The organism is Gordonia malaquae (assembly GCF_037148075.1).
GTDB lineage: Bacteria > Actinomycetota > Actinomycetes > Mycobacteriales > Mycobacteriaceae > Gordonia > Gordonia malaquae.
Genome location: NZ_JBBCUB010000004.1, coordinates 287,146 through 342,186 on the forward strand (window position 1 = coordinate 287,146; position 55,041 = coordinate 342,186).

General features: G+C 66.7%; 61 protein-coding genes (2 of these 61 cut by a window edge). 31 read left to right on the forward strand and 30 right to left on the reverse strand.

The window, feature by feature from the left end; all coding sequences use genetic code 11:
• Window positions 1–1,525, reverse strand: the 5' portion of a protein-coding gene (kstD, locus tag WFK36_RS15745) for a 3-oxosteroid 1-dehydrogenase (RefSeq protein WP_052005411.1). It extends 185 nt beyond the left edge of the window; only the first 1,525 of its 1,710 coding nucleotides appear in the window; it begins with the start codon at window positions 1,523–1,525; its stop codon lies beyond the left edge, outside the window.
• Between the two features lie 55 nt (window positions 1,526–1,580).
• Here kstD and WFK36_RS15750 point away from each other — a divergent pair, with 55 nt between their 5' ends.
• Window positions 1,581–2,150 carry a TetR/AcrR family transcriptional regulator gene (locus WFK36_RS15750; RefSeq protein WP_336792800.1) on the forward strand — a complete coding sequence of 190 codons (570 nt, stop codon included), beginning with the start codon at window positions 1,581–1,583 and terminating at the stop codon, window positions 2,148–2,150.
• On the opposite strand, the gene WFK36_RS15755 is transcribed toward WFK36_RS15750, so the two are convergent.
• On the reverse strand, window positions 2,140–3,087 hold the full coding sequence (locus WFK36_RS15755; protein ID WP_008379743.1) for a 4-hydroxy-3-methylbut-2-enyl diphosphate reductase: 948 nt from the start codon (window positions 3,085–3,087) through the stop codon (window positions 2,140–2,142). The genes WFK36_RS15750 and WFK36_RS15755 overlap by 11 nt on opposite strands.
• A 34-nt stretch (window positions 3,088–3,121) precedes the next feature.
• Between WFK36_RS15755 and WFK36_RS15760 the strand changes: the two genes are divergently transcribed.
• The 3 genes from WFK36_RS15760 to WFK36_RS15770 are packed head-to-tail and all read left to right on the forward strand — an operon-like array spanning window position 3,122 to window position 5,189.
• Window positions 3,122–3,763 (forward strand): lipid droplet-associated protein, encoded by a 642-nt coding sequence (locus tag WFK36_RS15760; protein ID WP_336792801.1) that lies wholly within the window; start codon window positions 3,122–3,124, stop codon window positions 3,761–3,763.
• The gene (gene xseA / locus WFK36_RS15765; protein WP_336792802.1) at window positions 3,760–4,977 is read left to right on the forward strand and encodes an exodeoxyribonuclease VII large subunit; all 1,218 of its coding nucleotides are present in this window, start codon (window positions 3,760–3,762) and stop codon (window positions 4,975–4,977) included. Before WFK36_RS15760 ends, xseA begins: the two co-directional genes overlap by 4 nt.
• The gene (locus WFK36_RS15770) at window positions 4,974–5,189 is read left to right on the forward strand and encodes an exodeoxyribonuclease VII small subunit (RefSeq protein WP_336792804.1); all 216 of its coding nucleotides are present in this window, start codon (window positions 4,974–4,976) and stop codon (window positions 5,187–5,189) included. Before xseA ends, WFK36_RS15770 begins: the two co-directional genes overlap by 4 nt.
• Window positions 5,190–5,405: 216 nt before the next feature.
• Here the strand turns inward: WFK36_RS15770 and WFK36_RS15775 are convergent, their stop codons facing one another.
• A complete protein-coding gene (locus WFK36_RS15775) occupies window positions 5,406–5,987 on the reverse strand; it encodes a DUF4245 domain-containing protein (RefSeq protein ID WP_040520149.1) in 582 nt (193 codons plus the stop codon).
• A gap of 109 nt (window positions 5,988–6,096) precedes the next feature.
• On the opposite strand from WFK36_RS15775, the gene glpX reads away from it, so the two are divergent.
• Window positions 6,097–7,086 (forward strand): class II fructose-bisphosphatase, encoded by a 990-nt coding sequence (gene glpX / locus WFK36_RS15780; RefSeq protein ID WP_008379736.1) that lies wholly within the window; start codon window positions 6,097–6,099, stop codon window positions 7,084–7,086.
• A 53-nt stretch (window positions 7,087–7,139) separates the two neighbouring features.
• On the opposite strand, the gene WFK36_RS15785 is transcribed toward glpX, so the two are convergent.
• Together WFK36_RS15785 and WFK36_RS15790 are read right to left on the reverse strand one after the other, a co-directional pair.
• Window positions 7,140–7,820: an ABC transporter ATP-binding protein gene (locus WFK36_RS15785; RefSeq protein WP_336792808.1), complete on the reverse strand. Its 681-nt coding sequence runs from the start codon at window positions 7,818–7,820 to the stop codon at window positions 7,140–7,142.
• A gap of 9 nt (window positions 7,821–7,829) precedes the next feature.
• Window positions 7,830–8,789 (reverse strand): ABC transporter permease, encoded by a 960-nt coding sequence (locus WFK36_RS15790; RefSeq protein WP_336792809.1) that lies wholly within the window; start codon window positions 8,787–8,789, stop codon window positions 7,830–7,832.
• 139 nt (window positions 8,790–8,928) lie between these two features.
• Between WFK36_RS15790 and WFK36_RS15795 the strand changes: the two genes are divergently transcribed.
• From WFK36_RS15795 to WFK36_RS15805, 3 genes are read left to right on the forward strand one after another with little or no spacing between them, the layout of a single operon-like run.
• Window positions 8,929–10,038 (forward strand): sensor histidine kinase, encoded by a 1,110-nt coding sequence (locus WFK36_RS15795; protein WP_336792811.1) that lies wholly within the window; start codon window positions 8,929–8,931, stop codon window positions 10,036–10,038.
• Entirely contained in the window at window positions 10,035–10,664 is a 630-nt protein-coding gene (locus WFK36_RS15800) for a response regulator (RefSeq protein ID WP_008379732.1), read from the forward strand. Before WFK36_RS15795 ends, WFK36_RS15800 begins: the two co-directional genes overlap by 4 nt.
• 20 nt (window positions 10,665–10,684) lie before the next feature.
• On the forward strand, window positions 10,685–11,350 hold the full coding sequence (locus tag WFK36_RS15805; RefSeq protein ID WP_336792813.1) for a PIG-L deacetylase family protein: 666 nt from the start codon (window positions 10,685–10,687) through the stop codon (window positions 11,348–11,350).
• Here WFK36_RS15805 and WFK36_RS15810 read toward each other — a convergent pair.
• Together WFK36_RS15810 and WFK36_RS15815 are read right to left on the reverse strand one after the other, a co-directional pair.
• Window positions 11,347–11,787 carry a VOC family protein gene (locus WFK36_RS15810; protein ID WP_336792814.1) on the reverse strand — a complete coding sequence of 147 codons (441 nt, stop codon included), beginning with the start codon at window positions 11,785–11,787 and terminating at the stop codon, window positions 11,347–11,349. The genes WFK36_RS15805 and WFK36_RS15810 overlap by 4 nt on opposite strands.
• A 95-nt stretch (window positions 11,788–11,882) precedes the next feature.
• Window positions 11,883–12,761, reverse strand: coding sequence for a L,D-transpeptidase family protein (locus WFK36_RS15815; RefSeq protein WP_336792817.1), 879 nt, complete (start codon window positions 12,759–12,761; stop codon window positions 11,883–11,885).
• A 111-nt stretch (window positions 12,762–12,872) separates the two neighbouring features.
• Here WFK36_RS15815 and WFK36_RS15820 point away from each other — a divergent pair, with 111 nt between their 5' ends.
• Window positions 12,873–13,478 carry a class I SAM-dependent methyltransferase gene (locus WFK36_RS15820; protein WP_336792819.1) on the forward strand — a complete coding sequence of 202 codons (606 nt, stop codon included), beginning with the start codon at window positions 12,873–12,875 and terminating at the stop codon, window positions 13,476–13,478.
• A gap of 146 nt (window positions 13,479–13,624) precedes the next feature.
• Window positions 13,625–14,452: a DUF559 domain-containing protein gene (locus WFK36_RS15825; RefSeq protein ID WP_336792820.1), complete on the forward strand. Its 828-nt coding sequence runs from the start codon at window positions 13,625–13,627 to the stop codon at window positions 14,450–14,452.
• A 71-nt stretch (window positions 14,453–14,523) separates the two neighbouring features.
• Here WFK36_RS15825 and WFK36_RS15830 read toward each other — a convergent pair whose 3' ends face one another.
• The gene (locus tag WFK36_RS15830; RefSeq protein ID WP_336792821.1) at window positions 14,524–15,828 is read right to left on the reverse strand and encodes a PhoH family protein; all 1,305 of its coding nucleotides are present in this window, start codon (window positions 15,826–15,828) and stop codon (window positions 14,524–14,526) included.
• A gap of 297 nt (window positions 15,829–16,125) precedes the next feature.
• Between WFK36_RS15830 and WFK36_RS15835 the strand changes: the two genes are divergently transcribed.
• Together WFK36_RS15835 and WFK36_RS15840 are read left to right on the forward strand one after the other, a co-directional pair.
• Window positions 16,126–16,590, forward strand: coding sequence for a hypothetical protein (locus tag WFK36_RS15835; RefSeq protein WP_336792822.1), 465 nt, complete (start codon window positions 16,126–16,128; stop codon window positions 16,588–16,590).
• Entirely contained in the window at window positions 16,587–16,877 is a 291-nt protein-coding gene (locus tag WFK36_RS15840; RefSeq protein WP_008379717.1) for a transcriptional regulator, read from the forward strand. Before WFK36_RS15835 ends, WFK36_RS15840 begins: the two co-directional genes overlap by 4 nt.
• Before the next feature lies 1 nt (window position 16,878).
• Here the strand turns inward: WFK36_RS15840 and WFK36_RS15845 are convergent, their stop codons facing one another.
• From WFK36_RS15845 to WFK36_RS15860, 4 genes are all read right to left on the reverse strand, one after another.
• Window positions 16,879–17,622: a DUF6199 family natural product biosynthesis protein gene (locus tag WFK36_RS15845; protein ID WP_336792823.1), complete on the reverse strand. Its 744-nt coding sequence runs from the start codon at window positions 17,620–17,622 to the stop codon at window positions 16,879–16,881.
• A 67-nt stretch (window positions 17,623–17,689) separates the two neighbouring features.
• On the reverse strand, window positions 17,690–18,559 hold the full coding sequence (locus WFK36_RS15850; protein ID WP_336792824.1) for an acyl-ACP desaturase: 870 nt from the start codon (window positions 18,557–18,559) through the stop codon (window positions 17,690–17,692).
• Window positions 18,560–18,569: 10 nt separating this feature from the next.
• Window positions 18,570–19,865 carry a serine hydroxymethyltransferase gene (glyA, locus tag WFK36_RS15855; protein ID WP_336792825.1) on the reverse strand — a complete coding sequence of 432 codons (1,296 nt, stop codon included), beginning with the start codon at window positions 19,863–19,865 and terminating at the stop codon, window positions 18,570–18,572.
• Window positions 19,866–19,875: 10 nt separating this feature from the next.
• Window positions 19,876–21,102: a DUF885 domain-containing protein gene (locus WFK36_RS15860; protein WP_336792826.1), complete on the reverse strand. Its 1,227-nt coding sequence runs from the start codon at window positions 21,100–21,102 to the stop codon at window positions 19,876–19,878.
• Window positions 21,103–21,135: 33 nt separating this feature from the next.
• Here WFK36_RS15860 and coaA point away from each other — a divergent pair, with 33 nt between their 5' ends.
• A complete protein-coding gene (gene coaA, locus WFK36_RS15865; protein WP_008379709.1) occupies window positions 21,136–22,077 on the forward strand; it encodes a type I pantothenate kinase in 942 nt (313 codons plus the stop codon).
• Between the two features lie 39 nt (window positions 22,078–22,116).
• Here coaA and ybaK read toward each other — a convergent pair whose 3' ends face one another.
• Genes ybaK through WFK36_RS15880 form a run of 3 tightly spaced genes read right to left on the reverse strand, consistent with a single transcriptional unit; the run spans window position 22,117 to window position 24,109 of the window.
• A complete protein-coding gene (gene ybaK, locus WFK36_RS15870; RefSeq protein WP_336793082.1) occupies window positions 22,117–22,596 on the reverse strand; it encodes a Cys-tRNA(Pro) deacylase in 480 nt (159 codons plus the stop codon).
• Window positions 22,596–23,330 carry an SDR family oxidoreductase gene (locus WFK36_RS15875; protein WP_008379707.1) on the reverse strand — a complete coding sequence of 245 codons (735 nt, stop codon included), beginning with the start codon at window positions 23,328–23,330 and terminating at the stop codon, window positions 22,596–22,598. The genes ybaK and WFK36_RS15875 overlap by 1 nt, the downstream gene beginning before the upstream one ends.
• A 2-nt stretch (window positions 23,331–23,332) precedes the next feature.
• Window positions 23,333–24,109: an isoprenyl transferase gene (locus WFK36_RS15880; protein ID WP_008379706.1), complete on the reverse strand. Its 777-nt coding sequence runs from the start codon at window positions 24,107–24,109 to the stop codon at window positions 23,333–23,335.
• Window positions 24,110–24,169: 60 nt separating this feature from the next.
• Here WFK36_RS15880 and trhA point away from each other — a divergent pair, with 60 nt between their 5' ends.
• From trhA to WFK36_RS15895, 3 genes are all read left to right on the forward strand, one after another.
• A complete protein-coding gene (gene trhA / locus WFK36_RS15885) occupies window positions 24,170–24,838 on the forward strand; it encodes a PAQR family membrane homeostasis protein TrhA (protein ID WP_336792829.1) in 669 nt (222 codons plus the stop codon).
• Between the two features lie 32 nt (window positions 24,839–24,870).
• Window positions 24,871–25,368: a hypothetical protein gene (locus WFK36_RS15890; protein WP_336792831.1), complete on the forward strand. Its 498-nt coding sequence runs from the start codon at window positions 24,871–24,873 to the stop codon at window positions 25,366–25,368.
• Window positions 25,369–25,452: 84 nt separating this feature from the next.
• Complete coding sequence (locus tag WFK36_RS15895) at window positions 25,453–26,850, forward strand: PepSY-associated TM helix domain-containing protein (RefSeq protein ID WP_336792832.1); 1,398 nt, start codon at window positions 25,453–25,455, stop codon at window positions 26,848–26,850.
• On the opposite strand, the gene WFK36_RS15900 is transcribed toward WFK36_RS15895, so the two are convergent.
• The 6 genes from WFK36_RS15900 to WFK36_RS15925 all read right to left on the reverse strand — a co-directional run bounded on the left by WFK36_RS15900 (window position 26,767) and on the right by WFK36_RS15925 (window position 34,362).
• Window positions 26,767–27,846, reverse strand: coding sequence for a 3-deoxy-7-phosphoheptulonate synthase (locus tag WFK36_RS15900; RefSeq protein ID WP_419717501.1), 1,080 nt, complete (start codon window positions 27,844–27,846; stop codon window positions 26,767–26,769). The genes WFK36_RS15895 and WFK36_RS15900 overlap by 84 nt on opposite strands.
• Before the next feature lie 250 nt (window positions 27,847–28,096).
• Entirely contained in the window at window positions 28,097–28,861 is a 765-nt protein-coding gene (locus WFK36_RS15905) for an AIM24 family protein (RefSeq protein ID WP_008379699.1), read from the reverse strand.
• The gene (locus WFK36_RS15910; protein WP_336792834.1) at window positions 28,858–29,550 is read right to left on the reverse strand and encodes an AIM24 family protein; all 693 of its coding nucleotides are present in this window, start codon (window positions 29,548–29,550) and stop codon (window positions 28,858–28,860) included. The genes WFK36_RS15905 and WFK36_RS15910 overlap by 4 nt, the downstream gene beginning before the upstream one ends.
• A 9-nt stretch (window positions 29,551–29,559) precedes the next feature.
• The gene (locus WFK36_RS15915) at window positions 29,560–30,180 is read right to left on the reverse strand and encodes an AIM24 family protein (RefSeq protein ID WP_336792836.1); all 621 of its coding nucleotides are present in this window, start codon (window positions 30,178–30,180) and stop codon (window positions 29,560–29,562) included.
• Between the two features lie 89 nt (window positions 30,181–30,269).
• Window positions 30,270–32,054 carry an FAD-binding dehydrogenase gene (locus WFK36_RS15920; RefSeq protein ID WP_336792837.1) on the reverse strand — a complete coding sequence of 595 codons (1,785 nt, stop codon included), beginning with the start codon at window positions 32,052–32,054 and terminating at the stop codon, window positions 30,270–30,272.
• 313 nt (window positions 32,055–32,367) lie between these two features.
• A complete protein-coding gene (locus WFK36_RS15925) occupies window positions 32,368–34,362 on the reverse strand; it encodes a thioredoxin domain-containing protein (RefSeq protein WP_336792838.1) in 1,995 nt (664 codons plus the stop codon).
• A 74-nt stretch (window positions 34,363–34,436) separates the two neighbouring features.
• Here WFK36_RS15925 and WFK36_RS15930 point away from each other — a divergent pair, with 74 nt between their 5' ends.
• Genes WFK36_RS15930 through WFK36_RS15940 form a run of 3 tightly spaced genes read left to right on the forward strand, consistent with a single transcriptional unit; the run spans window position 34,437 to window position 35,555 of the window.
• Window positions 34,437–34,763 (forward strand): nucleotidyltransferase family protein, encoded by a 327-nt coding sequence (locus tag WFK36_RS15930; RefSeq protein ID WP_008379691.1) that lies wholly within the window; start codon window positions 34,437–34,439, stop codon window positions 34,761–34,763.
• A gap of 41 nt (window positions 34,764–34,804) precedes the next feature.
• Window positions 34,805–35,095 (forward strand): HepT-like ribonuclease domain-containing protein, encoded by a 291-nt coding sequence (locus WFK36_RS15935; RefSeq protein WP_336792839.1) that lies wholly within the window; start codon window positions 34,805–34,807, stop codon window positions 35,093–35,095.
• 46 nt (window positions 35,096–35,141) lie between these two features.
• Window positions 35,142–35,555 carry a hypothetical protein gene (locus WFK36_RS15940; RefSeq protein ID WP_336792841.1) on the forward strand — a complete coding sequence of 138 codons (414 nt, stop codon included), beginning with the start codon at window positions 35,142–35,144 and terminating at the stop codon, window positions 35,553–35,555.
• 1 nt (window position 35,556) lies between these two features.
• Here WFK36_RS15940 and WFK36_RS15945 read toward each other — a convergent pair whose 3' ends face one another.
• The 5 genes from WFK36_RS15945 to mca all read right to left on the reverse strand — a co-directional run bounded on the left by WFK36_RS15945 (window position 35,557) and on the right by mca (window position 39,997).
• The gene (locus WFK36_RS15945; protein ID WP_336792843.1) at window positions 35,557–36,516 is read right to left on the reverse strand and encodes a phosphotriesterase family protein; all 960 of its coding nucleotides are present in this window, start codon (window positions 36,514–36,516) and stop codon (window positions 35,557–35,559) included.
• Between the two features lie 14 nt (window positions 36,517–36,530).
• Entirely contained in the window at window positions 36,531–37,169 is a 639-nt protein-coding gene (locus WFK36_RS15950; protein ID WP_336792844.1) for a TetR/AcrR family transcriptional regulator, read from the reverse strand.
• Complete coding sequence (locus WFK36_RS15955; protein ID WP_336792846.1) at window positions 37,162–38,676, reverse strand: AMP-binding protein; 1,515 nt, start codon at window positions 38,674–38,676, stop codon at window positions 37,162–37,164. Before WFK36_RS15955 ends, WFK36_RS15950 begins: the two co-directional genes overlap by 8 nt.
• Before the next feature lie 164 nt (window positions 38,677–38,840).
• Window positions 38,841–39,149: a hypothetical protein gene (locus WFK36_RS15960; RefSeq protein ID WP_336792848.1), complete on the reverse strand. Its 309-nt coding sequence runs from the start codon at window positions 39,147–39,149 to the stop codon at window positions 38,841–38,843.
• Window positions 39,146–39,997: a mycothiol conjugate amidase Mca gene (mca, locus tag WFK36_RS15965; RefSeq protein ID WP_052005415.1), complete on the reverse strand. Its 852-nt coding sequence runs from the start codon at window positions 39,995–39,997 to the stop codon at window positions 39,146–39,148. Before mca ends, WFK36_RS15960 begins: the two co-directional genes overlap by 4 nt.
• A 78-nt stretch (window positions 39,998–40,075) precedes the next feature.
• Here mca and WFK36_RS15970 point away from each other — a divergent pair, with 78 nt between their 5' ends.
• The 3 genes from WFK36_RS15970 to greA all read left to right on the forward strand — a co-directional run bounded on the left by WFK36_RS15970 (window position 40,076) and on the right by greA (window position 41,894).
• Window positions 40,076–40,558 carry a DUF4307 domain-containing protein gene (locus WFK36_RS15970; protein ID WP_336792850.1) on the forward strand — a complete coding sequence of 161 codons (483 nt, stop codon included), beginning with the start codon at window positions 40,076–40,078 and terminating at the stop codon, window positions 40,556–40,558.
• Window positions 40,555–41,304, forward strand: a complete 750-nt coding sequence (locus tag WFK36_RS15975; protein ID WP_336792852.1) for a queuosine precursor transporter — start codon at window positions 40,555–40,557, stop codon at window positions 41,302–41,304. Before WFK36_RS15970 ends, WFK36_RS15975 begins: the two co-directional genes overlap by 4 nt.
• Window positions 41,305–41,402: 98 nt before the next feature.
• Window positions 41,403–41,894, forward strand: a complete 492-nt coding sequence (greA, locus tag WFK36_RS15980; protein WP_336792853.1) for a transcription elongation factor GreA — start codon at window positions 41,403–41,405, stop codon at window positions 41,892–41,894.
• A 114-nt stretch (window positions 41,895–42,008) separates the two neighbouring features.
• On the opposite strand, the gene WFK36_RS15985 is transcribed toward greA, so the two are convergent.
• Complete coding sequence (locus WFK36_RS15985; RefSeq protein WP_008379672.1) at window positions 42,009–42,374, reverse strand: helix-turn-helix domain-containing protein; 366 nt, start codon at window positions 42,372–42,374, stop codon at window positions 42,009–42,011.
• Between the two features lie 75 nt (window positions 42,375–42,449).
• Between WFK36_RS15985 and WFK36_RS15990 the strand changes: the two genes are divergently transcribed.
• Together WFK36_RS15990 and WFK36_RS15995 are read left to right on the forward strand one after the other, a co-directional pair.
• Window positions 42,450–42,947, forward strand: coding sequence for an SRPBCC family protein (locus tag WFK36_RS15990; protein ID WP_336792855.1), 498 nt, complete (start codon window positions 42,450–42,452; stop codon window positions 42,945–42,947).
• Window positions 42,948–43,076: 129 nt separating this feature from the next.
• Window positions 43,077–43,958, forward strand: a complete 882-nt coding sequence (locus tag WFK36_RS15995; RefSeq protein WP_336792856.1) for a DUF559 domain-containing protein — start codon at window positions 43,077–43,079, stop codon at window positions 43,956–43,958.
• Between the two features lie 64 nt (window positions 43,959–44,022).
• Here WFK36_RS15995 and WFK36_RS16000 read toward each other — a convergent pair whose 3' ends face one another.
• Window positions 44,023–45,165 carry a cystathionine gamma-synthase gene (locus tag WFK36_RS16000; protein ID WP_336792857.1) on the reverse strand — a complete coding sequence of 381 codons (1,143 nt, stop codon included), beginning with the start codon at window positions 45,163–45,165 and terminating at the stop codon, window positions 44,023–44,025.
• A 5-nt stretch (window positions 45,166–45,170) separates the two neighbouring features.
• Entirely contained in the window at window positions 45,171–46,595 is a 1,425-nt protein-coding gene (locus tag WFK36_RS16005; protein WP_008379666.1) for a cystathionine beta-synthase, read from the reverse strand.
• A gap of 98 nt (window positions 46,596–46,693) precedes the next feature.
• Between WFK36_RS16005 and WFK36_RS16010 the strand changes: the two genes are divergently transcribed.
• The 5 genes from WFK36_RS16010 (at window position 46,694) to nhaA (ending at window position 52,838) form a co-directional block, all read left to right on the forward strand.
• Entirely contained in the window at window positions 46,694–47,917 is a 1,224-nt protein-coding gene (locus tag WFK36_RS16010; RefSeq protein WP_008379663.1) for an acetyl-CoA C-acetyltransferase, read from the forward strand.
• A 379-nt stretch (window positions 47,918–48,296) separates the two neighbouring features.
• Complete coding sequence (locus WFK36_RS16015; protein WP_336792859.1) at window positions 48,297–48,929, forward strand: MspA family porin; 633 nt, start codon at window positions 48,297–48,299, stop codon at window positions 48,927–48,929.
• Between the two features lie 32 nt (window positions 48,930–48,961).
• Window positions 48,962–49,594, forward strand: a complete 633-nt coding sequence (locus tag WFK36_RS16020) for an MspA family porin (protein ID WP_336792860.1) — start codon at window positions 48,962–48,964, stop codon at window positions 49,592–49,594.
• Between the two features lie 53 nt (window positions 49,595–49,647).
• A complete protein-coding gene (locus WFK36_RS16025; RefSeq protein ID WP_336792862.1) occupies window positions 49,648–50,925 on the forward strand; it encodes a competence/damage-inducible protein A in 1,278 nt (425 codons plus the stop codon).
• Window positions 50,925–52,838, forward strand: a complete 1,914-nt coding sequence (gene nhaA, locus WFK36_RS16030) for a Na+/H+ antiporter NhaA (protein WP_336792864.1) — start codon at window positions 50,925–50,927, stop codon at window positions 52,836–52,838. Before WFK36_RS16025 ends, nhaA begins: the two co-directional genes overlap by 1 nt.
• Window positions 52,839–52,843: 5 nt before the next feature.
• Here nhaA and WFK36_RS16035 read toward each other — a convergent pair whose 3' ends face one another.
• Window positions 52,844–54,271, reverse strand: coding sequence for an MDR family MFS transporter (locus WFK36_RS16035; protein WP_336792865.1), 1,428 nt, complete (start codon window positions 54,269–54,271; stop codon window positions 52,844–52,846).
• Window positions 54,272–54,362: 91 nt separating this feature from the next.
• Here WFK36_RS16035 and WFK36_RS16040 point away from each other — a divergent pair, with 91 nt between their 5' ends.
• Together WFK36_RS16040 and WFK36_RS16045 are read left to right on the forward strand one after the other, a co-directional pair.
• A complete protein-coding gene (locus tag WFK36_RS16040) occupies window positions 54,363–54,785 on the forward strand; it encodes a MarR family winged helix-turn-helix transcriptional regulator (protein ID WP_336792867.1) in 423 nt (140 codons plus the stop codon).
• Window positions 54,782–55,041, forward strand: partial view of a DUF998 domain-containing protein gene (locus WFK36_RS16045; protein WP_336792868.1) — the beginning only. 337 nt of this gene lie beyond the right edge of the window; only the first 260 of its 597 coding nucleotides appear in the window; the start codon lies at window positions 54,782–54,784; its stop codon lies beyond the right edge, outside the window. The genes WFK36_RS16040 and WFK36_RS16045 overlap by 4 nt, the downstream gene beginning before the upstream one ends.

Genomic DNA, 55,041 nt, shown 5'->3' on the forward strand with positions numbered 1-55,041 from the left:
CCTTCGTGCCGAGGTCGGCCGGGACCATCGCCGCCGCATAGAACGGTCCGGTGGAGATCTCTCCGAGACTCGGGTTGGGCTTGTTCGACGTGTCGCCGTAGTAGTGGTCGTACGCCGACTCCCCTCGGTGGAAGTCGGAGTCGACGCCATCGCGCGCGAACCCGTTGAACCTGTCGACGGTCGTCGTCAGCGCGCCTTCGGGCAGCCCGAGCCGCTCAGCGAGTTCGGCCACGGTGTCCGCCTTGACGAGTGCACCCGAGTCGAACCACTTCTTCGGCAGCGGACTGCGGGCCGGCTTGCCCGCGAACAGGTACCGGTTGCGGTACGTCTGATCGAAGACGAGCCACGCGGGCAGGTTCTCCGCAGCGCCCGGACCCGCGCCGTGCTCACCGCCGAACATCGCGTGGGTGGCCTCGACGTACGGGAGCGACTCGTTCATGAACCGCTCGCCGCGGTTGTTGACGATGATGCTCCGCGGCAACGACCGCTCTGCCAGTGCGAACCACGGGCCGCGCGGAAGCGGGATCGACGGCGCCCACCACGCGTCGTCGAGCAGCGCGGTGTCCGCGCCGACTGCGGTGGCGGCACGCAGTCCGTCGCCGGTGTTGGTGACCACACCGAGCGAGAGATCGGGACCGGCCGGGGCCCGGTGATGCTGAGCCCGGAGCGCAGGGTCGTGATCGAAGCCGCCGCAGGCCAGGATCACTCCGCGTCGCGCGATCACTTCGCGTTCACCGTCGGCGTCGGTCACTCTGGCTCCGAGGACGGAGCCTTCCGCGTCGGTGATCAGACCGCTCAGCGCAACCCCGAGGTGAACGGGCACACCATGACGTTGCAGACCCACCATCAGTGAAGCGACCAGCGCGTTGCCGAGTCCGACGAGTTTGCGCCTGCGGGCCTTCGCGGCGAAGGTGCGCGCGCCGACGGCCATCATCCTGACCGGGCCCCGCCACCGCCGCAGTCCGGTGCTGAGCCAGCGATAGTCCGACTGCTTGACGACGACGTTCAGGGGCGTCGGCGTGTAGAAGGGCTCCATAGTCGTGAAATCGTCGCCGATCGCACGCACGTCGAACGGTTTCGGCTCGCACGAGCGGCCCGCCGCCCGGCCACCCGGCGCCTCCGGGAAGTAGTCGCTGTACCCGCGGACCCATTCCAGATCGAGGGCGCTGTTCCGGTTGAGGAATGCGATCGTCTCGGGCCCGCGTTCCAGGTACGCGTCGATCAGTTCGGCCGGGACGTCGCCGCCGATGAGGGACCGAAGGTACGTGCGGGCGTCACCTGTGGAATCGGCGGGCGCCTTCGCCGCGAGCACCTCGTTGCCGGGAATCCAGACACCGCCGCCGGAGCGCGACGTGGTCCCGCCCCAGCGATGCGATTTCTCGACGATCACCACGTCGAGTCCGGACGCGGCCGCGGTGATCGCGGCCGACATCCCGGCGGCGCCCGATCCGACGACGAGCACGTCGACTTCCGCGGGGAGCCCCGTCGCACCCGACACCGACACCGTTCTGACAGTTTCTCTCATAGTGAGAGTTTCTATCATCTTGCGAGCCAGCGTTCAAGAGTGCACGGTGGAGACCATGAGTCGCCCCTTGCGCAGCCGCCAACGCACCCGAGTCCGACAGGACATCCAATCGGCGGCATGGCGCCTGTTCGGAGAAGCGGGCTACTCGTCGGTCACGACGAAGCAGATCGCCGATGCGGCGGGTGTCTCCGAGAGCACGTACTTCCGACACGTGGCCAGCAAGGACGACCTGCTGCTGTACCCGCTCGAAGCGAGCAGCGCGGCGATCGTATCCACGTTCGCCGCGCAGCCGACCGACGTCGGAGTGCTCCGCGCACTCGCCGACGCGATCGTCGAACGCACCGAGGCGTCGTCAGACGAGGAACTGGAACTGTGGCGGACGGCGCTGGCGGGGGCCCCGGAACTCCGCGACCGCGTCACCCTGATCAGAGACGACGACGGCCGCGAGCTGGTGCAGCTCGCGGCCGAACGGATGGGCGTATCCGGGGACTCACTCGAGGCGGGCGTGCGTGTGCACGCGGTCCTCGCGGCGGCCGCCTACGCGTACCGAAGATGGTTCGACGGCGACTCTCGGGAGCTCAAGACGCTCATCCGAGACGCCACCGACATCGTCGTCAGCTCCTAGAGGGCCGCAGTTCGCGGGGAAGGGCGAACGTCAGCGTCTCCTCCGCCGTGGTGACGGTCTCGACATCGTTGAAGCCGTGCTCGGCGAGCAGATCGATCACACCGCGGACGAGCACCTCCGGAACGGACGCGCCGGAGGTGAGACCCACCGTGGTCACTCCGTCGAGCCATGCGAGGTCGATCTCACGTGCGTAGTCGACGAGGTACGACGCCTGCGCACCGTTCTGCAGTGCCACCTCGACGAGGCGGACCGAGTTCGACGAGTTCTTCGATCCGACGACGATCACCAGGTCGCATTTGGGCGCCATCGCCTTCACCGCCACCTGACGGTTCTGAGTGGCGTAGCAGATGTCGTCCGACGGCGGGTCGTTGAGCAGCGGGAACTTCTCCCGAAGACGGTTGACGGTCTGCATCGTCTCGTCCACCGAGAGCGTGGTCTGCGAGAGCCAGACGACACGTTCCGGGTCGCGCACCTGGACCTGGTCTACGGCGTCGGGGCCGTCGACGAGCTGAATGTGCTCAGGCGCCTCGCCTGCGGTGCCCTCGACCTCTTCGTGGCCCTCGTGGCCGATCAGGACGATGTCGTAGTCGTCGCGCGCGAAGCGCTTCGCCTCCTGGTGCACCTTCGTCACCAGGGGGCAGGTGGCGTCGATCGTCTTGAGACTGCGCTCGGCGGCCGTGCGATGCACCTCCGGCGAGACGCCGTGTGCGGAGAACACGACGATGGCGCCCTCGGGCACCTCGTCGGTCTCACTGACGAACACCGCACCGCGTTCGATCAAGGTGTCGACCACGTGCCGGTTGTGGACGATCTCCTTGCGGACGTAGACGGGAGCGCCGTGCTTGTCGAGCGCGCGTTCGACAGTCTCGACGGCGCGATCGACACCCGCGCAGTAGCCGCGCGGCGACGCGAGGAGGACTCGCTTGGATTCAGCCATAACATCAAGAGTACGGCTGTGAGAAGGTGTTTACATGAATCGTCCTCCGTACCCCGCCCGCGTGGTGGCAGGTCTGCTGGTCACGACCGTCGAGGAGACCCGGAAACTGCCGACCCGGGTCATCACTCTGCCGATGTCTGCGGTGAGCAGCGCCCTCCAGGCCGGCATGCGTCTGCAGCAGAACATCGCCGAACTCGCCATCAAGGGCGACGAAGTGCTGTCGCCCATTTTCGACAAGGCCGAGGAGCAGCCGGAGTGGGCGCGCTTCGACGATGAGGACGAGCCGGCAGCCGCGGCTGTCGAGTCGGTCCCGGAGCCCGAGGAGGATCCGACTCCCGCTCCTGCTTCGGCTCCTGTCGCCGCTCCCGAGCCGAAGGCCGACGCCGCCGGACGCCACGCGTTGTTCAGTTCCGTCCCAGCCGATCTCGCGCCCGGCGCCACCACCGCGAGCCCGAAGTCGGATGAGTCGACCGGCCCGGTGCCCGATGCCGTCGCCGCCCTCGACTACGACTCGCTGACCCTCGCGCAGCTGCGTGCGAAGGTTCGCACTCTCGACGTCGACACCCTGCAGGTCGTGGCCGAATACGAACGCGCCAATCGCAATCGCACCCCGTTCGTGACGATGATCGAGAACCGCATCGCGGGCCACCAGAAGAAGGCCGACGCCGGCCAGTGACCTCGCCCGAAGAGCCGTGGCCCGTACGCACGCTGAGCTTCAAGATCGGCGAGTGGGTCCACAAGCTCGGCCAGGTGTGGGTGGAAGGGCAGTTGACGCAGATCAACTCCCGGCCGGGGACTCGCACAGCGTTCCTGACGCTCCGCGACCCGGCCGCCGACATGTCCATCTCGGTCACCTGTGACCCGAATCTGTTGCGCCGCAGCCCCGTCCCCCTGTCGGACGGGGCTCGCGTCGTCGTCTGCGGTCGGCCCAGCTTCTACGCCGGACGCGGCACCCTGTCACTCCGAATCACCGACATCCGCCCGGTCGGCATAGGTGAGCTCCTCGCCCGCATCGAGCGGATCAAGGCGTTGCTCGCCGCGGAGGGACTGTTCGACGCACGCCGCAAGCGTCCGCTTCCGTTCCTGCCGCACACGATCGGCCTGATCAGCGGGCGGGCGAGCGCCGCTCAACGCGACGTCGTCGCCGTCGCCGAGGAACGCTGGTCGTCGGTCCGCTTCGATGTCCGCGACACCCCGGTGCAGGGACCGACCGCTGTCCCCGCGATCATCGCCCAGCTCGCTGAGCTCGACGCCGATCCCCGCGTCCAGGTGATCATCATCGCTCGCGGCGGCGGCAGCGTCGAAGACCTTCTCCCCTTCTCCGACGAGACCCTCCTGCGCGCCGTCGCCGACTGTCGGACGCCCGTCGTCAGCGCGATCGGCCACGAACCCGACACTCCCCTGCTCGACCTCGTCGCCGACGTTCGGGCCGCCACTCCGACCGACGCGGCGAAACGTGTGGTCCCCGATGTGACGGCCGAGCTCCGGGCGATCGCAGTGCTGCGTGAACGCAGTGCTCACGCGCTCCGCAACTGGGTGCATCGGGAGCAGCGAGTGCTCGACGGACTCCGCGCCAGGCCGGTCCTCGCCCGGCCGCTGACGATGATCGACGGCCGACAGGACAAGGTCGACTCCGCTGTCGTCGACATCCAGCGCAGCATCCGGCATCTGGTGACCGTCGAGGAGCATCGCCACGCCCAGTTCGCTGCGCGCCTCGCCACACTCGGTCCCGCCCAGACTCTCGCCCGCGGCTACGCCGTCGTCCAACGCACGGGCACAGACCACCCACACGCGGTGTCGACCGTCGACGACCTGCCCGACGGCGCACAGGTGCGCATCCGGGTGGCCGACGGGTCCGTCCACGCGCTCATCGAAGGAGAACGCTCATGACCGACGCCCCTACTCCGGTGGACGAACTCTCCTACGAGGATGCTCGGGACGAACTGTCGCAGGTCGTCGCCGCCCTGGAGCACGGCGGCCTCGGCCTCGACGAGTCGCTCGCTCTCTGGGAGCGCGGCGAAGCCCTCGCCACCCGTTGCACCGCACACCTCGAAGGCGCCCGCGCCCGCATCGAAGAAGCACTCAACGCCGGCGACGAGTAGCGCCCGGTGCTCGTCAAGCGAGCACCCAATCCCTGCCCGCTGAGCGAGCCGGCTCCCCTTCTGCTCGTTGAGCGAGCGCAGCGAGTCGAAGCGTCCGCACCCCACGCAAAACCCAGCACCACGGAACAGCAGCCGAACGTTCAAACACTGAGCCGGACCGTCACCACGCTTCGACTCGCTTCGCTCGCTCAACGAGCAGAATGGGCGCAGAGCTGGTTATCCGGTCGGCTTGGGGCGCGTGGAGACGATCGGCTGCGCGGCGGCGACCCCGGCGGCGAGTGCTTCCAGCGACTCGTCCTTACCGGAACCCTTGACTGCGATGCGGACGTCGCCGAAGTCGGAGATCCACGCCTTCTTGTGGTCGGCGTTCTCGTAGGTGACCCATGTGCGGCCCCCGATCTCGCGGGTACCCGTGCCGGACGCTTCGTCGCCCAGCAGCTGCCGGAGAAGAGGCTCCTCGGTCGCGTCCGTCTGGGTGAGCTGCACGTACGCGCCCGCCCCGGTGATCCATCCGACGTTGCTCGACAGCGTCGTCTCGACGTTCTGTGTCGACCCCGAGTTTGGCTGCCAGTCCGCGGGCACCTTCGGATCCCGGATCGGGAAATGCATGGTCGACGCGTCAGCGAGCAAGCCGTCGGAGACGTCGAAGTACGGGACCTGCTTGTCGTTGGCGTCGTTGCCGAATCCCCAGCTGCAGCTTCCGGCGACTCCTGCGACGATGAGCACGAGGACAGCGAGCGGGATGAGGGACCACATCATGTCCCTGCCGTCCTGCAGGATTCGGGGTTTGTCGGCCATGCCAGCCATTATCCACGGTCTTCCGTGCACCCACGCTTCCCGGGTCCGTCGCGGCCATGAAAGAATTGGCGGGTCTGTGTTGTGCATTGGTGCCTAGGAGTGGAGTCACATGTCGTCGAAGGAAGCACCCGATCGTAATCTCGCGATGGAACTCGTTCGAGTCACCGAGGCGGCAGCGCTCGCTGCAGGCCGCTGGGTTGGACGCGGCGACAAGAACAGCGGCGACGGCGCGGCTGTCGACGCGATGCGTGAACTCCTCTCGACGGTCTCGATGCGCGGCACCGTCGTCATCGGCGAGGGCGAGAAGGACGAAGCGCCGATGCTGTACAACGGCGAGGTCGTCGGAAACGGCGAGGGCCCCGAGGTCGACGTGGCCGTCGACCCGATCGACGGCACCACGCTGATGGCCGAGGGCCGCCCGAACTCGATCGCAGTGATCGCGGTCTCCGAGCGCGGCACCATGTTCGACCCGTCCGCAGTGTTCTACATGAACAAGATCGCCGTCGGCCCGGCCGCCAAGGGCGCCATCGACATCGATCAGTCGGTCGAGTGGAACATCAACTCCGTCGCCGCAGCCAAGGGCATCGACGTCGCCGACCTGACCGTCGTCGTCCTCGACCGCCCGCGTCACGCAGAGTTGATCTCCGAGATCCGCGAAGCAGGCGCGAAGATCCGACTGATCTCCGACGGAGACGTCGCCGGCGCGATCGCCGCGGCGGGCGACTACAGCACGGTCGACATGCTGATGGGCATCGGCGGCACCCCCGAGGGCATCATCAGCGCCGTCGCCATGAAGTGCATGGGCGGCGAGATCCAGGGCAAGCTGTGGCCGAAGGACGAAGCTGAGCGCCAGAAGGCCATCGACGCAGGTCACGACCTCGATCGTGTGCTCACCAACGAGATCCTCGTCAGCGGCGAGAACTCCTTCTTCTGCGCCACCGGCGTGACCAACGGCGACATGCTCCGCGGCGTCACCTACCGCCCCAACGGCGCCACCACCCGTTCGTTGGTCATGCGCAGCAAGTCGGGCACGGTCCGCACCGTCGAGGCCGTCCACCAGACGTCGAAGCTCCGCGAGTTCGCGCGCATCGACCTATAGTCACACACGCATCAGCCAGGCCTCGACCGAACCGGTCGAGGCCTGGCTTGTGTTCAGACCCTCACGGGATCCAACTTCCCGTCGAGCATCACGAGAACGTCGTCGGCATCGTCGAGTGCACGGTGATCGTGCGTGACGAGCAACGCGGCGATGCCTCTCTCCCGAACGAGCCTGGTCAACAGTGCCATCGTCTCCGCTGCGCGGTGCGAATCGAGGGCTGACGTCGGTTCGTCGGCGAGCAGCAGTCCGGGATCGCCGATGAGCGCGCGTGCGATGTTCACTCGCTGCCGCATGCCGCCGGACAGTTGATGCGGCCGACGGTCCATCGCGTCGACCAGGCCGACATCGGCCAGGAGATCACGGGCACGCGACTTCGCGGCCGCGGGCCGACCTCCCGCGATGTGCACTGGCAGGAGAACCTGTTCGAGCGCTGTCAGATCGGGCAACAGGTTGTCGTGCTGAAAGACGAAGCCGATTCTGGTGCGCCGCACCGCAGCACGTTGTTCTTCGGTCGAGTCGGTCACGTCGACACCGTCCACGACAACCCGGCCGGAGTCGGGCGCGACGAGGGTGCCGGCGACCGACAGGACGCTCGACTTCCCACATCCGGACGGCCCGGTGAGGCCGACGAGGCGACCACGCGGAACGGCCAGCGAGACGTCGTCGACGGCGGTGAGGCGCGCCCCGTCCCCATCCGGGTAGGTGAGTGTGACGTCGGTGATTTCGAGGGACATTCGTCGCTCCTATCGGTTGAGTGCGATGAGCGGATCCACGCGGACCAGCGGTCTGAGGGCAAGTCCCGCACCGGCCATGCCGAGCACCGCCATGCCTGCGACGAGACCTGCGGTGGCCGTCAGGTCCAGAGCGATCGGAACTGCCGACGATGCGATCCACGCGCCGACCGATCCGCTGGAGAGCCCGACGACGAGTCCGACTCCGAGCACCGCGGCTGCTTGGCCGAGTCCGTCCCGCAGCAGGTAGCGACGACTCGCACCCATCGCTCGGACCACCGCGAGCGCACGCACTCGCTGGCCGGTCCAGACGGCGAAGAAGCCGCCGACGACGATCGCCGAGACGCCCACGAGCAGTGCCTGGATCATGAGCAGCGACGAGTGTTCGGAGCTGTAGCCGGGGACGAGTGACGGCAGGTCGCTGTGCGCGGCCCTCACAGTTCCGGGGACGTCCTGGTCGGTGAGCAGAGCCGATGCGGCGTCACGTCCGGTCGCTTCATGCCAGAGACTCAGCGGCATCCTCAGGACCGGCGTGTGCGCGTACTTGCCGACATCGGCGATCGTGTCGACGCGGACGGGCGTGTTTCCGATGGTCGCTGTCGATCCGGCGGTGAGGCCGAGAGCCGATGCCGTGGACGGGTCGACGGTGACGGTGTCGACGTCGGAGAACCCGAAGGCCGACACGGCGGCCGCCCGCTCCCCCACGGTGATGCGCGTGGTCGCGACGCCGAGTGCCGGAACACCTGCGATCGGGGCGACTCGACTGTCGGTGAGCGACGACGCCGCGCCGTCGGCTGCGGTCTGTGTACGCACGTCGCCGGGCAGTGCGCGGACTGCGGACGTCGACTCGTTGTCGAGCCCGGCGGCGAGTGACGACAGCATCACCACCATCAACGTCAGTACCGCGATCACACCTGTGATCAGTGTGAATCGTCCTCTGGCGTCGCGGATCTCGCGCCATCCGATGTACACGTCTCTCTCCTGTCGTTCAGTGGTCCCTCCAGCCTCGCGTCGAACGGCACCGCTCCGCATCGCCCGCACGGGTCGTCTTCGCATCCATCAAAAGGTGCACTCGTCGAGGTGCTCTGCGTCCGGCAGCGATACTGGGAGAGTGACCGACGACCGCACCACCGACCGCTACGCCGAATGGGGCGGCCACGTCCTGTTCGCGACGTTGCTCGCGGTGGGCGTGGTGAAGTCGTCGACCGGACCGCACCCCGTGGTTCCGTTGGTCCTGGCCGCGCTCGTCGCGGGGTGGTACGTCGTGGGAGCGGTCGCGTCGGCTCGAGGCCGCCGCGAGCGTGCCGGACTGTGGGCGATGACGTTGACCGCCGGCTGGATCGCCCTGGTGTGCGCATCTGACGACTTCGTGTGGCTGGCGTTCGTCCTGGCGATCCTCTGCTGGCGGTTCCTTCCTCGCGCGGTCGCGGCAGGCGCCGCCGTCGTAATCGCGATCGTGTCCGTCGCCGGTGTCTGGGTGACGCAGGGTTTCACGGTCGGTGGCGTGATCGGGCCGACGATCGGCATCGCAACGGCCGTCGCCGTCACCGAGGCGTTCACCCGGATCGCCGCCATGGTCTCCGAGCGCGACCGGCTGGTCGACGAGTTGGTCCTCACGCGTGACGAACTCGCGGCGCAGCAGCGAGAAGCAGGCGTGCTGGCCGAACGCGATCGACTCGGCGGCGAGATCCACGACGGCGTCGGACAGTACCTCGCGAGCATCATCATGCTGCTGCGCGCCGGACAGCCCGACGCCGCCCTCGACACCGCGCAGGCCGCGCTGATCGAGTCGCGTCGATTCCTGTCCGGCATCGACGGTCCCGCACCCGCGGGTGGGCTGCCGGAAGCCTTGACTCGGCAGGCCGCCCTGCTGACAGACGCAGGAGTGCCCGCCGTCTTCGCCGAGCACGGCACCCCTCTCGACGTGTCCGAGGACGTCGAACGCACGCTCCTGCGGACCGTCCAGGAAGCTGTCCTCAACGTCCGACGTCACGCCGATGCGACGTCCGCCGCCGTGACGTTGACGTGGCTGCCCGGCGAAGTCCATGTGGATGTGGTGGACGACGGTGTCGGGATCGGCTCTCGCGGGGACGGTTCAGGTTTTGGGCTTCGAGCGATGCGATCACGTGTGTCGCGCTGTGGCGGTGAGGTGAGTGTCGACGCCACACCGGGTGGAGGGACGACGGTGCACGCGCGCATTCCGATCGGACCGCTCGCATGATCCGCGTCATGATCGTCGACGATCACCCGGTGGTCCGCGCAGGATTGCGAGCCGTCCTCGGATCCGTCCCCGACATCACCGTCGTCGCCGAAGCGGGCACCGCCGCCGAAGCCGTCGACACCGCGACCGGAACCCTCCTCGACGTCGTCCTCATGGACCTGCGGTTGCACGGCGCAGACCCCACGGCCGACGGTGTGTACGCGACGCAGTCGATCCGCGCGCTCGCCGACCCGCCGAACGTCCTCATCTTGACCACCTACCAGTCGGACGTCGACATCGTCCGAGCCGTCGACGCCGGCGCCGTCGGATACCTGCTGAAAGATGCGGCACCCGACGTCCTGACAGCCGCGATACGTTCCGCCGCCGCAGGCGAGACCGTCCTCGGGCCGGCGATCGCCGCCCGCCTGCTCTCCCGCGTGACGTCACCGGACACGGCGCTGACCGGCCGGGAGCTCGAGATCGTCGAACAGCTCGCCGCAGGCGGGACCAATCGGGAGATCGCCCGTCGCCTGGTCATCTCCGAGGCGACCGTGAAATCCCACCTCGTCCACATCTTTGACAAACTCGGCGTCAACAGTCGCACCAAGGTGATCGCCGCGGCCCGCGACCGGGGACTGATCGACTGACTCCGGCGTACGGTGGGCCCATGATCGAAACTGTCCCGGAGAATTGGTCCACAGCTCTGATCCTCGTCGCACATCCCGACGATCCCGAATACGGCCTGGCTGCCGCCGTCGCGCGGTGGACGTCGCAGGGCAAGCGGGTGGTCTACGCCCTCGCGACGAGCGGCGAGATGGGAATCGAGGGGATAGCGCCGGCCGAGGCGGGCCCGCTCAGAGAAGGCGAGCAGATCGCGTCGGCGGCGGAAGTCGGCGTCACCGAGGTGGAGTTCTGGGGCTTCCCGGACAGCGAGATCTTCAACACCGCCGAATTGCGGGCGAAGGTCGCCGAAACGGTGGCGCGGATCGATCCGGATGTCGTCGTCAGCCTGTACGGCGGCGCCGAATGGGGTCCCGGTCTCCCCAACCAGCGTGATCACATGGAGTTCGCACAGGCCGTCGTCGACGCCTATGACGGCCCGGGTCCGCTGTACTGCAACGGACCTGGTGCAACGCATGCAGTGGACGTCGAAGGGTTCACCGACGCGGCTGTTCGCGCCCTCGAATGCCACCGCGTGTATCTGGAGGTACTCGATCCGTCGACGCCCGTCGCGGAGCAGGCTGCGGCTCAGGTCGAGCGGTCGACCGGCCCGATCGACGGCTTCCCGGCTGCCCGCGCGACAGGATTGGAACTGCTGCGCGCAGCTCGCTAGCCGAGGTCGACGCCTTCGAAATCAGCGTCGGTGTACTCGCGCGGCTCGACGAGGACCAGCCAGTTCCCGGAGTTGTCCCGCATGATGGCCTCGACTCCGTACGGGCGATCCTCGGGCTCTTGCAGGAACTCGACGCCCTTGGCCTTCAAGTCGTCGACGGTGGCTCGGCAGTCTTCCACGTTCAGTCCAAGCGCGGGCAGACCGTTCTCGTCCTGCGCGCGAATCATCGCGGAGATCAGGTAGTCGGGCAGCGGCGCGCTCGGCGTGGTGAGGTGAATGGCCAGCTCCGGCTGCGTCGGGTGCGACACCGTGCACCACCGGAAGTCGCCCATCGTCATGTCCTCTCGGAGGTCGAATCCGAGGACGTCGGTGTAGAACGCCTTCGACTCGTCGATGTTCTTGACCCAGATGCTCGTCAACGAAACGTTTGTGATCATGGCCCCACCATAGGGCCGAGGCCGCACGCGTGTGTCGCGTACGGCCTCGGCTCGCTGAAAGGTTCGTGTGGGTTTCTGCTGACGGCAATCAACCGTCAACTCGTGGTGGGGATCAAGCCCTTCAATGTGTCGGGGATGAGAGCGGCGAGGTTGCCGAGGACTCCGCCGATGATGTCGCCGTTCGGGCTCGCCTCGGGTGCCGGAGCGTCCTTCGGCGCGTCGACGTTCACGCCGATCGTGATCTTCGGGCTCTTCGTCGGGTCGAGCCACTTGAGGACGTCGATCATCTTCTGCCGCTCGATCGCGATGCACCCCCACGTCGGCTGGTTGTCGCTCACGTGCAGGAAGATCGCCGACGCGTCGCCCGGGACCCGGTTGGGGTTGTGCGCGACGTTGACCGCGTAGTCGTACACCGGGCCCATGTTGTAGAGGTTCTCACTGTCGCCGCCCGGGCTCTGCGCCTGGCGGACGTGAGTGTTGTAGGTCGGCGACTTGGGGTCCGAATCCCACCAGTCCTGCGTGTCTGCCTTGAAGTACGGCATCTTGGTGCCCGGGTTCTCCTGACGGCCGAACGCCTGATCCAGCGGGAAGGTGCCCTGCGGGGTGCGGTAGACGTTGTCCTGCGCCTTGCCCATGCCCTTCTCACCGAGCCACGCCTTCGTCGGCCCGATGACCGGCTTCCAGACGCCTGCGTCGTCCTTCTCGAACGCCGTCAACGTCGCCGTCTGTGACGTCGCGACCGGTGCGGTGACCACGACCATCTGCTTGGTCGCGTCGGCGGCCTGCGGGGTGGTTCCACCGGGCAGGCCGGGGACGTTCAACGACTTCAGGATGGTCTCGATCAGCGTCGTGATGTCCGACGCTCCGGGGGCGGGAGCGGGGGTCGCCGGCGCGGCGGACGCCGATCCCGTCCCGACCACCAGCGCAACGACAGCCGCCGTCGCCAGTAGTCCCAACTGCCACACTCGCCTCATCAGTAACTTCAGCATCATCTCAGTGTGCCAGCGACATCCGGGCATACGCCACCTCAGGAGAGCATCGTCACCTTTCCGCAATGCTGCAGCACCGCGGCTATGGTCGAAGTCATGACCACTCCTCCCCTGCCCCGCTGGATCACCGACACCAAGCCCGGACACAGCGAGTGGTACGTCGACCGATTCCGCACGATGGCCGCCGACGGCGCAGACCTCGTCGGCGAAGCCCGCCTCATCGACGCGATGGTGGGTCGCAGTTCTCGGATCCTCGACGCGGGGTGCGGACCCGGCCGCGTCGGCGGTTACCTCCACGAGGTCGGCCACGAAGTGGTCGGCGTCGATGTGGACCCGATCCTGATCGACGCGGCGATCGCCGACCATCCGGGTCCCGATTGGCAGGTCCAAGACCTGTCGACCCTCGACCTGCTCGATCAGTCGGGAAATCGCCGCCGATTCGACGCGATCGTCTGCGCCGGAAATGTCCTCGCGTTCGTCGCGCCGGAAACCGAAGCCCTCGTACTGCGCCGACTCCGCGAACACCTGGCAGCCGACGGATTCATCGCGGTCGGGTTCCACACCGACAAGCTGAGCATCGCCACCTTTGACGACGCGGTCGCCGCCGCAGGCCTGACCCTCGACCTCCGTCTCTCAACCTGGGACGTGAAACCCTGGCGCGACGACGCCGATTTTGCGGTCTCGATCCTCCGCGGCGTTTAATGTTCCCCGATTTCGCCGCAGAACGGCGATATCACATCACATAGCCCGATTCCGGGGAACGTTAAACCTGTGGACACCGCCAATCAGTTGTCCACAGCCCTCGGCTACCGCCCAATTCCTCCCGAAACGGGCGCAAAGTGGGCGACATGGACCCCATTCGCCACGGCGTCTACACCACAGCCCAGCTCATCGCGATGGTCGGCAGGACCGGTCTCGCCGAACTCATCAGACTCGAGTACGCGCGGCAGCTTCGACGCGGCTGGTACCAACTCGGCGAAGTCTCACAGAACCTCGTCGCGGCGATACAACGAGGAGGAGTCCTGAGTTGCGTCAGCGCACTGGAGCATCACGGAGTCTGGGTGCCCGAAGGCCCCGACGTGCACGTTCGCGCCGATTCGTGGGCCACCCGCAATCGAAAGGGCCCCTTCTGCCGCCAGTTCGGACGACCGACCCCCACCGCGGAAGCGATCGATGACGTGCCCACGGCGATAAAGCATGCCGCACGATGCCTGGATACCGAGGGCTTCATCGTCGCCTGCGACTCGATCCTGAACCGCAGGCTCATGACATGGGACCAACTCGAGTACCAGTTCCGGGACGCGCCGACCGCCATCGCTCGAGCACTCAGCCGCTGCGACGGCGATGCGGAGTCAGGCCCAGAGACCATGGCCCGCCTTCGCCTGATGGACCTACGCCTGCCGGTGCGGATTCAAGTCGAGGTCACCGACGATGACAGGGTCGACCTCCTCATCGGCGACTGGCTGATCATCGAGATCGATGGATGGGAGTACCACGGCGACCGGAAGTCGTTCCAGCACGACCGAACTCGCGATCGCAGAACCTTCCGGATCGGCTACCACACGCTCCGGTACACCTACGACGACATCGTCTTCGACTGGGCGCACAGCCTCACAGACATTCAGCGGGCCGTTGCCGCGGGCCTACATTCGAGGCCCAATCGCCGCCGTGTTTAAGGTTCCCCGGAAATCGTGAGATCAGAGCCGAAGCCCCGCGATTGACCCAATCCGGGGAACCTTAAACATGATCAGGGCGCGCCGGGAGCGAACTCCTCGAGCATGTCCGTGACCAGAGCGGCGATCGGCGAGCGTTCGCTGCGAGTCAGGGTGATGTGGGCGAAGAGCGGGTGCCCCTTGAGCTTCTCGATGACGGCGGCGACGCCGTCGTGGCGTCCGACCCGGAGGTTGTCGCGCTGGGCGACGTCGTGCGTCAGGACGACACGAGAACCAGAACCGAGCCGCGACAGCACGGTGAGCAGCACGTTCCGCTCCAACGACTGCGCTTCATCGACGATGACGAACGAGTCGTGCAGGGAGCGGCCGCGGATGTGGGTCAGGGGCAGCACTTCGAGCATCCCGCGGGAGAGCACCTCATCGATGACCTCGGTGGATACCAGTCCTTCGAGTGTGTCGAAGACGGCCTGCGCCCAGGGCCCCATCTTGTCCGACTCGCTCCCGGGCAGGTAACCGAGATTCTGTCCACCGACCGCGTAGAGCGGACGGAAGACCACGACCTTCCGCTGCGTCCGTCGCTCGAGCACCGCTTCCAGGCCGGCACACAGCGCGAGTGCCGACTTGCCGGTGCCCGCCTTGCCGCCGAGAGAGACGATGCCGACCGACTCGTCGAGAAGCAGGTCGAGCGCGACGCGCTGCTCGGCCGATCGTCCACGCAGACCGAACACCTCACGATCACCGCGGACCAACTGGACCTGCTTCGTGTCCGTGACGCGGCCGAGCGCACTGCCCGACGACGCTCCGACCATCCGAACGCCGGTGTGGCACGGCAGGTCGCGGGCCTCGTCGACGTCCACGACTCCGTCGGCGAAGAGAGTGTCGATGTCGGAGTCGAGAACGTCGAGCTCATCCATTCCCGTCCAACCCGACACGACCACGTCTTGCGCGTGGTACTCGTCGGCGGCGAGCCCGACTGCGCCGGCCTTGACTCGCAGCGGCGTGTCCTTGGACACGAGGGTCACGTCGCGTCCCTCCGCCCGCAGATTGAGTGCGCACGCAAGGATGCGGGAGTCGTTGGTGTCGTTGCGGAATCCGGCCGGCAGGACGGCCGGATCCGTGTGATTGAGCTCCACCTGGACTGTTCCGCCGAGGTCACCCACAGGCAGCGGCTCGTCGAGTCGACCGTGCTCGACGCGCATGTCGTCGAGTAGACGGAGGGCTTGGCGGGCGAACCAGCCGAGTTCACTGTGATGCCGTTTGCCCTCGAGTTCGCTGATCACAACGAGTGGGAGGACTACGTGATGCTCGGCGAACCGAGTCACCGCCCACGGGTCGGAGAGCAGTACGGAGGTGTCGAGGACGTAGGTGCGTGCGGTCACGTCAAGGCTCCTTGGCGCCGCGCGGCTCCCGCGCGGTCCGAGTTTCTCCGGCCGGTCGGTCCTTGCCTGGTGTCGGTGTCAGCCGACGTCGGCGAGGACCGGGGCCGGTCCTCTCGTGACGTGATCGTCCACGAATCGAACCTCCCGAACGAACCGCTTCCCCACGGCCCGTCAAGGCCAAACGTACGCCGGGTCACACCGACCATCGGCGAATGCCAGTCAGCGTGTCGGTGAACAGCGTGTAACCAGAAGAATCAGTACTTGCCAAACCAGAAAGCACTCTCTATATTTTCCAATATGGAAACTACACCGGATCCACAGGCGGCGCGAGACGCTCTCCGCGAAGCCGAGCGCGCGGCCGCCGCTCCGTTCGTCGACTACCCGGCGACTCCCCTCTGGTACTCGCCTGCGGTCGGCGCCTGGTTCACCGCGCTGGCGGCGATCGTCTGGTACCGACCAGACACGAAGTACGCGATCCCGGCGATGGTCGTTCTGATCGCACTGGTAGGCGCATTCGTCTCGTGGCACACACGAGTCCGCGGGACGATGCCGAGGCTGACCGGCGCGCCGCGCGAACTGCGCGGCCCGATGCTCTCGTACGGTGTTGGCGTCGTGGTGATCGCAGCGATCGTGATCCCCATGGGAATGTGGGAGCCGACGGCCGGGGTCATCGCGACGTTCATCCTGGTCACTGTCGGTATCGCCGCCTACGAAGCAGCGTATGCGCGTGCCGCCCGCGCTGTCCGGAAGCGCCTCGGATGAGCGGCCCGCTCGGCGATCTCGACCCCGTTCTGACTCCCCCGAAACGACTCGCGGCGCTCGCCGTATTGAGCAACGCGACGACCACCGACTTCGCGTTCCTGCGTGACCACCTCGCTGTCAGCGACTCCGACCTGTCCAAACAGATGGCCGCACTCATCGAGGCCGGATACGTCAGCGCGACCAAGTCTCGGGGTCGCGGCGGTTCGACGACCTACAAGATCACCCGCGACGGCAAGAAGGCGTTCGAGGCGCACAAGAGCGCGCTCGAACGACTCATCGCGGGCTGACTCACTCCGCGGCGAGCAGCGGAACGGATTTCCATGACGGGTCGATCCGGACGGGGTGTTGAGTCTGGACCACACCCGGCGTCAGCACCTCCACCAATGGGGTCGGACGGATCCGCGGACCGAACCGCAGACCCACCGACACCGGATCGACGAGCGGTGCGGCGGTGAGGATCGGGCGGTTCCCGACAGGGCGGTCGAGCTTGCGGGTGAGCGCACGGGGAGCCTCGTCCGAACACTGCTCGGCTTCGTCGACGCTCGATCCGGACTCTCCGCGGAAGTCGGTGAAAGACCGACTCACCGAGACGACGACGGCGTTAGTGTGCTCGTACACCCCGACCCCGGTGACGCAGCTGGTCTGCCACGGCGAATCCGCTTCGAGCACAACGAACTCCAGAGTCAGTTCACTCGGGTATCGGTAGCCGACCATCCTGCCCGCACCGAGGTCGACCCTGCTCGGCTTCGGGTACGTGAACGGGGGCGACGAGTACGTCGGCCGAGGCGAACGGTCCGCGTTCCGGTTGTCCGACCGGCTCGTGTCATAGATCAACCACCCGCAGACGACCACCGCGATGATTCCGACAACCCCGCCGATGCGAGCCAGCCCGTACGCGACGTCGCTCGGCTCGTTGGCATCCGGATCGCGGAACTTCCACGACTCCGTCGCCCGCCAGAGACCACGCGGATCGACGATCTGCCACACGGCGAAGCCGACCACCACAATGCCTAGGAGAATGAAGAAACCCACAGCTAGAACCCCCTCTTACGAGGACTCTAGCCCGTGGGCTTCGTCGGGTATGTCGGGTGATCGACAGTCAGTTGCTGCCGGCGCGATCCAGGATGCGAGCGCGGGCTGCTTCGGCCTCGTCGGAGAGGCTCTGCAGGCTGTCGATCTTGAGTGCGTCGGCGAGGCGACGGGCGATCGCTGCGTCGGATGCGGCGTCCTCGAAGTCGCTGATGAGTGCGCGCTGGGCGTCGAAGTCGGCGACGTCGTCACCGATGTGTTCGATGCCTGCCAGCGCACGGTCGACAGCGAGCACGGTCGCCTCCTGGTCGGCAACGGCTCCGGCGACCAGGAACGCCTGGAAGAACGAGGCCTGTGCGGCGTCGTCGTGACGGATCTTCTCCAGGATGTTCTTCAGGTCGGGATCGTCGGCGTGCTCGAGGAGCTTGCCGATGAAGTGATCACACTGGTTCTCGTGCACTGCGAGCAGCGCGAGGACGTCGAGCGGACCGAGCGAGTCGACCTCTTCGGGTGTCTGACGCCAGCCTGCGACGACGTGGATTCGACGACGGTTCTCGGCGTCGACCGGGTCGGTCGCCCGGGTCACGACCAGGTAGTCGCGCAGCACGATCGCGTGACGGTTGTCCTCCGCGGTCCACGTTCCGACGAGCTGCCGCCAGTCGGAGAACGGCGGGAAGAACATCGAGATCACGCGATGGAAGGACGGCAGGTTGTCCTTCATCAGCAGCAACGCGAGCAGACCTGCGGCAGCCGTCTCGTTCAGCGTCTCGTCGCCGGGCTGGAAGTCTTCGCCGCCGAGGAACGCGAAGTTGCGTCCCTTGTCCCACGGCACCCAGTCGCCCGGGTTCCACGCGAGCGCAGCGGCCGCGTGTTCTTCGGCGATCTCGGGGAGAGCCTTCTCCAGCGCGGTGATCAACTCGTCTTCGCTCAGTACTGACACGGGCGCCACCTTACTTCACACCGCTCATCAAGCCCCAGTCCTCGAGACCTTCGTACAGCGGGAAGTCGAGCGCGAGAGCGCTGACACGAGCGCGCAGCGACGCGACGTCGGCGTCCTTGCCTGCTGCGAGCGCAGTGCCGATGATGTCGGCTACCTCGGTGAACTCGGTGTCGCCGAAACCGCGTGTCGCGAGCGCAGGAGTGCCGATGCGCAGGCCGGAGGTGACCATCGGCGGACGCGGATCGAACGGCACGGCGTTCCGGTTGACGGTGATGCCGATCTCATGGAGAAGGTCTTCAGCCTGCTGACCGTCGAGATCGGAGTCGCGCAGATCGACCAGCACGAGGTGGACGTCGGTGCCTCCGGTCAGCACTGTGATGCCGGCCTTGGCGACGTCGTCTCCGAGGAGGCGGTCGGCGAGGATCTTCGCACCGGAAAGCGTGCGACGCTGGCGCTCGGCGAACTCGTCGCTCGCGGCGACCTTGAGCGCGACGGCCTTGGCAGCGACGGCATGCATGAGCGGACCACCCTGCTGACCGGGGAAGACTGCGGAGTTGAGCTTCTTGGCCCACTCCTTCTTCGCCAGGATCATGCCCGAGCGGGGACCACCGAGGGTCTTGTGGACGGTGGTCGAGACGACATCGGCGTACTCGACCGGGTTCGGGTGCAGACCGGCGGCGACGAGACCCGCGAAGTGCGCCATGTCGACCCACAGGTGTGCGCCGACCTCGTCGGCGATCGACCGGAAGGCCGCGAAGTCGAGCGTGCGCGGGTAGGCGGACCAGCCTGCGACGATCACCTTCGGCTTGGTGTCGAGGGCGATCCTGCGCACCTCGTCCATGTCGATGCGGAAGTCTTCCTTGCTGACGCCGTAGAAGGCGTTCTCGTACAGCTTGCCCGAGAAGTTCAGTCGCATGCCGTGCGTCAGGTGACCGCCGTGCGCCAGGTCGAGACCGAGCAGCGTCTCGCCCGGCTCCATCAGTGCCTGCAGGACGGCAGCGTTGGCCTGGGCTCCTGCGTGCGGCTGAACGTTGGCGAACTCGGCGCCGAACAGTTCCTTGGCCCGGTTGCGTGCGATGTCCTCGACGACGTCGACGTACTCGCAGCCGCCGTAGTAGCGGCGACCCGGGTAGCCCTCGGCGTACTTGTTGGTCAGGACGCTGCCCTGCGCCTGAAGCACCGCGCGCGGGACGAAGTTCTCCGACGCGATCATCTCGAGGGTGTCGCGCTGACGGGACAGCTCACCGTTCATGGCGGCAGCCACATCGGGATCGAGTTCGGCCAAGGACTGCGTGAACTGACTCATGCCGTGCATTCTAGTGTGCAAGTTCGGTGCGGAGAACTTGTGGGGTGAGGGGTTCGTCGAGCAGCCTTCCGAATCGGGCGAGCCGCTGGTCCGACGGTGCGTCGTCGAGCCAATCCCCCAGCAGTCGGTAGCCCTCGACGTAGGTGGAGATGTACGCCCGCCACAGCGGCGAGGTGAGGAACCTCAGCATCTGCCGCGAGCGGTCCGGATCGACGAGCAGCCATTGTTGGAGGAACGCTGCGACGGTGTCGGCGTCGTCGTGCCGGTCGTGGAGCATCAGCGCGGCGTCCTGCCGGACGGTGAGCAGGCCGGCGGTAGCCGTCGACACGGCGCGGGCCTTCTCGGCGTCGAATCGAAGGCCGAAGTCGGCGTAGATCTCGGCCGCCCACTCGTGCCAGTCAGGCCCCATCGCGGCGGCGAGCGCGTGGTCGGCCAGGCCCTCTGCCATCAGGCATTGTGGCGTGTTGACGAGGAAGATCGTGTGCTCGAGCTGCCCGGTTCCGACGAGACCCTGTTCTTTCCGGCAGTGCTCGGTGTGATGACCCGGGTACGCCTCGTGGGCGATCAGGCCGGGCAGCCCCGACAGGTGCTGCGGGAGGTCGGTGTTCACTGCGACGTTCGATCGGTAGTCGCCCAGGTAGTAGTTGAAGCCCGACCACGGCTGGTCGGAGACGACGTCGAACTCCACCACCTCGCTGGGAGGCAGCGGGAACTCTGCACGCACCCGATCCCGCAGACTGCTCGCGAAGGCCGCGATCAGCGGTTCGGTGAGGTCGGCGGGGATCTCGCCGGCCCGGCGGTACCGCTGGTACTCGTCGCGGAGCCGCTCGCCCGTCGCACCGGGCACTCCGAGCGCCTCCGCCAGCGCGCCGTGCGCCTCCCGGTAACAGGCCGGATCTGCGGGCGCGATGTCGACGTCGAAGTAGGCGCGCACCTCGTCGACGAACCCGACGTCCTCCCCTGCGAACTTCCGCGCCGAGCACTCCAGTGCACGCAGATGCGCGGCGACGAACTCGGCACGGTCGGCAGGCAGCCCGTCGGGAAGACGTTCGAGGAGCGCTCGAGCACGTGCGCCGAGCTGCGCCGGATCGGGCCGCGGCGCGTTCTGAGCCTCGGCCTGCAGCGCCGGGTCGCCAGTGAAGGCGTCGACAAAACCCTCCTCCAAACGGTCGAACAGCAGCCCGATGCGGAGGTACTCGATCACCGGATCATCGGACGGGCGCTGCGCTGCGGTCATGCCTGCCAGCCTATGCCTGTACCGTTACCGGTCATGGCGCGCCATTCCAGCGACCGCGACCCCGGCCTCTACCTCGAACTCGACCGCAAGCAGTGGCGTGAGCTGCGGCAGTCGATGCCGATGGTGCTGACCGAGTCCGAGCTCGAAGACCTCGTCGGTCTGGGTGAGCAGATCGACCTCACCGAGGTCGCCGAGGTCTACCTGCCGATCTCCCGTCTGATTCACATGCAGGTCGAGGCACGACGCCGGTTGTTCGCCGCGACGTCGACGTTCCTCGGCGAGCACCAACGCAACCGGCAGGTGCCGTTTGTCATCGGCATCGCAGGCAGCGTGGCCGTCGGCAAGTCGACCACTGCGCGTGTCCTCGCGAAGCTCCTGTCGCGGTGGGAGACCCACCCGAAGGTCGACCTGATCACCACGGACGGGTTCCTCTACCCGACGGCCGAACTCGAACGACGCGGCATCATGCACCGCAAGGGCTTCCCGGAGTCGTACGACCGGCGCGGACTGCTGCGGTTCGTGACGGAAGTGAAGTCGGGGGCGTCGTTCGTCACCGCGCCCGTGTACTCGCACGTCAGTTACGACATCGTGCCTGATGCGTTCATCGAGGTGGAACAGCCTGACATCCTGATCGTGGAAGGCTTGAACGTCCTGCAGACCGGCCCCACCCTGACCGTGTCGGACCTGTTCGACTTCTCCATCTACGTCGACGCGAAGACGTCCGACATCGAACGCTGGTACATTTCGCGATTCCTCCAGATGCGGACGACCGCGTTCCAGAATCCGAACTCGCATTTCCACCATTACGCATCGTTGACCGATCAGCAGGCGAAGATCGCCGCCCGCGACATCTGGACGTCGATCAACCGCCCCAACCTCATCGAGAACGTGCTTCCGACACGGCCCCGCGCGACGCTCGTCCTCCGCAAGGACCGGGACCACTCGATCAACAAGGTCCGCCTGCGGAAGCTCTGAGCGTCGACTCCTCGACTCACTCCGCAAGCAGTGAGAGTTCTACGCAAGAATGTCCGCGACTACGGCGTCGGTCGCCGCGACGAGGTCGTCGGGCGACAGTTCGATCTCCAGTCCGCGTTTGCCTGCACTGCAGAGCACGGTGTCCCACATGAAGGCCGATTCGTCGACGACGGTCGGCAGCGTCGTCTTCTGCCCGACCGGCGACACTCCACCGAGCACGTAGCCGGTCGCGCGCGTGACCTTCGCCGCGTCAGCCATCGCCGCCTTCGACGCACCGAGCGCCTTCGCCGCGGCCTTCAAGGACAGTTTCTCCGGCACAGGCACGACGGCGACCGCGAGTGTGCCGCCCAGATCGACGACAAGGGTCTTGAAGATCTGTTCGGCGCTGATGCCGAGGGCCGCCATCTTCTCGACCGCTTCAGCGCCGTAATCAGTGCTGCGTCGATCGTGGTGATAGCTGCGGACGGTGTGTGCGACGCCGGCCGTCTCCAGGGCCGCGATCGCCGGGGTGGCCGCCATCAGCGGCCGTCCAGCCACATGTCGAGGGTCGTCGTCGTGACGACGTCCGGGCTGTCCGGGATGAGAACGCCCGATCGCAGCACCGCATCGGAGTCGGCGGGCACCACGCGCACCGCCGATCCGTCGCGGGCCACGATTCGACGGGCGATGTCGACGAGGTCGAGCTCCGCGGGCCCCGCGACGCTGACATACGCGGGCCGGTCCTGGTCGACGACCACGTCGGCGAAGGCGCGCACCACGTCTTCGACGGTCGCGGGCCGGCACCGCAGGTCGGGGAGCTCGACGACGTCGCCGCCCGCAGCGAGAAAGCGTTCGGCGAGCGAGAACCATTGAACGGACGCGACAGCGCAGGCGCGGTCGCCGAGTTCAGCGGCGTAGACGCGTTCCTGTTCGGCTTTGCCGCGGTAGTGACCGAGCGCGGCGGCGACCGCGGGGACGCCCGCTCCCACGATGGTGAGGTAGACGACCGGGACGCCTGCCGCCGTCGCGGCTCGGGACACGTTGCGCGCGACCGCGCCGAAGAACTCGGCCGTGTCGTCACCGTCTCGGGACGCCGTACTGGTCACGTCCACGATCAGGTCGGCGCCCGTGCACGCATCGTCGAGCCCGACCCCGGTCACCGCGTCGACTCCGGTCGACCGGCCCGCGCGGGTCACGTCGACGCCGAGGTCGGCCAATCGATCACACAGCGCCGCGCCGAACTGACCGGTGCCGCCGACGACGGTCACCCGCATGGTCACTTGCCGAAGCGTCGACTGCGGGCCGCGTAGTCGCGGAGCGCCCGAAGGAAGTCGACGCGGCGGAACTCGGGCCAGTAGGCGTCGGTGAACCAGATCTCCGAGTACGCGCTCTGCCACAGCAGGAAGCCGCTGAGTCGCTGCTCGCCGGACGTTCGAATCACCAGATCCGGGTCTGGTTGACCCGAGGTGTACAGGTTGGCGTCGATCCCGGCCACCGTGACGGCCTCGATCATCTCGGCAGGCGTCGCACCGGCGTCGGCGGCGTCGGACAGCAACGCCTGCACCGCGTCGACGATCTCTTGGCGGCCGCCGTAGCCCACGGCGACGTTGACGTTCATGCCGGAAAGACCGGCTGTTCGCTCGGACGCTTCGCGAAGACGGTTCGCGACAGGTCCGGGGAGGTTGTCGAGATTTCCGACGATCCGCACCCGCCAGTCGCCGTGCGAGATCTCGTCGACGATGTCCGGCACGATCTCCATGAGCGCATTGAGCTCGTCCGATGCGCGGGACAGGTTCTCGGTCGACAGGAGGTAGATCGTGACCGCCTCGATGCCCAACTCGTGGCACCACCCGAGCATGTCGGCGATCCGCTTGGCGCCGACCCGATGCCCGTGCGCGACGTCGTCGAATCCCGCTTCCCGCGCCCACCGGCGATTGCCGTCGCAGATGATCGCGACATGCCGAGGCACCCGGTCGGGGTCCATGAGTTGCACGAGACGGCGTTCGTAGACGCGGTACATGCCTCCGCGGAGGGCGTCGGGGAGGAGTTTCACAGCCGCGATGTTACTCGGCGAACAAGTTACCGGTGCGAAACTTACGGTAGCGTAGGTTCCATGATCGATACTCCCGCCGAGGTGCAGGCCGTGAAACCGACCCTGCGCGGCGTGATCCACACGTACTCCGCCGTCGTCGCCGCGGCGATCGGAGCGATTCTCATCGTCGGGACAGCCATCCATCGCGGCGCCGCCGACGTCCTGTCGGTGGTCGTGTACGTCGTCACGATCTGCGGACTGTTCACCGTCAGCACCGTCTACCACCGCGTCCACTGGACGACACCGCAGGCCCGGATCGCCATGAAACGTGCCGATCACTCGATGATCTTCGTGTTCATCGCGGGCACCTACACGCCGTTCTGCATGATGGCCCTCGACGCACCGACCCGGTGGTGGATACTCGGCGGCGTCTGGATCGGCGCCATCGCCGGGGTGACCCTGAAGATGCTCTGGCCTGCGTCACCGCGCTGGCTGGGAGTGATCCTGTACATCGCGCTCGGCTGGGTGATCGTCTTCGTCGCACCCGCTCTCGTCAGTACGGTCGGCGTCGCGGTCCTGGTACTGCTCGCGGTCGGCGGCGTCCTGTACAGCCTCGGCGGCGTGCTCTTCGCTCTCCGCTGGCCCGACCCGTGGCCAGGCGTGTTCGGACACCACGAGGTGTTCCACGCCTGCACCGCCGTCGCGGCACTTCTGCACTACATCGCAGTCTGGCTGGTGGTCCTGAACTGACTCACGGCGCTTCTGCCGTAAAGTCACCGCCTGTGTCCACCCGAAACGCCGCCCCCTCGCGCATGCGCGGCGGCGTCGTCGGGGGCACGTCGGCGCTGACCGCGATCGCCGCACACGGCCTCGCGCAGGGAATGCTCCCGTCGACGGACACCCTGATGATCGTCGCGGCCGCCGCCGTGGCCATCGGCGCCGTCGTCGGCGCCACCCCACGGCTACCGACACTTCCCGCGCTTCTGGCAGGCCAGGGCGTCGTCCACGTCCTCTTGGTCGTCCTCTCCGGGCACCACCACGATCTGTGGAGCCCGTCGATGGCCGCGGCCCACAGCGTGGGGACACTTGTTGCGCTCGCACTGATCACGACGTACGACGCCGTCGCGCGTGCAGTCCGGCGGCTGTCCATGCCAGTCCGGTTCGTTGCGGGCCGACCACGTCGCGTGGTGCATGCCCCTCGAAGCCGCTCCGCGTCACCTGCCGCTCTCCTGCTGTTCGGGTCCGTCGGACTCCGCGGCCCTCCCCTCTCACTGAAGTAGTCCTCACCACCTTCTCGCCGTACCGACGTGCATCTCGCGTGCCCGTCGGCACGACGACGACTCCTTCATGCCCGAGAGGCAGACATGAAATCTTCCCTTGTCCGAATACTCCACCGAATCCACTTCTACGCAGGGGTGCTTGTCGCTCCGTTCCTGCTGATAGCCGCGGTGACCGGAGCGCTGTACGCGCTCGCACCGTCGATCGAGAACGTCGTCTACCGACATGAACTGCACACCGACTCGGTCGGCGTGACGCAATCGCTGGCCGACCAGATCGCGGCGGCCCAGAAGGCTCGCCCGAACCTTCAGGTCTCCGCGGTACGTCCTCCCGCCGAATCAGGTGACACCACTCAGGTCCTGTTCGCCGACCCGACGCTCGGCGACTCGGAACGGCTCGCGGTGTTCGTCGACCCGGTGACGCTCGACACCCGCGGCGAACTGCCCGTGTACGGCAGCTCGAACGCGCTTCCGATGCGACAGTGGCTCGACCGGCTGCACCGCGACCTCCACCTCGGGGAACCCGGGCGGCTCTACAGCGAGCTCGCCGCGTCGTGGCTCTGGGTGATCGTTCTGGCCGGGCTCGGAATCTGGTTCGTCCGCACTCGCAAGGCCAGGCGACGTGTCGGCACCGGACGCACGCGCACCGTGCACCGGCACGCGGTGATCGGCGTCTGGATCTCGGTCGGCCTCGTGTTCCTGTCGGCGACCGGCCTCACCTGGTCAACGTACGCCGGACAGAACGTCTCAGACCTGCGTACTGCTCTGAGCTGGACCACACCCGCGACCGACACCTCGCTGTCCGGCGCCGCGCCCTCGTCCGGCGGCGGCGAACACGCTGGGCACGGCGCGCCCGCCGTCTCGGGTGACACCTCGGGCGCCGTCGCCCAGGTCGACGCCGCCGTGGCGCTCGCCCGATCAGTCGGCATCGACTCGGGGATCGAGGTGACGCTGCCCGCAGAGGCGGACACCGCGTACACCGTCACCGAAGTCCGACGCCCGTGGCAGTTCTCTCCCGACACGGTCGCCGTCGATCCGGCGTCCGACCGCGTAGTGAGCGAGAACCGATTCGCCGACTGGCCGCTGGCCGCTCAGGCGTCGAACCTCGCCATCGCACTCCACATGGGGCTGCTGTTCGGCGTCGCCAACCAGGTCGTCTTGTTCCTGCTCGCCGCGGCGCTCGTCGTGATGATCGTTCTCGGTTACCGAGCGTGGTGGCAACGCCGGAACCGGCGCGCGCCCGCAGCGGGTGGCCTGCGGGCCGCGCCGTGGCCGGTGAGCGTCGGGCTGATCGTTGTCGCGATCGCCGTCGGCTGGTTCGTCCCGCTCCTCGGTTGGCCGCTGCTGGTGTTCGTCCTGGTGGATGTCGTGTTGACGTTCGTCAGGTCACGACGTGACGGTTCACCGAGCAGGGCGAGCGGCACGGTGGAGGGCGGCGAGGACGTCGACGCTGGCGTCCCACCCCATGCACTTGTCCGTGACTGACTGTCCGTAGACGAGGTCGCCGCCGAGGCTCTGCGCGCCGGGGACGAGGAAGCTCTCCAGCATCACGCCGGACAGCTGCACCGGATCCCCGGCGCGTCGCCGCGCGGCGAACTCCTCGGCCACCTCGACGGCGACGACGGCCTGGCGCTCGTGGTCCTTGCCCGAGTTGGCGTGCGAACAGTCGACCATCACCTTCGGCGACTTGCCCGCCTTCGTCAGCGCCGCGACGGCGGCGCTGACCGAGTCGGCGTCGTAGTTCGGCCCCGGGGTGCCACCACGCAGGATGATGTGGCAGTCCTCATTGCCCGCGGTCTGGACGACGGCGCCACGACCGAAGTCGTCGACTCCGAAGAACACGTGCTCGGCGGACGCCGCCGACACACCGTCGATCGCGACCTGGACGTTGCCGTCGGTGCCGTTCTTGAACCCGATCGGCATCGACAGCCCGGACGCCAGCTGACGGTGCACCTGCGATTCGGTCGTGCGCGCACCGATCGCACCCCATGCGACGGTGTCGGCGATGTACTGGGGGCTCGTCGGTTCGAGGAACTCGCACCCGACCGGAAGCCCGAGGTCGATGACGTCGAGCAGCAGCGCGCGTGCGGTACGCAGACCACGTTCCACGTCGTAGGAGGAGTCCATACCGGGGTCGTTGATGAGGCCCTTCCACCCGACGGTGGTGCGCGGCTTCTCGAAGTACACGCGCATCACGATCTTGAGGGTGTCGGCGTACTCGACGGCGAGCGGCGCGAGCCGGCGGGCGTAGTCCAGTGCAGCGACCGGGTCGTGAACGGAGCAGGGGCCGACGACGACGATCAGTCGGTCGTCACGGCCTGCGAGGATCGCGGCGATCTCATCGCGGTCGCGCTGGACTGCTTCGCCTCGGCGCGAAGTCAACGGCAGTTCGCTGCGCAGCGTCTCGGGCGACGGGATCGGCGAGAACGCGGTGACCCGACGGTCGGAGGTGGTCGAGCTGATGTCGGACGTGATGGTCACGATGTGCCTTTCGGGGCGCTGACGCAGGTGAGGGTTGGCCGTCCCGGTCAACACCCTGCGGCGCGCATTTCATCCCGGAACGAGAAGAAGCAGCGACCCATGATGGTCACTGCTTCAGGCTCCGGGATGTACGACGTGCGTTATCGACGCTTCATCGCAGGCTCTCCCGGAGCCTGCATAAAAAAGCGCCAATAGGCGGTCGTCGACATGTCTCCGACGGTAACACATCCACGCCGACGACCGTGCACGCCTACTGGTGTTGCTGCATCTGCGCCTGGATGTGGGCGTTGATCTGCTGGAGGCCCGGCGCGGACACGCCGGGCAATTGGCCGGTGATGCTGCGGACCACGGCGCTGTCGTCGATCACCTTCTCGCTCGACTGAACCAGGACGGTGCCGGCGCCGGTGAAGTCGAACTGCTGCTCCTCGCCCGACCGGACCCCCATGCGCGAGGCGGCCGCGCCGAGCATGTCGGTGACCCACGCCTGGTCGTAGTGATGACTGGGCGACGGGCAGTCGGCCCATCCGACCAGTGCCTCCGGATCCACCCGGACCGGAGGTTCGACGAACATGACACTGCCGTTCGACGACGCGAGGAACCGCCCGGTTCCGATCAAGGTGAGGAACCCCGGAACGATGGACTGCTTGAGCGCGAGTGTCGGTTCGAACGCCAACAGGTTCGCCGCTCGAATCGTCAGATTGCCGTTGTCTTCGAGGTCGTACGAGTTGATCTCGTATCCACGGTCCCCGATGACCACCTTGCCCTGACCTTCGGCGACGACGTAGTCGCCCAGGTACAGCGGCGCTGAGAACTGCTGCGCCACCATGTGCAGCATGCCCGCCTGCAGGCCGCGCTGGAGGGACGTGAAGTTGACCTGCCCGTAGTAGGCGATCATCGCGCCCTTCGACATGAACCACGGTGTGGTGAGGTCGATGCAGAACGAGTACTTGTTGTCCGGAACGTTGTCGTCAGACGGCAGAGTGTGTGGATTCCACACCGTGTTCACCTGTGTCACAGTCGTTGCTCCGATGCTTGCACGTAGACCACACCCTGTCCGGTGCAGTCGAGTTGGAATCCTTCACCGCCGGTGCGCCCCATGTTGCGGAAGCTGACCGTCGAGCGGAGGCTGGTCTGGATCTGGCCGACAGAGGCGGCGAACGCCTGCGGGTCGACGGTGATCGGCCGGTTCGGCGCCACCTGGAGTGCGATGAACCCGCCGTGGCCGAGGATCACGGCCGATCCCATGCCGATGAGCTGGGTGGTGAACATGCCCTGGCCGGTGGCGACTCCACTCGCCGCAGACCGCAACGCGCCGCGAAGCCCGCCGCCGCCACCGCCGGACTGAGCCGACGTCGACACCACCGACGCCTGCAGACCCTGCGTGTGGGCGAGCAGCCGGGACGCCTCGACGCGCAGTTCGCCGCCGCCGGAGAGATCGACGATCTCCACTTCGAGACCTCGGAATCCATAGTGAACGGTGCCGTCCCCTTGGGCGATCATCGTCGTCTCGTGCTCGCCCTGCATCATGCGGCCGGCCATCCCGGCGATGCCGCTCATCGCGCCCATTCCGCCGGATCCGGGGATCTGGTGAGGCTGGAACAGCACGTTGCCGGTGTAGAACAGCATCGCCCCGCGGCGGGCCACGATCGGGCCGGTCTGCGCGAGGTTCACGGACACGACCTTGTTGTTGACCTTGGTGAACATGTCCGTCTCCTATCGCTCGGCCGGCTGAATGGAGACGACGCCCGTGCCGTCCCAGCGAAGGGAGAAGGCCTCCCCATTGCCCTGCCCCACCACGGTCCGCCACGACACGTCGGTCACGAAGGACTGCGACAGTGCTCCCTTGGCGCACACGAACGCGTCGGGGTCGACGACGAGCGGGAACTGCGGCGACACTTCCAGGTGGATGAGCGGGCCGCCCTGCGACAACAGCGCCACCTGCCCCTGCCCGGTGACGGTCGTGGTGAACAGCCCCTGCCCCGACGCACCGCCCCGCACGCCGGCGAAGGTGACGTTGGTGGTGAGGTTCGCAGTGAGCGCGAGCAGTTGTGACGCCTCCACCTGCAGGGTTTCGCCGTGCAGGTCGAGAACAGTGACGTTGGCGGCGTCCTGCGCGAGATAGACGATGCCCGTCCCCGACGCCTCCATCAACGACAGGCCCTCGCCGGTCGCCTTTTTCTTGATTCCGGCGACGAGCCCTTCACCGCCGCCGAAACCGGCGGATTTGAAGGACACCTGCCCTTCGAACGCCACCATCGACCCGCTCAGTGCGCGGATCGAACTGTTGTTGAGGTGCGCTTCGACTACCCGCTTCGTCTTCGAGACGAGTTGCAAGATCCTGTCCTTACCTGCGACGACTAGAGGACAAGACAGTATCGCCTCCGACCGGTCTTGTCAGCCGGGTGGATGATCCCCGGAGGGATCTACGACGTCGCGCGTGCTGCGGCGCGACCCGCGGCCCGGCCGGAGAACAGGCAGCCGCCGAGGAAGGTGCCCTCGAGCGCGTTGTAGCCGTGCACACCGCCGCCGCCGAAACCGGACGCCTCGCCCGCGGCGTAGAGGCCGGGCACGGGCGTCCCGCCGTCGTTCATCACCTGGCCGGACAAGTTGGTCTGGAGTCCGCCGAGGGTTTTTCGGGTCAGGATGTTCATCCGGATCGCGATCAACGGCCCGGCCGCCGGATCGAGGATCGGATGCGGTTCGACGGTCCGGACGATGTTGTCGCCCAGGTAGTTCCGCGAATTGTGGATGCCCATGACACCCGGATCCTTGGTGAACGGGTTGTGCACCTGCCGGTCACGCTGAACGATCTGCGCGCGCAGCTTGCCCGCGTCGACGAGGTCGCTTCCCGCGAGTCGGTTCATCTTCCGCACAAGGTCGTCCACGCTGCGGGCCTGCACGAAGTCGACGCCCTTGTCGACGAACTTCTGCACCGACTTCGGGACGTCGTCGAGTGCACGACTGGCGAGATAGGCGACGAGGTCCTTGCGGGTCAGCTCCGGATTCTGCTCTGACCCGGACAGGATGAACTCCTTGCTGATGATCTTCTTGTTGAGGACGAACCAGGAGTAGTCGTAGCCTGTGCGCTTGATCATCGCGAGGGTCTCGAGCGTGTCGTAGCTGGGGATCGCCGGGCTGTCGAAGCGGTTGCCTTCGGCGTCGAACCACATCGACGACGGTGCGCCGAGCACCCGGATTCCGTGGTCGGGCCAGATCGGCGAGTGGTTCTTGAGTCCTTCGGTGTAGTGCCACATGCGGTCGCGGTTCACGATTCGGCCGCCCGCAGCCTCCGTGATGGCGAGCATCCGACCGTCGACGTGGGCGGGCACGCCGGTGACCATCGTCTTCGGCGGGGCGCCGAGGCGCGACGGCCAGTTCTGCCGAATCAGGTCGTGATTGGCGCCGATGCCGCCGGACGCGACGATGGTGATCGGCGCGCGGAGTTCGAAGTCGCCGACGACGGTCCGGTTCGACTTGACGCCGCGCGGGGCGTTGGACGCCGCGAGCTTCTTGCCGCGCACCCCGGTGACACGTCCACCGTCGGTGATCATCTCGTCGACGCGGTGGCGGAATCGGAACGAGATCCGGCGGCGACGTTCGCCGTCGAGGACCGCGTTTCGGAACGGCTCGACCACACCCGGTCCGGTGCCGAGCGTCATGTGGAAACGTGGCACGGAATTGCCGTGCCCGCTGGCCGACGTGCCGCCCCGCTCTGCCCATCCGACCACGGGAACCCAGCGAACGCCTTTGCGTTCGAGCCAGCTGCGCTTCTCGCCCGCGGCGAAGTTCAGATACGACTCGGCCCACTGCCGGGCCCAGTAGTCCTCCCCCAGACGGTCGTGCGGCTTGCGGTCGAATCCGGCGGAACCGAACCAGTCGGCACGCGCGAGTTCGATCGAGTCACGGATCTGGCACTGACGCTGCTCGGGCGAGTTGACGAAGAACAGTCCGCCGAGCGACCAGTGCGCCTGACCACCGAGATTCGCGCGCGACTCCTGGTCGACGACGATCACCGAACGCCCGGCGGCGGCGAGTTCGGAGGCCGCGACCAGGCCTGCGAGACCGTGGCCGACGACGATCACGTCGGCGTCCTGCCGCGGCGCTGCACCCGCCTGGCCGGCGAGCGATGACGCGACGAGTCCGGCTGCGGCGACGGAGCCGCCAACCAGGACGCTCCGGCGATTGATCGTGTGGTCGTCCAAGCCCATGTGTCGCACTTTCTCCTGCTCCCCGAGCGAGTCGAGGGTGAGCTACCGCAACAGGTCGTTCGCGGTGTGATGTCGACGACACCATAACCGACATCTGATCGATCGATCCACATCGGGCCTGAGAATGCTCTTCTCTGGCGCCTTTTCGACTCGCAAGCGGGTCTTGAGCGAGCCGCGACCTTCTGCTCCTTGAGCGAGCGGAGCGAGTCGAAAGCCCCTGCACCCGAACACCTTTCGACTCGCAAGCTCGCTCAAGGAGCAGGAGGACGACGCGCGCTCAAGAAGCAGAAGCGACGCGCGAGTCGAAAGGCCGTTACAGCAACGACTCCACGCGGTCGAGAGCGGTGACGGGCAGTGAGCACACCTCACCGCGGCAGACGTAGGCCGCGTCACGGAGTCGACCGCCGGTGGCGAGCGGTCCGCTGTCGGCCAACAGCGGCGCCGAGTCTTTCGGTCCCGCCACCACGACCACTCCGCCCGGCGCGGCCCGTCGGATTTCGGCTGCGAAGGCGCCGTCGGAGTCGGGTGTCTGCGCGACGGCGACCTGGACGGGGCCCGCCACATACGCCTGCGCGACGGCAAGCCAGTGCCCCGCCGAACGCGCAGCCTTGGCGAGGATGATGCCTGCCCGAGCGAGGGTGCTGTCGGCGAGTTCGGAGTAGCGCGCGGCGCGGTCGGCGTCGGAGAGGACGGCCGCGATGAGCAGCGCCTCGGCCATCAGCGATGCGCCTGCCGGAGTGGCACCGTCCACCGGGTCCCTGGGCCGGAGCAGCAGACCGGTCGGGTGCGCGTCGAACCACGCCCCCGGCTCGTCGGCCACGGCGAAGACGTCGATCGCCCGGTCGAGGATCGACAGTCCCGTGGCGAGCCACCGATCTGCGCCCGTCACCGTGTGCAGTGTCAGCAACGCGGTGGCCAGCGCCGCGTAGTCCTCAAGGGCGCCGAGCGGCGTGGCGGGCTTTCCGTCGAGTGACGATCGACGCAGGTCGCCGTCGACGAGGTGCGTGTCGAGGAGATTCGACGCGCACTCTGCCGCCCTGTCGATCCAGTCCGGCCGCCCGAGTCCCGCGCCGGCCTCGGCGAGCGCGGTGATCGCGAATGCGTTCCATCCGGTGACGACTTTGTCGTCACGGTCGGGCTGGGGCCGCTGCGCCCGCACGGCGGAGAGCCTGGCCCGGACGGACTCGTACCGTGCGACGTCGTCGGGGTCGTGCAGCAGCTGCAACGTGGACGTCCCGTGCTCGAAAGTCCCTTCGGTGGTGACGGTGAACAAGTCGGCCGCCCAGTCCGCGTCGTCGCCGAGGGCGTCCGCGAACTCGGCCGGACTCCACACGTACGTGAGGCCCTCGACACCCTCGGTGTCGGCGTCCAACGACGACGCGTATCCCGTTCCCGTCCACAGCGCGTCGTCGAGGAACGCGACGGTCTCCTCGGTGACCCGCAGCGCCAGCGGATCACCGCGTCGGGCGAGGTGAGCGTACCCACGCAGGAGCAGTGCGTTGTCGTAGAGCATCTTCTCGAAATGCGGGACCACCCAGGCCGAATCGACGGAGTAGCGCGCGAAGCCGCCCGCGAGCTGGTCGTAGATGCCGCCGCGCGCCATCGCTTCCAGGGTGCGCGACGCCGCGGCGAGTGCGGCGTCGTCGCCGGTGTACTCGGCGGCGCGGATCAGCCCTTCGAGCATCGCCGACGGCGGGAACTTCGGCGCGCCGCCGAAACCCGATGAAACCGGATCCTCATCGGCGACGATCTGGCTGACCGCGTCGGCAAGCAGTTGCCGATCGAGTCGCGGTCCGTCGGGCAGACCGGCGGCGGACGATCGCAGATGCTCGGTGATCTTCGACCCGGCGAGTTCCACCTCGTCGCGCCGCGACTCCCAGGTTCGACTGATGGCGTCGAGGACATCACCGAAACCTGGTTGTCCGTTCCGCGGTCGCGGCGGGAAGTAGGTGCCGCAGTAGAACGGGTCGCCGTCCGGGGTGAGGAAGCAGGTCATCGGCCAACCGCCCTGACCGGTCATCGCGACGGTCGCCGCCATGTACACGGAGTCGATGTCGGGGCGTTCCTCGCGGTCGACCTTGATGCAGACGAATCCGTCGTTCATCTGGGCCGCGAGCTCGGCGTCCTCGAACGTCTCGTGCGCCATCACATGGCACCAGTGGCACGCGGCGTAACCGATGCTCAACAGGACCGGAACGTCACGCCTGCGTGCCTCGTCGAACGCCTCGTCGCTCCATTCCCGCCAATGCACCGGGTTTCCCGCGTGCTGCCGAAGGTACGGGGAACTGCTGTCCTGGAGGCGGTTCATACCCCCATCCTGCCCGACCCACCTGCATGTCAAGGCAAGGCCCACTCCACTGTTCTGGCCGGTATCGTGGCACTATGCCAAAGGCTTCAGCGACTCCAGAGACACGCGCGATCCGTGATCTCCTCGCTGCCCGTCATCTCGAGTTCGAGGATCTGCTGAGAAAGTACGGAGCGACCAGTCCCAAACTGTTCGGCTCGGTCGCTCGCGGAGTCGCCCACGCCGGATCCGACATCGACATACTGGTGGAGATGGACCCCTCCGACGGAAATCTGTTGATGCGCGCATCTGGTCTGATGGAAGAGTGCCGGAGCCTGTTCGGCCGGGATGTCGACATCTTCCCGCTTCAACTCCTCCGGCGGCCGGTCGCTGACACAGCTCTCGTCGACGCGGTCGCTCTGTGAGTCGCAATGCCGACCTCAGGGTCGCGGATATCCTCGAAGCAGTGGATCGCTGCCAACGTTACGTCGGTGCACTCGACGGAGACTCGGACCTGGTCCTGATGGCGGAAGACGCAATCGAGCGAAACCTGCAAATCATCGGCGAGGCGGCCAATCACCTGCCACCGGCGATCGTCGACGCCCACCCCGAGATCGCTTGGCCACAGGTCCGCGGATTCCGAAACATACTGGTGCACCAGTACTTCGGTGTCGACATCGACATCGTCCGCGACGTTGTCGAGACGTATCTCCCCGTACTCGCTGAAGCTCTGCGCGGGTATCAACCGACTGACTAGTGTCGTGTGTTGATTCCGCGTCTCAACAGCCCGAAGGAAGTGCGCAATGGCCACTGACGCATCGAATGTGATCGGCATGCCCCAATTGGCGGCGGTGCGGGTCATGAGCAAGGGTTCCACCACGAAGATGCTCACGCTCGGCACCCTCGGCATCGCGATGGCCGAGCACTCCGGCCGACAGGCGAAGAACAACACCCCGGCGTTCGGTCGCGTGGGACTCCTCGCCGTGACCGCTCACGAACTGGTTCTCGTGTCGATGGCGGGAGCGATCACGCTGAAGCCCAAAGACGTCGTCGCACGGGTCCCACGGACTGCCGTCGTCGCGATGGAGGTCGGCGGTGGAGTCGCGTCGACCCGCGTGGTGGTGCTCTTCGCCGACGGCACCGCCTGGGCGGTCGAGGTGCCCAAGAACACCGCGAAACACGCCCGCGCGGTCGCCGCCGAACTGGGCTTCGCTTAACTCACTCGAAGTGCCGACGAGGGTTGGTCACCAGGATCGTGTTGATGTCCTCCTCGGTGACACCGCCGTCCAACAGTGCCGGGATGACGTCCTTGCTGATATGGGTGTAATTCCAGTTGGGCGCGATCGCATGCTTGTGCTCGGGGCTGAAGTAGTCGATGAAACAGTTCGCGTCGTGGGCGAGGGTGATCTTGTCGACGTAGCCGCGGCGAACCAGCTCGATGATCGTCGTGATGCGTTCGCCGGTCGGGTTGAACACATCGAGCCCGAAGCGGTCCATGCCGAGCATCGAGCCGTTGTCGGCCACTTTGCACAGGTAGTCGATGTCGTTGCTGTCACCGCAGTGGCCGATGATCACCTTGCTCAGATCGACCCCTTCCTCCTTGAGGACCTGCTGCGCGATCAGACCGGTTCCGGCCGCCGGGTTCGTGTGCACGGTGATCGGCGCCCCGGTCTGCACATGCGCCTGACCGACGGCGCGCATCACTCGCTCCACTCCAGGTGTCAGGCCCTGATGCTCGATAGCGCACTTGAGAATCCCGGCGCGAACGCCGGTGCTCGCGATGCCCTCGGTGATGTCCTTGACGAACATCTCGGTGAGCGGCTCCGGCATCTCGACGAGAGTTCCGGGGCCGCGGTACTCGAACTGGAACGGGACGTCGTTGTACGTGTAGAGACCGGTCGCGACGACGATGTTCAAGTCGATCTGCTCGGCGATCCGCTTGATTCGCGGGATGTATCGACCGAGGCCGAGCACCGTGGGATCCATGATCGAGTCGATGCCGATCTCTTTGAGTTCGGTGAGCTTTGCGACCGCGTCGGCGATCTGCTGCTCCTCATCCCAGTCGGTGAGGTAGTTCTCCTTGTGTTCGGTGTTGAGAATGAACACGTGCTCGTGGACGAGGGTTCGTCCGAGCTCGCTGGAGTCGATCGGCCCGGAGACGGTCTGGATGGTGCTCATGCTTGAGGTGCCTTTCAATGGGAGGGGTCGTTGCGGGTAGTCAGTCCGAGCGCGTTCGCCCAGAGCTTCGTGCTGGTGAAAACGAGGTCGTTGATGTCGCCGTCGACGCCGAGGGCCAGGTGGTGATAGGCGAGGCGGGCGACCATGCCCGACAGCGCCCGAGCGGTCATGACCGGTTCGAGCGTCTCGTCGACCAGACCGGCGTCCTGCATACGTTTGATGCTTCGCGCGTTCCGCTCGACAAATGCCTCACCACGTTCGATGCGTGACGCACGGAAGTCGGCGTTGATCGTCGCCACCTGTTCCTGCAGCATCATGAGCCGCGCATTGCGCTGGTAGGCCTCGAAGTACGCCCGGTTGCTCGCCTCGATGACGGCGACCGGATCGTCGTCGGGCGCTTGATGGTGTACTCCCGGGTGCAGCATGTCGTCTCGCGCCCGCTCCATCACGGCGAAGAAGACGTCCTCCTTCGTCGCGAAGTAGGTGTAGAACGATCCCGTCGAGCAGGCCGCCTCCGCTGTGATGTCGGTGAGCCGCGAGTTGAGGAATCCATCGCGCTCGAAGACGACGCGCGCCGCAGAGATCAACGCGGCGCGGGTACGCGCGCCACGCGCTGTCGCAGGCGGTTCTTTCACTGTCGTCGCGTCAGCCATCGGCACTCGTCCCGACGACCGACGCCCGGATGGCGTCCCTGTTGATCTCGCGCTTCAGGATCTTGCCGGTCGCTCCCTTCGGGAGGCTCTCGACGAACTGGATCAGTCGCGGCACCTTGTAGGCCGACAGCTGCGTCTTCGCCCAGGTCCGTATGCCGTCGACCGTCGCCGTCGTGCCGGGGCGCAAGGCGATCACCGCCGCGACCTCCTCGCCGAAGTGATCGTCCGGCACACCGACCACCGCGACTTCGACGATGTCGGGGTGCTCATAGAGCACCTCCTCGACCTCTCGCGGGTACACGTTGTATCCGCCGCGGATGATCAGATCCTTCGCGCGATCGACGATGCTGAGGTGGCCGTCGTCGTCGAGCTTCCCGAGGTCGCCGGTGGTGAGCCACCCGTCGCGCAGTTCCGCCGCGGTGGTCTCTGGCCGGTTCCAATACCCCTTCATGATCGTCGGTCCTTTGAGGTAGACGTGCCCGACCTCCCCCGCAGGCAGCAGGTCGCCATCTGGGCTCCGGACCTCGATCGACGTGCCCGGCAACGCCGGGCCCACCGTTCCCGGTTTCAGCACACGGTGGATGTCGTTGAAACTGGCGGCCCCCGTCGACTCGGTGAGTCCGTAGCCTTCGAGGATCGCGCAGTCGAACCTCTCGTTGAACGCGCGCATCACTTCGACGGGCAGCGACGCTCCACCCGAAGTGGCCAGACGGAGCTGCTCGAAGTCACGGGGACCGTAACCGTCGGACGCCTGAAGCATCGCGTTCCACATGGTCGGGACGCCTGCGAGCGCGGTCAACCGGTTGTTGCGGACCAGTTCGATCATCGCGGTCGGGTCGAAGGGCGACAACAGGGACAACGAGGCGTTCGAGACCAACGTCAGGTTCATGATGACCGCCTGGCCGTACACGTGGAACAGCGGCAACGCTGTGCCGAACCTGTCGTTCGAGGTCAGTCCGAGGACGGGGGTGAACGACGCAGTGGTGTCGACCAGGTTCGCCGCCGTGAGTTCGACGCCCTTCGGCCGCCCGGTGGTTCCCGAGGTGTACAGGATGACGGCGGTGTCGTCCGGCTCGTGCTCGTGCGCTTGCGCGAGTGGCTGATCGTCGAACACGGCGCCGTCGTCGATCCGCCAGAACGGCAGTCCACGATCGGCGGCGGCCGCTTCTGCGGATCCGGCGCATTCGTGCCACGCGATGACCAGTGACGCCGCGGAGTCGTCGAGGACGTATCCGATCTCGGCTGCCGTCGCCATCGTGTTCATCGTGATGACGCTGACGCCTGCCGCATGCAGTCCGTAGTAGACGATCGGGAACTCGATGATCGTCGGTGCGATGAACACGACTCGTTCGAGTGGGCGTCGACCTTCGGCCTGCACCGCGGTGGCGACGCGGCCGCTTCGGTCGCGGAGTTCGCCGTACGTCAGATCCCCTCGTGCCGACCGGAGCGCGACCCGGTCGGGATCTGCCGCCGCGTTCTCCCAGACGATCGCTGCCACGTTGACCATGCGCCGGCCTTCCACTCGTTCGACGCGACCCCGGAGTGATCGGGGTCACCAGGCGAACATAGTTGAAACCGGATTCAGGTTCAGCGAATTCGGGAATCTCGGCGACGCAATGAAGAATCCCACCGGCTCGACGAGCGAGCGGGTGGGATTCTCACGGGAAGGAGTCAGGAGTCCTTCTGCGGCGGACCGGTGTCGGACGGGTCAGGAGCGACGTCGGCGGACGCAGACTCTGCAGCGGCCGCCGAGTCGGTGCCCTCGTCGAACTTCTGGTCGGCTTCGGGATGTTCGGTGTCGAAGCTCTCGGGCAGCTTGCGGAGCTGGCGGTTCATCGACCGGATCAGCAGGAACGTCGCCACGAGCAGCAGCACGATGATGAGCAGACCGAGCGGAGACGCCTTGCCGAATTCGGGGCCCCGGGGCTCCTGGTCCGCGGCGACGACAGCAGCCGCAGCGGCCAACGTGTGCAGGCTCATGACTGCTCGATTCCGGAGAACAGGTCGGTCTCGGGAATCGCCGTCTTCACGCGGGTCTGCGCGAGTTCGAACTCCTCCGTCGGCCACAGTCGTTGCTGCCACTCGAGCGGAACGGCGAAGAAGAAGCCGTTCGGATCCACCTGGGTGGCGTGTGCGCGCAGGGCGTCGTCACGCTGCGGGAAGTACTCCCCGCAGGTCACCTGAGTGGTCACCCGGGCCATCATGTCGCCCTGGTCGGTCTTCCAGCGGCTCAGCCATTCCTCGAACGGATTGTCCTGCCCGTTCTTCCCGAACTCGTCGGCGAACCGCAGGATCCGCGCGCGGATGAAGCCGTGCGTGTAGTACAGCTTCGACGGTGTCCACGGCTCCCCCGCCTCCGGATACGCGTCGGGGTCGCCTGCCGCGTCGAACGCCGCGACCGAGATCTCGTGGCATTTGATGTGGTCGGGGTGCGGATAGCCGCCGTTCTCGTCGTAGGTGATGATCACGTGCGGTCGGAAGTCGCGGATCACCTCGACGAGCTTGCCCGTCGACTCCTCATTCGGGACGAGCGCGAAGCAGCCTTCGGGCAGCGGCGGCAGCGGGTCGCCCTCCGGAAGCCCGGAGTCGACGTAACCGAGCCAGTGATGTTGCACACCGAGCACCTTCGCCGCGGCCGCCATCTCGTCGCGGCGCACCTGCGGAAGGTTCTCCAGCACGCCCGGACGGTCCATCGCCGGGTTCAGCACGTCGCCGCGCTCACCGCCGGTGAGCGTCACCACCATCACTTCGTGACCCTCGGCCACGTACTTGGCCAGCGTCGCAGCAGCTTTGCTGGCCTCGTCATCGGGATGTGCGTGCACGGCCATCAGACGCAGACCGTTCGCGTGTTCGCTCACGCTTCCTCACCTTCGCTAGCTGTTCCTACTCATGGTAGGTATTGACACGTGAGCAGTTCAGACGGGGGCAGTGTCGAGCCCGGCCCAGCCGAGGATAAGTCCGCGATTCCCCGCAGCGGCCCACGCGCGACATATCCGGTGGAACAGTCGTCGTCGAGCAAGAAGCGGTGGTTCTACGCGCTGTCGGCACTGGTCGTCGTCGCAGGCGTCGGACTGGCGTACGCCGGGTACACGCAGTTCGCCGACCCGGAGGTCTCGGGCAGCGCGACCGCCTTCGAGATCCTGTCGTCCGACACCGTCTCCGTGCAGTACACCGTGAATCGCAGCAACCCGGACGAGGCGGTCGCCTGCGTCGTCAGGGCGCGCGCACAGGACGGTGCCGAGGTCGGACGCCGAGAGGTCCTCATCCCCGCAGGCGGTGAGACGCAGGTCGGCGCGAAGACCGAGGTCCTGACCTCGCGGCCCGCCGTCATCGGCGAGGTGTTCGGCTGCACGGCGACCGTTCCGCCTTACCTGAAGCCGGCAGCATGAGCGCCGTCAACAAGGCCGTATTCGCTCGACTCTCCAGCCCGTACTTCCCGATCCTGACGGCCCTGTTCGTCGGCGTCATGTTGATCAGCAACATCGCCGCGACCAAGGCCGTCGTGCTGTTCGGCGACTGGCTGCGTTTCGACCTCGGCCCCCTCCACGTGAACGGTCTCGTGACCGACGGCGCGTTCTTCCTGTTCCCGCTGAGCTATGTGATCGGCGACGTGATCAGTGAGGTGTACGGCTTCCGCGCGATGCGACGCACGATCGCCGCGGGCTTCGCTGTGATCCTCCTCGCGTCCCTGTGTTTCTGGATCGCGATCAAGCTCCCGGCAGCCGACTTCTACGACAACCAGTCGGGATTCGAAGGCGTGCTCGGCTCGGTCCCCCAGATCGTCGCCGCGGGCCTCGCCGGATACGTGGTCGGCGAGCTGCTGAACTCGCTCGTCCTCGTGAAGATGAAGGAGCGCGCGGGCGAACGCAGGCTCTGGGCCCGCCTCATCGGCTCCACGGTCGTCGGCGAGTTCTTCGACACGCTGGTTTTCTGCTCGATTGCCGCCACCGCGATCGGGATCGCCACGTGGTCGGACTTCATCAACTACGTCGTCATCGGTTTCGTGTGGAAGACGCTGGTCGAGGTCGTTGTGATGCCGTTGACGTACGCCGTCGTCGGATACCTGAAGCGAGCGGAACCGTCGTACCGTGAGGCTCTCGAAGCCCAGCAGCAGTCGAGCGTCCGTGTGCCATAAAACACACGAATGATAGGATGACTCGTGCACGGCCTCGCAAGGGGTCGTGTTGCTGCATTCAGAGCAGTCCAATTCGCGGACAGCAAAAGGAGATCACAATGACTGATACCCGCGTTACATGGTTGACGCCGGAGTCGTTCGAGCGCTTGAAGGGCGAGCTGGATTCGCTCATCGCGAATCGTCCAGTCATTGCCGCCGAGATCAACGAGCGTCGTGAAGAAGGCGACCTCAAGGAGAACGGCGGCTATCACGCGGCCCGTGACGAGCAGGGCCAGCAGGAGGCGCGCATTCGCCAGCTGCAGGACCTGCTGAACAACGCCAAGGTCGGCGAGGCGCCCACCCAGTCGGGCGTCGCACTGCCGGGTTCAGTCGTCACCGTCTACTTCGACGGCGACGAATCGGACACCGAGACGTTCCTCATCGCCACGCGCGAAGAGAGCTCGGCCAGCGACCTCGAGATCTACTCGCCGAGCTCGCCGCTCGGCGGCGCGATCATCGACGCCAAGGTCGGCGAGACGCGCGAGTACACGGTTCCCAGTGGCGCCAAGATCAGCGTGACGCTGGTCAGCGCGGAGCCGTACCACTCCTGACACGACCCTCTCAGCGGCACCGGACATCACCCGTCCGGTGCCGCTGCGGTGGTTCCCGGGGCGGTTCGAGTGTCGCGGGGTGAAAGTCCCTCCCCGTAACTCCCACACGCGACACTAGGGACGGCGAAGGAACTCGAGGTCGTCGCGGAGTCGCACTTCGACAACCGAGAGCGAGTCGGACGACGCCTGCTCGGTGGATCGGGGACGCACGTGTTGCTCGAGATCGGGGAGCAGATACGCCGGAGGGACGTCCAGCGCCCGCGCGAGTCGGTAGACCGTCGACAACTGCGGGTCGGAGACGAACGGCTCACGGTTGCTGGTGCCGCGTTCGAGGTTCGAGATCTGATTGCGGTGCATGCCGCTGCGCTCGGCGAGCTGCTCTTGCGAGTAGCCGCGCTCCTTACGGATCACGAGCAGTCGGTGCCCGAACGAGTACGCGTACGTGTCCCAATCCAGGGACCCCCACCTCGCGACACTCACTCGATCCAGCCTTGTGGACGCACAACGCATTGTCTGCCCACCGTGTTGTGCAGGCGGTGTGGCTACACTGCGGCCATGGCCTACGACCTCGAATCATTCGACGAACCGTTCTTCGACGCCGCTCCGATGAAGTACACGATCGACGTGACGTTGCCCGTCGCGCCGAAGGTCGCGTGGGCCGAGTTCACGCGCCAGAACACCTTGGACTGGTGCCGCGCTCTCTCGTCGGTCACCTACACCTCACCGGAACCCCACCACGTCGGCACCACCCGGTCGATCGCGCTCGCGCCCGGACTCGTGAAGATGAACGAAGTGTTCTTCATCTGGGACGAGGACGCCGGGGCGTCGACCTATCGCCACGCCTTCCACGGAGTCCAAGCCAACATCCCCGGCCTGAAGAAGTTCGGCGAGTATACCGAGGTGTCTCCCGCTGAGCACGGCACACGCCTGGTGTGGAAGTTCGCGATGGAACTGGCCGGCGCGGGTCTGCCCCCGTTCCTGTCCGGTCCGATCGCGAACGGCGCCTTCGGGATGGTCCGCACGGACACGATCAAACACTTCGCAGCAATGTGAAAGAACTTCGGCACTGTCTGCCGCGCCATGCGCGGCAGACAGTGCCGAAGTTTCAACCGATTCACCGAACGGAACCGTTCACCTGTTTCATGCGTCCAATTGAGTATGGGGGACAAAAAATCGACGGCGGTGCGAGTCGCATGGCACCTCGCCGAACACGACGGCGTCATCACCACTGACGAAGCGCTCGCTCTCGGAATGAGCGGCGATCAAGTGCACCGGAGAGTCGCGTGCGGCCTGTGGGTCCCGCATGCACGATCGGTGTTCCTTTCGGCCGAGCATCGAATGACCGACGCCGCGCGGCTGCGCATCGCCCTGGCAGCGAACGGCGGGGTCGCCGATCGCTCGGCCGCGGCCTGGCTGCACGGCTTGATCGACGACCTCCACGACGAGGTGACACTGTCGGTGCCTCGCTCCACACACGGCGTCGCGTGCCGGGTGCCCACCGCCGTGCGGAGGCGGACGTTCCCCGCCGAAGACCTCACGAGGGTCCGCGGGCTCCCGACGACCGCTCTTCCGCTGACACTGCTCGCCGCAGCGTCTGAACTCGGAGTCGACGACGGCATCTCACTCATGGATCGTGCACTGCAGACTCGCTGCGTGACGCTGAAAGAACTTCGCGGTGCCCTGGAGCGGAACTCCGGCGCGTACGGCATGCGTTTGGCGCGGAGAATCCTGACGGCAGCCGAGGACCTGTCCGAATCGGAGTTGGAGCGGAAGTTCGTTCGGTTCCTGCGCAAGCACGGCATCGTCGGGTGGACCCAGCAGGTATGGATCGGTGGGCGGCGGATGGATTTCGTGTGGCCGGCCGAACGGATTGTCGTGTCTCTGCACGGATGGGCGTTCCACAAGTCGCATTCACGCTGGGAGACGGATCAGGAGACCACCAGCGCACTGGCCTCCCAGGGCTGGGTTCCGCTCATCTACACCTGGAAGCGGCTCGAGTTCCGGCCCGAGGGCATCCTCCGCGAACTGAGCCACACGCTCGAGCAGCGCCAGATCGCTGCCTGAATACAACTTCGGCACTGTCTGCCGCGCATAGCGCGGTCGACAGTGCCGAAGTTGGTCGACTTAGTCAGGCGAGAGCCTGATCGACGTCGGCGAGGAGATCGTCGGCGTCTTCGATGCCCACCGAGAGGCGGACGAGATCGTCCGGCACCTCGAGGAGCGAACCGGCGGTCGACGCGTGCGTCATGGCACCGGGATGCTCGATGAGCGACTCGATCCCACCGAGGGATTCGGCGAGCGTGAAGATCTTGGTCTTCGCGCAGAAGTCCAGGGCGGCCTGCTTGCCGCCCGCCACGCGGACCGAGATCATGCCGCCGAAGCGCTTCATCTGCTTGACCGCCGCCTCATGGCCCGGATGGCCTGCCAGGCCCGGGTACAGCACCGTGTTGATCTTCGGGTGCGCGACGAGGAAGTCGACGAGCTTCTCCGCGTTGTCGCTGTGGCGGTCCATGCGAACGGCGAGAGTCTTGATGCCGCGCATCGTGAGGTACGCGTCGAACGGGCCGGGGACGGCGCCCGCGCCGTTCTGCAGGAACGCGATGTCGGAGTCCAACTGCTCGTCGTTGGTGACGAGGGCTCCGCCGACGACGTCCGAGTGCCCACCGAGGTACTTGGTGGTCGAATGCAGGACGACGTCCGCGCCGAGCGTCAGCGGCTGCTGAAGGTACGGCGTCGCGAACGTGTTGTCGACGACGAGCTTCGCGCCCGCCGCGTGAGCGACGTCCGCGAGTGCCGCGATGTCGCCGACGTTGAGCAGCGGGTTCGTCGGGGTCTCGATCCACACCAGCTTGGTGTTGGGCTTGATCGCGGCGGCGACGGCCTCCGGGTCGACGACAGGCGCGACCGAGTAGGTGATCCCCCACTGGCTGAACACCTTGTCGATCAGACGGAACGTTCCGCCGTAGGCGTCGTTCGGGATGACGAGGTGATCACCCGGACGCAGGGTCGCACGGAGGAGGGCGTCGGTCGCGGCCATGCCGGACGAGAAGCCGCGGCCGTACGTGCCCGCCTCGATGGCCGCCATGTTCGCCTCGAGAACACGTCGAGTCGGATTGCCGGTGCGCGCGTACTCGAAGCCGTCGCGCATACCGCCGACGCCGTCCTGCGCGAACGTCGACGACGCGAAGATCGGCACGTTGACGGCACCGGTCTGCGGATCGGGATCCCAGCCCGCATGGATGGCCTTGGTCGAGAATCCGTGGTCGGTCATGTGGTTCAGTCCTCCTGCACTGCGGTGATCAGGTTGGGGGCGATCGGGTGGGTGCTGGCAAAAGCGAGAAGGTCGTGGCGTGTGATGACGCCGATCGGCTTGCCCTCGTCGACGACCATCAGGGCGTCGGACTCGCCGAGCGCCTTCATCGCGGCGGACACGGGCTCGCCCGAGCCGATGAGCGGGAACGCCTCGCCCATGTGCGCGGACACCGGGTCGGCGAGACTCGCCCGGCCCTCGAACACGGCGCTGAGCAGGTCGCGTTCGGTCACCGCGCCGTTGATCTCGCCTGCCATGATCGGCGGTTCGGCACCGACGACGGGCATCTGCGAGACGCCGTATTCGCGGAGGATCTCGATGGCGTCCCGCAGCGTCTCCTGCGGGTGCGTGTGAACGAGGTCCGGCAGGTTGCCCGTCTTTCCACGCAGCACGTCGCCGACGTTCGACTGCGGGACGTCGCCGCCGCCGAGCGGGGTGCGGAGGAAGCCGTAGCTGCTCATCCAGTCGTCGTTGAAGATCTTCGACAAGTAGCCGCGGCCGCCGTCGGGCAGCAGCGCGACGACGACTGCATCGGGCCCCTCACGCTCGGCGACCTCGAGTGCGGCGACGATCACCATGCCGCACGAGCCGCCGACGAGCAGTCCTTCTTCGCGGGCGAGACGACGAGTCATCTCGAACGAGTCGGAGTCGGAGACGGCGATGATCTCGTCCGGCACGGTCGGGTCGTAGGCGGCGGGCCAGAAGTCCTCACCGACGCCTTCGACGAGGTACGGACGCCCCGATCCGCCGGAGTACACCGAGCCCTCGGGGTCGACGCCGACGACCTTCACGCCGCCGTCGGACACCTCTTTCAGGAAGCGACCGGTGCCGGTGATGGTTCCGCCGGTGCCGACACCCGCCACGAAGTGCGTGACCTTGCCGTCGGTATCGCGCCAGATCTCCGGACCGGTCGTCTCGTAGTGGCTCTGCGGGCCCGCCGGGTTGGCGTACTGGTTCGGCTTCCACGCTCCGGGGATCTCACGAGTGAGACGGTCCGAGACGTTGTAGTAGCTGTCCGGGTGCTCCGGCGGGACGGCGGTCGGGCAGACGACGACCTCGGCGCCGTAGGCGCGCAGCACGTTCCGCTTGTCCTCGGCCACCTTGTCGGGGCAGACGAACACGCACTTGTAGCCGCGCTGCTGCGCGACGAGTGCGAGTCCGACACCGGTGTTGCCGGACGTCGGCTCGACGATCGTGCCGCCCGGCTTCAGCTCGCCCGACTTCTCGGCGGCGTCGATCATCCGGGTGGCGATGCGGTCCTTGGAACTGCCGCCGGGGTTCAGGTACTCGATCTTCGCTGCGACCAGGCCCGATCCCGGCTTGACGACCGAGTTGAGCTTGACGAGCGGAGTGTTTCCGACCAGGTCCACGACATGATTGGCGATGCGCATGAGTCCATCGTCCCACCTCGCGGACGATTGCGGCGTACCGGCCCGATACATGACCGTAACTGTCTTGAACTGGAACACGTTCGCGTATCCTGGCGCTCATGGCAGAAGCAGTGATTGTGGCCCATGCTCGTTCGCCCATCGGGCGCGCAGGCAAGGGATCCCTCAAGGACGTCCGACCCGACGAACTCGCCCGGCAGATGATCGCCGCGGCACTGGCGAAGGTTCCTTCGCTCGACCCGACTCTGATCGAGGACATCCACCTCGGTATCGGCCAGCCCGGCGGACAGGGCGGCTACAACATCGCCCGTTCGGTCGCCGTCCAGCTCGGCCTCGACCACGTTCCCGGCGTGACCGTGAACCGCTACTGCTCGTCGTCGCTGCAGACGACGCGCATGGCGCTGCACGCGATCAAGGCAGGAGAAGGCGACGTCTTCATCTCGGCAGGTGTCGAGAGCGTCTCGAGCTTCGGCATCTCGGGCGGCGCCGACGGCGCGCCGAACTCGAAGAACCCGCTGTTCGACGAGGCTCAGGCTCGTACCGCGAAGACCGCAGAGGGCGGCGCAGGCGCGTGGCACGACCCCCGCGAAGACGGACTCATCCCGGACGTCTACATCGCGATGGGCCAGACCGCCGAGAACGTGGCGACCTACACCGGCATCTCCCGCGAGGACCAGGATCGCTGGGGCGTCTTGTCCCAGAACCGCGCCGAGGCGGCCATCAACAGCGGCTTCTTCGCGCGTGAGATCGACGCCGTGACCCTCCCCGACGGCACGGTCGTGTCGACGGACGACGGCCCGCGCGCAGGCACCACCTACGAGAAGATCTCGCAGCTGAACCCGGTGTTCCGCCCCGACGGCACCATCACCGCAGGCAACGCCTGCCCGCTGAACGACGGCGCCGCCGCGCTCGTCATCATGAGCGACGTCAAGGCCAAGGAACTCGGCCTGACCCCGCTGGCTCGCATCGTGTCGACGGCCGCCACCGGCCTGTCGCCGGAGATCATGGGCCTCGGCCCGATCGAGGCGATCAAGAAGGCACTGCGCGTCGCGGGCATGGGAGTCAGCGACATCGACCTGTTCGAGATCAACGAGGCGTTCGCCGTCCAGGTGCTCGGTTCGGCCAACGAACTCGGCATCGACCACGACAAGCTCAACGTCTCGGGCGGCGCGATCGCCCTGGGTCACCCGTTCGGCATGACCGGTGCGCGCATCACCACCACCCTGCTGAACAACCTGCAGACCTCCGACAAGCAGTTCGGCATCGAGTCGATGTGTGTCGGCGGCGGCCAGGGCATGGCGATGGTGCTCGAGCGCCTCAGCTGAACCTGAACGAACCCCAAGCGGGCGGCGCCGGAGCAATCCGGGGCCGCCCGTTTTTCTATGCCCGAAATCGCGTATTCGAATGTCGAGCATCCCACGGAACGAGACGAGGTGACTGAACTCACAGCCATGTGGATGTAACACCTGTGATTCGCGGTTCCGCTTATGTTTTTCACATAATCCGAGACAATTCGGCCATTCGGACGACAGAATGCAACACGGCGGGGTCATGCGGGTTACGGGAAATCAACATGCCCAGCTTGGCACGCATCCGACCTTAGTGTTACCTAAGTTCACAGTGAATCTTTCCCTGCGACACGGGGCATCGATCCGCTAATGTCACGTCCGAAGAATTTCTTACCCCCACATGTAGGAGCCCTGGATGACCGTCAAGACCACCTCGTTCGTGCGGCGCGCAGCCGTCGCGTCGGCTGCACTCGCAGTCGCTGCGACCGGCGTCATCGCGTCGACCGGAGACGCAGACGCCGCTCGTCTGCCCGGCGGCAGCAAGACCACCACCGGCATCGACGGCCAGGTCGTCAAGCTCTCGCGCACCGGTGAAAGCGTCCGCCCGCAGGTGTCCGTCGCCAACAACGGAGCAGGCCGCTCGGCCGCCGTTTCCGGCACATATTCGGCCAAGCTCAGCAAGGGCACCGGCTCGCTGACCGTCGGGTACCTCGTCGGCTGCCAGATCAACATCACCGGACTCGAAGGCGGACTGTCGGGCACCATCTCGGCCGGCGCTCCCACGCTGAGCGGTTCGCTCTCGGTCCCGCTGAAGCCGGGCGAGGTCAAGTTCATCAAGAGCGACGGACTGTCGCTGAAGAAGGGCCACGGCACCGTCCTGGTCGACTCCTTCCAGATCAACGTTGAGCAGTGCGGCGGCTACGCCTCGGCTCGCTCGGTGGTCCAGGTCCTCGCGGCCGACGGCTTCACCGCTGAGGACGGCGCGATCTCCGGCGCCAGCGGCTTCGTGCAGTCCACCCTGTACGGCAAGCCCTTCAGCCTCTCCTGACCCCGACGACTCTGCATAAGGACTCACAGATCATGAAGAAGAACTCCCGCATCCTCGCCGTCGCAGGTGTCGTCGGCGCCGCAGCAATGGCCTTCACCGGCGTCGCCGCAGGCCACGCCGACGCAGGCAAGCTGCCCGGCTCGTTCAAGCACAAGAACCTCGGTGACGGCAACGGCATCACGATCCGTCTCTACGACGAGTCGGTCCGTGTCTCGCGCGCCGTCACCAACATCCCCACGAGCCGCGAGGCATGGGTCACCGGCAAGATCGCCGTGAGCACCACGGGCGATATCGAAGGCGCAACCATCACGGCCGGTTACCTCGTCGGCTGCCAGCTGAACTTCGGTGCCGACGCAGGTGCAGGTACCGGCGACATCGCACTCGACAGCCCGTCGCTCGAAGGCGCCTCGGGCACCGGCGGCTTCAACCTCGGCCCCGGCGAGGCCGGGTTCTACCCGATCATCAAGGCATCGGTCGACGGTGAAGATGTCAACAGCATCAGCTTCGCGAACGGCCGTGGCGGCCTCGCCTACAGCCAGGAGCGCTTCGGCGTCGACGGCTGCGCAGGCCACGCCTCGGCTCGTGCGCTCGTGAAGGTCCAGGTCTCGACCGACACCTTCAAGGGCAACGTCACCACCTACGGCAAGCCGTTCAGCCTCGGCTGACCCGCTCCAGTAGCGAACAGCGCAACGATCCCCGCGCGCGTACTCTCATCACCGTGAGTACACGCGCGGGGATCGTCGTCACTGGCACCGAAGTTCTGAGCGGGTGGATCACGGACCGGAACGGCCCGTGGGTGTCCGCCAGACTCGCCGATCTGGGTGTGGACGTCGTCCATCTGACGGTGTGCGGCGACCGGCCTGCCGATCTTCTCGCGCAGCTGCGATTCCTCGCGTCCGAGGGGGTCGACCTGATCGTCACGACCGGAGGCCTCGGACCGACCGCCGACGACCTGACCGTGGCCACTGTCGCCGAATTCCTCGATCGCCCGCTCGAGCAGGATCCGGCGATGCGGCAGACCATCGAGACGGTGATCCGCACGTGGCGGCAAGTGCCGGACGGCATTGCGCTCCCCTCTTCATTGGAAGCCGCAATCGACAAACAGGCGCTCGTGCCACTTGGAGCGCAGGCCATTCCTCCGTCGGGTACCGCACCCGGGGTCGCAGTGCCGTCGTCGGACACGCTCCCGGCCGTCCTCGTGCTCCCCGGGCCGCCCCACGAATTGCAGGCGATGTGGCCTGTCGCCGTCCGGACCGCGCCGATCGTCGACGCGATCGCCGGGCGAGTTCTCCACGAACAGAAGACGATCCGCGCGTACGGATTGTCCGAGCCCGATCTTGCAGTCACTCTGCAGGACGCCGAGTCGGAAGTGCCCGACCTCGCCGGCGTCGAAGTGACAACCTGCATGCGAGGCGGGGAACTCGAAATAGTCAGCCGATTCGACGGCCACGCGGCGAGCATCTACAACCGCCTGCAGGATCTGCTCCTGGCCCGACACGGTGAGCGCATCTTCTCCACCGACGCCTCAACGATCGACGACGTTCTCGTCGGACGGCTGAACGGGCGAACGATCGCAACCGCCGAATCGTGCACGGGCGGTCTCGTCGCCGCGCGGTTCACAGATCGTGCCGGGTCGTCGGCCTACATGCTCGGCGGCGTCGTCTCGTACTCGAACGACGTCAAGACCGGTGTCCTCGGCGTGCCCGCCGACCTGATCGACGAACTCGGTGCCGTCAGCGAACCCGTCGCCGCCGCCATGGCCGACGGCGCTCGCGAAGTGATCGGCTCCGACATCGCGGTCTCCACCACCGGCATCGCCGGTCCCGGCGGCGAGCGCCCCGGCAAACCCGTCGGCACCGTCTGCTTCGGCCTGTCGATCGCCGGGCGGGACACCGTCACCGTCACCAGGCAGTTCCCCGGCGACCGCGACTCCGTGCGTCGTCTCGCGACCACCGCCGCGCTGCACATGATCGCCCGAGCGCTCGAGGACGGCTGATGGGACGACGCGATCGATCCGATCTCCCGATGCCGGAGGTCCGGTCCGCACAGTTCCTCACCATCACGACCCGATCACCGGACCCCACCGAACCCGACGACGGGTGCCGCCCGTCGGTCGCCGCACGCATCCGATCGATGGGCGATGCACGCCTCGGCGCCGTCGCGCTCCTGACGGCGACACTCGCTGCGATCGTCTGGGCCAACGTGTCGTACACGAGCTATCACGACTTCTGGGATCTGAGGGTCGGAGCGTTCATCGGCGACGCGCGGCTCGATTTCACGATGCACTCGATCGTGAACGACGCCCTGATGGCGATCTTCTTCTTCTCGGTCGGACTCGAGGTGCGTCGTGAGTTCTCGATCGGCGAGCTCACCAACACTCGGCGTGCACTGGTCCCCGTGATCGCCGCACTCACCGGCCTCGTCATCCCGGCGGTGCTGTTCGCAGTGATCGCGTCGAGCACCGGACACGCGGGCGCGTGGGGTGTGGTCATCTCGACCGACACGGCGTTCCTGGTCGGCGCACTCGCCCTCATCGGGCCTTCCGCGCCGGGACGCCTTCGAGTGTTCCTGTTGGCACTCGCCGTCGTCGACGACATCGGCGCCCTCGCGATCATCGCAGGCGTCTACACCGACGACCTCACCCTGTGGCCGCTCGTCGTCGCCGCGGCGGGGCTCGGAGGCGTCTACGCGACCCGGTACCTGCCGCAGGGGCGGGCGCTGGTATACGCGCTTCTCGCGCTCGTCGTGTGGACTGCTTTCCTCGAATCCGGAGTCCATCCGACGCTGGCGGGCGTCGCGGTCGCGATGGTGGTGCCGGTGTACCGTCCGGATCGTCGGCAGGTGGAGCATGCGCTCGATCTGGCGCGATCATTCCAGCAGTCCCCCAACACGAAGTACGCCCGAGCCGCGGCGAACAGTCTGAGGTCGTCGATCTCAGTGAACGAACGCCTGCAACTCGCGTACGCCCCGTACATCGCCTTCATCGTCCTGCCGTTGTTCGCGCTGGCGAACGCCGGCGTCCGACTGGACGGCGACATCCTGGCTGCAGCACTTCGGTCACCGCTCACCTGGGGTGTCGTGGTGGGCCTGGTCGTCGGCAAGTTCGTCGGCGTCTTCGGTTCGTCCGCCGTTCTGAAGAAGCTCGGCGTCGGCGAGTTCGGGCCCGGCCTCACCCTTGATCGCATCGCCGGAGGCGCGGCCCTCTGCGGCATCGGATTCACGATCTCGTTGTTCATCATCGAACTCGCCATCGACGATCCGGCCGCTCAGAACGAGGCCCGCGTCGGTGTCCTCATCGCATCGGTCCTCGCCTTCGCACTGGCGACAGTCATCTTCCGGGTCGCCGAACGCCTCCGTCCCTCCGACGACGCGTCGCACCTGCTGGCTCGGCCGGTCGACCCTCGCCGCGATCACATCGCCGGACCGGTCGACGCACCGCTCACCATGGTCGAGTACGGCGACTATCAGTGCGACTTCTGCCTCCGCGCGTCGGGCGCGATCGACGAGGTGCGGCATGCCCTCGGCGATGAGCTCCGTTACGTGTGGCGCCATGCACCGTTGGAACATCATCACCCCAACGCCGTCGCCGCCGCGGAGGCGTCGGAGGCCGCCGCCCGCCAGGGTGCGTTCTTCGCGTACGGCAAGACTCTGATGACCGATCAGGATCGACAGCTTCCGTCCGACATCATCCGTCGGGCCGAGGAACTCGGACTCGACGTCGACCAGTTCTCCGACGATCTCGCCTCAGCCGAGGTGTCGGCCCGAGTTCGCGACGACATGCTCGACGCCGAGGCGATGGACATCACAGCGGTTCCGACGTTTTATGTCAACGGCCGACGACTCGTCGGTCCGCACGACGCGCAGACCCTGATCCGCCAGCTGAGAGCGACGGATCCCCGCGTGAGCTGACTGCGTCAGTGCACCGGCTCGACGTCCAGTTCGTGTTCCACGGGCTTCGGCGCCTTCACGAGGAGTCCGAGCGCCACGACCACGATGCTCAGGCATCCGGCGACGAGGAACACGGTCCGCACTCCGTCGGTCATGGCGATGTCCGCAGCGTCGCCGGCGTCGACACCATTACGTGCGACGACTGTCATGATCGTGATGAACAGCGCGGTGCCTGCGCCTCCGCCCACCTGCTGCAGCGCACCCAGTGCGGCGGAGCCGTGCGAGTACAGCGAAGGCTTGAGGGAGCCGAGGCTCAACGTCATCAGCGGGGTGAACGTCGCCGCGAGACCCACGCAGAGGATCATGTTGGCGCCCATGAGCAGCCAGAACGAGGTGTCCGGGGTGATCAGAGTCATCAGCCACACGGCGCCCGCGATCAGCAGACTTCCCGGGATCACCAGGATCCGCGGGCCGCGGAGGTCGTAGATCCGCCCGATGAACGGCGACGATATGCCCATCAGGAGGCCACCGGGAAGCGTGATCAGACCGGTCGCGAGCGGGCTCATGCCGAGTACTTCGTGCGCGAACAGCGGGACGACGATGAACGTTCCCATCATGGTCGCCATCGCGACGACCACCAGGACCACTGAGAGCGAGAACGAGCGTGAGGTGAACACGCGCAAGTCGAGCAGAGCCCGGTCGTCGGTCTGCAACTGCAGCTGACGTCCGATGAACGCCGCGAGCCCGATCGCGCCGACGACGAACGGGATCCAGATCGGCATCGCAGCCTTGCCGTCTGCCGCCTCGCCGATCGCGACGAGGCCGTAGACCAGGCCGCCGAAGCCGAGGACCGACAGCGGGATCGAAAGGTAGTCGATGCGGGCCGACGACCGCTCACCCACCGGTTCGACGAACTTCGCGCCGACCGCCGTCGCGACGACTGCGAACGGCAGCACCACACCGAACACCCACCGCCAACTGAGGTGATCGAGGATCAGGCCCGACATAGTGGGACCGAGCGCAGGCGCGACGGCGATGACGACGGAGATGTTGCCCATCATGACGCCTCGGCGGTCCTCCGGAACGAGCGTCATCACCGTGGTCATCAGCAGCGGCAGCATCACCGCGGTGCCGAGCGCCTGCACCACGCGGGCCACCAACAGCACTTCGAAGCCGGGCGCGACGACCGCGATCGTCGTGCCGACGGTGAACAGCGTCATCGCGACGAGGAACATCGTCCGCGTGCCGAACATCTGGATCAGGAAGCCGGTGAGCGGGATGACGACGGCCATCGTCAGCATGAAGATGGTGGTCAGCCACTGCCCCTGGCTCGGCGGGACACCCAGGTCCGTCTGGAGGATCGGGAGCGCGACGCTCATCACCGTCTCGTTGAGGATCACCACGAAAGTCGCGACGATCAACGTGCCGATGATGGTGTAGTCCTTGCGATTCACTGAACAAGGAAACCCCGCGTCCCCCGAACGATGCAAACGAGTTATCAGGTGCGGCTTGCCAGATAGTGATTTAACTAGTTAAATCAGTGCTGTGAACCTCGCCTACGAACTTCACGACCTCGTCCGAACCCTGGACCGCCAGGCCGACGAGATCCTGCGAACAAGGGATCTCGGCTACCTCCGCTACGTCGCACTGATCATCATCGACGAGCACCCCGGCATCAGCGGCCGCCAGCTGGCTCACGCCGTCGGAGTGAGCGACGCCGCGTCGAGCGGCATCGTCCGCAAGCTCGAAGCGGCCGGCCTCGTTCACGACGTGTCGCCAGACGGATCCGGACGCACCAGGAACTGGACCGCCACACCTGAAGGCATCGCGCTCCGGCGTGAGTGCGACGAACTCGTCGGCGACGGACTCGGCGACACCGCTCGCCGCATCGGACTCGATCCGATGGAGCTCGCCCACACCATCCGCGCGTTGCACAATGCGCTCCGAACCTCGGAGGATCAGAAATGAGCACAGCTCTCGCCGTGGTGGCCGCCGTCGCGTTCACCGTCCGATTGATCATCTTCGCCGCACTGCACGTGGTCGGCCGCTCGTACAATCCGGTGCGGCACGCGGTCAGCGACTACGCAGTCGGGCCGACGCGCGGTCTTTCGACCGCCATGACGGTCGTGACCGCCGCCGGTTGGGCGGCCCTGGCCGCCGCCGTGTGGACTGGGCTTCCCGCGTGGTCGGACAAAGGGCAGGCCACCGCACTACTCCTCGCCCT

Coding starts and splice junctions, on each gene's coding strand:
- WFK36_RS15955 (WP_336792846.1), bottom strand. CDS start 38,676: ATGGTCAACGTGGCAGCGATCGTCTGGGAGAACGCGGCGGCAGATCCC.
- glyA (WP_336792825.1), bottom strand. CDS start 19,865: ATGAGTCAGTTCACGCAGTCCTTGGCCGAACTCGATCCCGATGTGGCT.
- WFK36_RS15910 (WP_336792834.1), bottom strand. CDS start 29,550: ATGTTCACCAAGGTCAACAACAAGGTCGTGTCCGTGAACCTCGCGCAG.
- WFK36_RS16000 (WP_336792857.1), bottom strand. CDS start 45,165: ATGACCGACCACGGATTCTCGACCAAGGCCATCCATGCGGGCTGGGAT.
- mca (WP_052005415.1), bottom strand. CDS start 39,997: ATGGCCGTGCACGCACATCCCGATGACGAGGCCAGCAAAGCTGCTGCG.
- WFK36_RS16015 (WP_336792859.1), top strand. CDS start 48,297: ATGACCGTCAAGACCACCTCGTTCGTGCGGCGCGCAGCCGTCGCGTCG.
- WFK36_RS15805 (WP_336792813.1), top strand. CDS start 10,685: ATGATCGAAACTGTCCCGGAGAATTGGTCCACAGCTCTGATCCTCGTC.
- WFK36_RS15835 (WP_336792822.1), top strand. CDS start 16,126: ATGGAAACTACACCGGATCCACAGGCGGCGCGAGACGCTCTCCGCGAA.
- nhaA (WP_336792864.1), top strand. CDS start 50,925: ATGGGACGACGCGATCGATCCGATCTCCCGATGCCGGAGGTCCGGTCC.
- ybaK (WP_336793082.1), bottom strand. CDS start 22,596: ATGGCGGCCACCCCGGCGATCGCGGCCCTGGAGACGGCCGGCGTCGCA.
- WFK36_RS16010 (WP_008379663.1), top strand. CDS start 46,694: ATGGCAGAAGCAGTGATTGTGGCCCATGCTCGTTCGCCCATCGGGCGC.
- WFK36_RS15755 (WP_008379743.1), bottom strand. CDS start 3,087: ATGGCTGAATCCAAGCGAGTCCTCCTCGCGTCGCCGCGCGGCTACTGC.
- WFK36_RS15945 (WP_336792843.1), bottom strand. CDS start 36,516: ATGAGCACCATCCAGACCGTCTCCGGGCCGATCGACTCCAGCGAGCTC.
- WFK36_RS15930 (WP_008379691.1), top strand. CDS start 34,437: ATGCCAAAGGCTTCAGCGACTCCAGAGACACGCGCGATCCGTGATCTC.
- WFK36_RS15925 (WP_336792838.1), bottom strand. CDS start 34,362: ATGAACCGCCTCCAGGACAGCAGTTCCCCGTACCTTCGGCAGCACGCG.
- WFK36_RS15895 (WP_336792832.1), top strand. CDS start 25,453: ATGAAATCTTCCCTTGTCCGAATACTCCACCGAATCCACTTCTACGCA.
- WFK36_RS15825 (WP_336792820.1), top strand. CDS start 13,625: ATGGACCCCATTCGCCACGGCGTCTACACCACAGCCCAGCTCATCGCG.
- WFK36_RS15775 (WP_040520149.1), bottom strand. CDS start 5,987: ATGGCCGACAAACCCCGAATCCTGCAGGACGGCAGGGACATGATGTGG.
- WFK36_RS15960 (WP_336792848.1), bottom strand. CDS start 39,149: ATGAGCCTGCACACGTTGGCCGCTGCGGCTGCTGTCGTCGCCGCGGAC.
- WFK36_RS15990 (WP_336792855.1), top strand. CDS start 42,450: ATGGCCTACGACCTCGAATCATTCGACGAACCGTTCTTCGACGCCGCT.
- WFK36_RS15975 (WP_336792852.1), top strand. CDS start 40,555: ATGAGCGCCGTCAACAAGGCCGTATTCGCTCGACTCTCCAGCCCGTAC.
- WFK36_RS15810 (WP_336792814.1), bottom strand. CDS start 11,787: ATGATCACAAACGTTTCGTTGACGAGCATCTGGGTCAAGAACATCGAC.
- coaA (WP_008379709.1), top strand. CDS start 21,136: ATGGCGCGCCATTCCAGCGACCGCGACCCCGGCCTCTACCTCGAACTC.
- WFK36_RS15940 (WP_336792841.1), top strand. CDS start 35,142: ATGGCCACTGACGCATCGAATGTGATCGGCATGCCCCAATTGGCGGCG.
- WFK36_RS15820 (WP_336792819.1), top strand. CDS start 12,873: ATGACCACTCCTCCCCTGCCCCGCTGGATCACCGACACCAAGCCCGGA.
- WFK36_RS15875 (WP_008379707.1), bottom strand. CDS start 23,330: ATGCGGGTGACCGTCGTCGGCGGCACCGGTCAGTTCGGCGCGGCGCTG.
- WFK36_RS15760 (WP_336792801.1), top strand. CDS start 3,122: ATGAATCGTCCTCCGTACCCCGCCCGCGTGGTGGCAGGTCTGCTGGTC.
- WFK36_RS15920 (WP_336792837.1), bottom strand. CDS start 32,054: ATGGGCTTGGACGACCACACGATCAATCGCCGGAGCGTCCTGGTTGGC.
- WFK36_RS15840 (WP_008379717.1), top strand. CDS start 16,587: ATGAGCGGCCCGCTCGGCGATCTCGACCCCGTTCTGACTCCCCCGAAA.
- WFK36_RS15815 (WP_336792817.1), bottom strand. CDS start 12,761: ATGAGGCGAGTGTGGCAGTTGGGACTACTGGCGACGGCGGCTGTCGTT.
- WFK36_RS15785 (WP_336792808.1), bottom strand. CDS start 7,820: ATGTCCCTCGAAATCACCGACGTCACACTCACCTACCCGGATGGGGAC.
- WFK36_RS15860 (WP_336792826.1), bottom strand. CDS start 21,102: ATGACCGCAGCGCAGCGCCCGTCCGATGATCCGGTGATCGAGTACCTC.
- glpX (WP_008379736.1), top strand. CDS start 6,097: ATGTCGTCGAAGGAAGCACCCGATCGTAATCTCGCGATGGAACTCGTT.
- greA (WP_336792853.1), top strand. CDS start 41,403: ATGACTGATACCCGCGTTACATGGTTGACGCCGGAGTCGTTCGAGCGC.
- WFK36_RS16020 (WP_336792860.1), top strand. CDS start 48,962: ATGAAGAAGAACTCCCGCATCCTCGCCGTCGCAGGTGTCGTCGGCGCC.
- trhA (WP_336792829.1), top strand. CDS start 24,170: ATGATCGATACTCCCGCCGAGGTGCAGGCCGTGAAACCGACCCTGCGC.
- WFK36_RS15950 (WP_336792844.1), bottom strand. CDS start 37,169: ATGGCTGACGCGACGACAGTGAAAGAACCGCCTGCGACAGCGCGTGGC.
- WFK36_RS15770 (WP_336792804.1), top strand. CDS start 4,974: ATGACCGACGCCCCTACTCCGGTGGACGAACTCTCCTACGAGGATGCT.
- WFK36_RS15800 (WP_008379732.1), top strand. CDS start 10,035: ATGATCCGCGTCATGATCGTCGACGATCACCCGGTGGTCCGCGCAGGA.
- WFK36_RS16005 (WP_008379666.1), bottom strand. CDS start 46,595: ATGCGCATCGCCAATCATGTCGTGGACCTGGTCGGAAACACTCCGCTC.
- WFK36_RS15750 (WP_336792800.1), top strand. CDS start 1,581: ATGAGTCGCCCCTTGCGCAGCCGCCAACGCACCCGAGTCCGACAGGAC.